We start from the raw sequence: 57,671 nt of genomic DNA on the forward strand, positions 1-57,671 counted from the left end.
ATCGCCTGGGTGCAGGCCGGCGAAGGCCGGCACGCTCTCGCGGCCCGGCTTCTCGCGGCCTCCGAGGAGATCGGCCGTTGCGTGGGCCTGGCGCCGAGCCGCGACAAGCGCTTCGGCGAGTTCCACGACCGGTGCCTCACCGACCTCCGTACGAGGCTGGGCGACCGGGGCCTGAGCCGCGAGACCCGCAAGGGGCACCGGCTGACGATGCACGAGGCGATCGAGGAGGCGATCGGCGGCCCGGCCGAGCGCGAGCCGGCGCGCGTGGACGAGACGGTCGCGGAGGCCGAGCCCACGCCGCCCGAACGCCCGGCGGCGGCGCCGGCGGCCGAGCCGTCCCCGCTCACCCGGCGTGAGCAGGAGATCGCCGAGCTGATCGCCCAGGGACAGAGCAACAAGGAGATCGCCTGCTCTCTCGTCATCTCCCAGCGGACGGTGGAGGGCCACGTCGAGCACATCCTCGACAAGCTCGGCTTCGCGTCCCGGGCCCAGATCGCCGCCTGGATGGCCGCACGCGGGGCGGCCGGCAGGTCCTGACCGGCCGACCCCATTGACCGGGCGGGTGACGGCTCCTACGCTGGCCGAAACTTGAACCCCCCTCATGTTCGTGGAGGCCCACGATGCCAGTAGAGGACACGGCGTCGGCGCGGGGCACGGCGCCCGCTCCCCGCGACCGGCAGGCGCGGCTCGCCACGTTCGCGGTGTTCTTCGTCCAGGGCCTCACCTTCGCCACGCTGCTCACCCAGGTGGCGGCGCTGCAGAAGAAGCACGGCCTGACCGACGGCGAGCTGACCATCCTGCTCCTCGTCGTCCCGGTCATAGCAGGGGCCGGAAGCGCACTCGCCGGCGCCGCCGCGTCGCGGTGGGGCAGCCGCCTGATCCTGCGCGTGGTGCAGCCGCTCGCCTGCGCCGCCGTCGTGCTCGCGGGCCTCGCCCCCAACGTCCCCATGCTGGTGGCGGCCAACATCCTGTTCGGCCTCGGCCTTGGCGGGGTGGACGCGGGCATGAACATGCAGGGCGTCGCGGTCGAACGCGAGTATGGCCGGGCGGTGCTCACCGGGTTTCACGCGCTGTGGAGCGTGGCGGCGGTCATCGGCTCGGTGTGGGCCTCCGCGGCGGCCACACTCGATCTCGGCCTGCCCGTCACGTTCGCCATCGCCCTCGTGCCGGCCGCCGCCGTCTCCGTCCTAGCGTCGCTCTGGCTCTACCGGCCCGAGGAGGAGCACCGCGCGGTCCCGGCCCCCGCCGCGACCACGGGCGAGACCGCGGGCGCGGCCAAGCCGGCCGGGGTCGCGTGGCGCCCGATCATCCCTCTGTGCCTCGCGATGGCGTTCCTCTACGTCGGCGACTCGTCGATCTCCAACTTCGGCACGGTCTTCATGGACAAGGTCGTGCACGCATCGGCGACCGTGATCCCGCTGGCCCTGGGGGCCTACCAGCTCACCACGTTCCTGGTGCGGGTCGGCGGCGACTTCGCGGTGCGCCGGTGGGGCCCGGCGGCCATCGTGCGCGCCGGAGGCACCGTCGCGACTCTGGGCTTCGTCGCCATCGTGGCCGCGCCGACGGTGCCGCTGGCGATCGCGGGCTTCGCCCTCACCGGGATCGGCCTGTCCGTCGTCGCCCCGCAGTCGTTCTCCGCGGCCGGCCGCCTCGACCCCGCGGGCACCGGCGTGGCGATCGCCCGCGTCAACATGTTCAACTACGTGGGGTTCATCGTCGGAGCCGCGCTCGTCGGCGGCCTCGCCGACGCCTCCGGCTTCCGGGTCGCCTTCGGCGCGCCGCTCGTCCTCGCCGCCGCGATCATCCTGCTCGCACGCGGCTTCCAGCCGCGCGAGGCCGAACCGGCCACCGCGACCACCGTCGTCACCCCCTGACGTCCCCTCCGGCGTTCTTCGCCAGGACGCGTACGGCCTCGGCGACGCGGTGGGCGGGCAGGCGGGCGAAGCCGATCACCAGCCCCGGCGATCCGTGCGCCGAGGTCACGACCTCCGCGGACAGGCCCGCGGCGCGGGCGGCCTCGGCCAGGCCGGACGGATCACTCCCGTCCTCGGCGTCCATCTCGGCGTACAGGTGCAGCCCGGCGGAGATGCCGCGCACGGTCATCCTGGGCAGGTGCTCGGCCAGGGCGCCGACGAGGGCGTCCCTGCGCCGCCGATATTCCCGGCGCACCCGGCGCAGGTGCCGGTCGTACGCCCCGCCCTCGATCAGGTGGGCGAACACGTACTGGTCGATGACCGGCGAGCCGAGGTCGGACTCGCCGCGCGCGAGCCGTACGGCACGGGCGACGTGCGGGGGCGCCGCGATCCAGCCGAGCCGCAGCCCCGGGGCGAGGGCCTTGCTCACGCTGCCGGCGAGCACGACCCGGTCGGGCGCGAGACCCTGCAGGCATCCGACGGGGTCGCGGTCGAAGCGGAACTCGGCGTCGTAGTCGTCTTCGAGCACGAGGGCGCCCGTGCGGGCCGCCCACTCGACCAGCGCGGCGCGGCGGGCCGGGGACAGCACGACCCCGGTCGGATATTGGTGCGCGGGCGTGACCACCACGGCGTCGGCGTCGTCCGGCAGGGCCCCGACGACGATCCCTTCATGGTCGACGGGCACGGGGACGATCTCCGCCTCGGCCCGCCGGAGCAGCGGAAGCATGCGCGTGCTCGTCGGGTCTTCGACGGCCAGGACGATGCGCCGGCCCCGGTCGAGCACCAGGGCCTCGACGACGAGGCTCATCCCCTGAGCCACCCCGGTCATGATCACCAGGTCGTCCGGCGAGGCGTCGGCCGCGCGCACCCGGCCGAGATATGCGGCGAGCTCGCGGCGCAGGGCGGGCACGCCGCCGGGATCGCCGTAGTCGAGCCCGTCGTTGGGCAGCAGGGCCAGCACGTGCCGGACGGCGGCGAGCCATGCCTGCCGGGGAAACAGGCCGAGGTCCGGAGACGTGGGCCGATGGTCATAGTGGGGCCGGCCGTCCTCCCGCCGGTCTCCCGGCCGCTCTCCCGGCCGCTCTCCCGGCCGCTCGGAGGCGGCCTGCCGCCCGGCCCCCGCCGCGCCCGCCGCCGCGACCCTTGCCGCGACCCTGGTGCCGGCGCCCGTTTTCGATTCGAGAAGTCCCTCGGCCACGAGCTGCTCGTACGCCTCGACCACGACGCCGCGCGACAGGCCGAGATCGCGGGCGAGTCACGGGTGGCGGGAATGCGGGCGCCGGGGACGAGCCGCCCGTGCCGGACCGCCTCGCGCAGCTCGCGGGCGATCTGCCCGGCGAGCCCGCCGGCGTCCCTGTCGACCACGAGATGAAGATCGGCCATTGGTCCACTCTAACGGCGGCCGATTGGACCAGGAGCCAGGACCAAGTCATCCCTAGCATCCCTCGCATGAACACTCATGTGGCCGGAGCCGCGGGTGCGATGTTCCTCGTGGGGACGTTGGCGGCGGTCTCCGGCGTCATCGCGGACTATCCGGTCTATGGAGGGCAGGCGGTCCGCTACGCCCTCGCCGCCGTGGTCATGCTCGCCGTCGCCCGGACGCGCGGCCTCGGCTACGTACGGCTCCGGCCGCGCCAGTGGGGGTTGCTCGTCGCGATAGCCCTGACGGGGCTCCTGCTGTTCAACCTCTGCGTGGTCGAGGCGAATCGCGCGGCCGGGCCCGCGCTGCCCGGCATCGTCCTCGGCACCGTGCCGCTGGCGCTCGCCCTGGTGGGCCCGATCTTCACCGGCGCCCGGCCCTCCCCGCGCGTCGTGGCCGCGGGTCTGGTGGTGGCCGCCGGGGCCACCCTGGCGACCGGCGCCGGCAGCGGGAATCTGCCCGGCCTGCTGTGGTCTCTGGGCGCCCTGGTCTGCGAGCTGTGCTTCTCGCTGCTGGCCCTGCCGCTGCTGCCGCTGATCGGCCCCCTCAGGCTGTCGGCGTGGACGGCGGCGCTGTCGGTGCCGTTCCTGCTGGTCACCGGCCTCGTCCTGGACGGCCGTGACGTGCTGCGTGCCCCGACCGCCGCGGAGGCGGGCGGTCTCGCCTACCTCGCGCTGGTGGTGACGACCGTGGCGTTCTTCCTGTGGTATCGCTCGCTGCCCCACCTGGGCCCGGACCGGGCCGGGCTGTTCGCCGGGGTGGTCCCCGTCGGCGCGCTCGCCACAGCCGCCCTTCTGGGGGTCGCCGTCCCCTCAGCGGCCGACCTGGCGGGAGCGGCTCTCGTGATCAGCGGGATCGCCCTCGGGCTCCGGTCGCCCGCTCGGCCTGTTCGGGGCGCTCGGTCTCCGCGGTCCGCTCGGCCTGTTCGGGGCGCTCGGTCTCCGCGGTCCGCTCGGCCGGCGGCGGCTCCTCGCGCGGCGTCCGCCGCCCCCCGGGAGGGCTCCACCAGGTGATGTCGCCCTCCTTGACCTGCCGCAACACAAGCGTCAGCAGCGACACCGCCAGGCCCACGAGAATGCCGATCGCGAAGACGACCATGACCCACACTTCGCCATGCATGGCCCCTCCCCTCTCTGTCCTCTGTCTTAATTATCCCGCTTTATGGTCGAATATTCGGTTTGAAGTTATTCAAAACGCACGCATGGCCCGGACATGATGACCGTCGCCCGCGAGCCGTACGCTGTGCAAAGACCATGGGCGGTCCGCGGGGCGGGCACGCCCGACCAGGCAGACCACGAGGAACCGAGGACGATGCCGGAGTTCGACTACACCGACCTGCTCCCGCTTGGACCGGACGAGACGGAGTACCGCCTGATCACCAGCGAGGGGGTGCGGGTCACCGAGGCCGCCGGGCGCAGGTTCCTGGAGGTCGAGCCGGAGGCCCTGCGGCTGCTCACCGAGACCGCGATCCACGACATCTCGCACTACCTGCGGGCCTCCCACCTGGCCCAGCTCCGCAAGATCGTCGACGACCCCGAGTCGAGCGGCAACGACCGCTTCGTCGCCCTCGACCTGCTCAAGAACGCGAGCATCTCGGCCGGCGGGGTGCTGCCGATGTGCCAGGACACCGGCACCGCGATCGTCATGGGCAAGCGCGGCAGGCACGTGCTGACCGACGGACGCGACGCCGAGCACCTCAGCCGCGGCGTCTACGACGCCTACACCAAGCTCAACCTGCGCTACTCCCAGATGGCCCCGCTGACCATGTGGGACGAGAAGAACACCGGCTCCAACCTGCCGGCCCAGATCGAGCTGTACGCCGAGGACCCCAACGGCCACCCGGACGAGTACAAGTTCCTGTTCATGGCCAAGGGCGGCGGCTCGGCCAACAAGTCGTTCCTCTACCAGGAGACCAAGGCGGTGCTCAACGAGAAGCGCATGCTCGCCTTCCTGGAGGAGAAGATCCGCTCGCTCGGCACCGCCGCCTGCCCGCCGTACCATCTCGCGATCGTCGTGGGCGGCACCAGCGCGGAGTACGCCCTGAAGACCGCGAAGTACGCCTCGGCCCGCTATCTCGACTCCATCCCCACCGAGGGCTCCCCGAGCGGGCACGGCTTCCGCGACCTGGAGATGGAGAAGAAGGTCTTCGAGCTGACCCAGAAGCTGGGCATCGGCGCGCAGTTCGGCGGCAAGTACTTCTGCCACGACGTACGCGTCATCCGGCTGCCCAGGCACGGCGCGTCGTGCCCGGTCGCCATCGCGGTGAGCTGCAGCGCCGACCGGCAGGCGCTCGCCAAGATCACGCCGGAGGGCGTCTTCCTCGAACAGCTGGAGACCGACCCCGCCCGCTTCCTGCCCGACACGACGGACGAGCACCTCGGCGGCGACGTGGTCGGCATCGACCTCAACCGCCCGATGCCGGAGATCCTCGCCGAGCTGAGCAAATATCCGGTGAAGACCCGGCTGTCGCTCACCGGCCCCCTCGTCGTGGCCCGCGACATCGCCCACGCGAAGATCGCCGAGCGGCTCGACGCCGGCGAGGACATGCCGCAGTACATGAAGGACCACGCCGTCTACTACGCCGGCCCGGCCAAGACCCCCGAGGGCTACGCGTCCGGCTCCTTCGGCCCCACCACCGCCGGGCGGATGGACTCGTACGTCGAGCGCTTCCAGGCGGCGGGCGGCTCGATGGTGATGCTGGCCAAGGGCAACCGGTCGAAGCAGGTCACCGAGGCGTGCCAGAAGTACGGCGGCTTCTATCTCGGCTCGATCGGCGGCCCGGCCGCCCGGCTGGCCCAGGACTGCATCAAGAAGGTCGAGGTCCTGGAATATCCGGAGCTGGGAATGGAGGCGGTCTGGAAGATCGAAGTCGTGGACTTCCCGGCCTTCATCGTCGTCGACGACAAGGGTGACGATTTCTTCGCCGACACGACCGGTCCCGTCCTTACCATCGGGAGGCGCTGATCTGCGGGGAGGTTGTCAGGATCTTTGACAGAAGATCTCAACAATTTCCCGGCATGGTCTCTACAGGTCGCACTACACAAATCGGTAAGCTGCCACCCATGCGTGCGCCGTCCGGATACTTGCTAGCCGCGCGCTATCGGCTGATCGAGCCGGTCGGGCGCGGCGGGATGGGCACTGTGTGGCGCGCGCGTGACGAGCTGCTCGACCGCGAGGTGGCTGTCAAGGAGGTGCGGCTCCCGCTGGTCCTCGACGAGGAGCTGCGGGCGGAGCTGTGCGCGCGCACCGAACGCGAGGGCCGGGCGACCGCCATGGTCGCCCATCCCTCGGTCATCACGGTCTTCGACGTCATCACCGAGGACGACCGTCCCTGGATCGTGATGGAGCTGCTCAGGGCGCGGTCGCTGGAGGAGCTGATCCGCCAGGAGGGCCCGCTGCCGCCGCGCCGGGTGGCCGACATCGGCCGGCAGGTGCTCGGCGCGCTGCGCGCCGTCCACGCCAAGGGCATCCTGCACCGGGACGTGAAGCCCAGCAACGTGCTGGTGACCGACGACGACCGGGCGGTGCTGACCGACTTCGGGCTGGCCGCCCTGGAGGGCGACGCCTCCATCACCCAGGCCGGGATCGTCCTCGGCTCCGCCGGATACATCGCCCCGGAACGCGTCCTCGGCGACAAGGCGAGCCCGGCGGCCGACCTGTGGTCGCTGGGCGCCACCCTCTACACCGCCGTCGAGGGCCGCGGCCTGCACGGCCGCCGTACGGCGGCGGCCGCGCTCGCGGCGCTGACCAGCGGCGCTCCGATCCCCATGGACAAGGCGGGCCCGCTCGCCCCGGTCCTGCGCGGCCTGCTCCAGATCGACCCCGCGGCCCGGCTCGACGGCGTCCGCGCGGCCCACGCGCTGTCGAGGGTCGCGGCCGGAGGCGTGGCCGACGACCCGTTCGCCTCCCCGTTCCGGACCGGCCGGCCCACGCCGCCTCCCATCGCCCCGCAGCCCACCGCCCCCGAGACCCGCAAGCCGCCGCAGCGCAGCCAGCGGGGACAGCACCGGGCCGAGTCGCGCCCCACGCCCAAGGTCACCCCGCGCGACCGCGACTCCGGGCCCCACCGCCAGCAGTGGCCGTACGGCCAGCCGCACCGGCCCGGGGAGCATGTCCAGCCTCAGGCGTACGATCCGTACGCGTCGGGGCGGTACGACATGTACGGGCCGCACGGGCAGTCCGGACAGTATGGCCAGTTCGGTCAGAGCGGTCAGCTACGGCACAGCGGATCCTCCACCGGGTCCCACAGCGGTCCGTACGGTGGCTCGAACAGCGGTCCCTATGGCGGGTCGCACAGTGGCTCCCACAGTGGCTCACACAGCGGCTCACAAAGTGGCTCCCACAGCGGCACGTACAGCGGCCCTCACCAGCAGGCGGGGCCGTACGGTCACCAGCCCGGTCACCAGCGCGGTCATCCGCGTGACTACGGCTACCCGCGCGAGGCGCCGTCCGTGCCGTCCCAGCGGCGGCGGCCGAGCGAGGGTCTGCACCGCAAGCCGTCCGAGCCCGCCTTCCACCAGGTCGTGCGCATTCCGATGATGCGGCATGTGGCGAGAATGATCAAGCTCCTGCTCCCCCGCCGGTATTGGCCGCGAATCTTCATCAAGTGACCAGAAAGCGATTTCCAAGGCGGAATCGCTATCTTTCTAGATATGCCGGAACAGCACCCAGGGCCACTCGCCGATCGCTATGAGCTGCGCACCCGCATCGGACGGGGAACCATGGGCACCGTCTGGCGAGCGTACGACCGGTCGCTGGGCCGGGAGATCGCGGTCAAGGAGATCCGCCAGGACCCCTCGCTCAGCCCCCGGCAACGCCAGGAGCTGCGCGAACGCATGATGCGCGAGGGCCGCATGGCGGCGCGTGTCAGCCATCCCTCCGTCGCCACCATCCACGACGTCATCGTGTCCGACGGCATCCCGTGGATCATCATGGAGCTCGTCGAGGGGCGCTCGCTGGAACAGGTGATCGACGAGGAGGGCCCGCTGCCGCCGCGTCTGGTGGCGGAGATCGGCTACGACCTGCTCGGCGCGCTCCGCGCGGCCCACGCCCAGGACATCCTGCACCGCGACGTCAAACCGGCGAACGTGCTGCTGACCGAGACGGGCAGAGTCGTGCTGACCGACTTCGGCATCGCCAAGGCGCTCGGCGACCACGCGCTCACCCAGACCGGCATGGTGATCGGCTCGCCGGGATACACCGCCCCGGAGCGGGCCCGCGGCGAATACACCGGCCCCGAGTCCGACCTGTGGTCGCTCGGCGCGACGCTGTACTTCGCCGTCGAGGGACGCCCGGCCTACGAGCGCGCGACCGTCGGCGAGACGCTGGCCGCCCTGATGACGGAGGAGGCCGACCCGCCCGCGCAGGCCGGTGCGCTGCGGCCGGTCCTGGACGGGCTGCTGGTGAAGGACCACACCGCGCGCCTCACCCCGGAGCGCGCCGCCGCGATGCTGCGCCTGATCGCCGACACCCCCACGGGCTCCATTCCCGCCGTGCCCCCGGCACCCGGACATGACGGGACGGCGCTTCCCGACGGCAACGCCTCGGCCGCCCGGCCGGCCGGAGCCAACGTCGCCGGAGACGACGAGGACGACGCGAACCGCACGATGGTCGTCCCTCGTCCCCCCGCCGCTCCCCGCCTTCCCGCCCCGCCTCCCGTCGGCTCCAGGAACGGCATCGCAGCCAACACCGCAGGCAAGCCCGAGCATCTTTCCGAGCACGCTTCCGATGGCGGGGACAGGCACAGCACCACCGTGCCCGGCAGGCTGCCCGGCCCTGGACCCATGACGCCCCCGCCACCCGGCCCGGGCTTCACCGGGAACGGCCCTGCGCCCATGCCCGGGCCTCCCCCCGCCCCGCAACCCGGCGCCTTCCCGCCCGGGGCCGTGCCGCCCGGTGCCTTCTCACCCGGCGCCTTCCCACCCGGGGCCTTCCCACCTGGGGCCGTGCCGCCGGGGGACGGCGTTCCGGGGAAGCCGCCCAGCCTGGGCACGGACCTGTTCACCATGCAGACTCCCTCCGGCCCGGACGCCAAGACGCAGGTCCGGGTGCTCGTGACGATGGGAGTCGCGCTCTTCGGCGTCCTCGCGCTGATCCTCCTGGGCGTCTTCATCTTCGCGAAGTGATTTCCCGGCGTGCGGGCACCTCCGACCAGGTGACCCGACCGCTGGCCCGGCCGATCACCGCACTCCTCACCCCCGTCGAACGTGGACAACGGACTTACGAGTGTTGCGCCGGATGTCCGGACACTGTTAGCAAGGTCACGAATACCTTCGGTGTCCCCCTGGAGTGACCGGTGCGCAAAGGGATCAGCTACGCCGACGCGGTCAAACTGCTCGGACAGGAGAGCAAGCTCGCGAAGGTCCTGACCGGCACCCTCGTCGGGGCCGTGCCGGGGTTGTCCCTACTCGACGTCAAGGACGAGGCCGTACGGCTGGCGGGCGAGGCGACCGGCAGGCTCCGCGACCGGGTGACGGGCCTGAACCGGTACGACCGCACGGCCCGGCTGGAGGCCGCCCAGGCCGTCCTCGTCGTGGCGGCGTTCTTCGAGGCCCTCGGCGAACTGTCCCTGCCCTTCGATGCCAAGGATCTCCGCCTCGATCGGGACGAGCAGGCGGCGCTCGCCGGATCGGACGCCGAGCGAGGGTCGTTCGTCCACACGCTGATGACGATCGAGCCGGCCGGACTGCGTGCCGGCCACTCCTACGCGGAGATGCTCGACTCGATCGACGCGTACTACCGGAAGCTCGCGGCGGGGCTGATCGGGTTCGTCTCCGGGCTGGCGGTCCGTGACCGCCTGGACGCGACCGAATGGGAACGCGCGAAGACGACGATCGAGGAGGAGCTGCCCAAGGCCGCCCGCCGGAAGTACGAGGAACTCCACCGGCGGCTGGCTCTGGACGTCCCCGAGGTCGCGCTGTGGCAGGACATGATCTCCCGCCAGCGGGTCGAGACCGGCCTGGCCGAGCTGGAGGCGCTGCTCACCCAGGTCGCCGCCAACACCAAGACACCCGATCATCCGCACGCGCTGTCCCTGGCGCACCGAGCAGCCCTGAATCGGCCCATCGCCCAGTCGGGTGAGGTCCCCTCGGGCATGCGCATGCCCAGACTCATCGACGCGTACGTGAACCCGGATTTCCGGCTGGCCGAGTATGGCGAGCAGGCCGATCCGAGCGCCGAATGGTGGTGGGGCCAGAGCGAGCCGAACGACGACATCACCGGCTTCCTGGCCCGCTACTTCACCTCGCCCGAGGCCACCAGGATGCCGCTGGTCGTCCTCGGCCAGCCCGGAGCCGGCAAGTCCGTGCTCACCAAGATCCTGGCCGGTCGTCTGCCGTACGGCGGCTTCCTCCCGGTGCGGGTGCCGCTGCGGGAGGTGCCGGCCGACGGGACGATCCAGGAGCAGATCGAGGCGGCGGTGCGGGAGGCCACCGGGGAGCACCTGAGCTGGCCGGAGCTGGCGAGGTCGGCGGACGGCGCATTGCCGGTCGTCATGCTCGACGGGCTGGACGAGCTGCTCCAGGCAACCGGAGTCCATCGGTCCGACTACCTGAGCCGGGTGGCCGAGTTCCAGAGCAGGGAGGCGGCGCTGGGCCGCCCGGCGGTCGTGCTCGTGACCACGCGGACCGCCGTCGCCGACCGGATGCGTTTCCCCCAGGGGTGCCTCGTGTTGCGGCTGGAGCCCTTCGATGAGGAGCAGGTCCGCCGCTGGCTGGCGGTGTGGAACCTCGCGAACCAGGAGTTCTTCAGCGCCCAGGGAGTGAAGCCGCTGCTCCCGGAGACGGCGCTGGCGCACGGCGAACTGGCGTCCCAGCCGCTGCTGCTGCTGATGCTCGCGCTGTACGACGCCGATGCCAACGCCCTGCAGCGCGGCGAGGCCGAACTCAGTCAGGCCGAGCTGTACGAGCGGCTGCTGACCCGCTTCGCCCGCCGGGAGGTGGACAAGCACCATCCGGGGCTGCCGGACGCGCAGGCCGCCCAGGCCGTGGAGACGGAGCTGCGCACGCTGGCCGTCGCGGCGTTCGCCATGTTCAACAGGGGCAGGCAGTGGGTCACCACCGACGACCTGAACGGCGACCTGGCCGCGCTGCTTCCGGCTCCGGCGGCGCAGACCGTGAGCTTCCAGGCCCCCCTCTCCCGAGCCGACCGGGTGATCGGGAGGTTCTTCTTCGTCCACCAGGCATCCGCCGAAAGGGACGACGGCAAGCTGCAGACGTACGAGTTCCTGCATGCCACCTTCGGCGAGTACCTGGTCGCACGGATGACGCGCGACGTGCTGCGCGGCATGGTCGCCCGCGAAACCGCGGCGGCGGCCGACCCCTTCTTCGGCCGGCCACAGCCCGACGACGGACTCCTGTACGCGCTGCTGTCGTTCTCCGTGCTGACCGAGCGGCAGCCGATCGTGGAGTTCCTCCGCGACCTACTGCCCGCCCTCGACCGCGAGCCAACGGTGGACCTGCTCGTGCGCCTCCTGCACGCCGCCGAAACCCGCACCGACCAGAAGTACGCCGACTATCGGCCCAAGCCGTCCACGTTCATCACCCGGTACGCCTACTACACCGCCAATCTGGTAATCCTCGCCTCCCTCACCGCTGACGGGATCACCGCGAGAGACCTGTTCCCCGGCCACACGCAGCCCCTCGACGCCTGGCCTCACGTGACGTCCCTCTGGTTCGCCCGCCTCAGCATGGCGTCCTTCGAGAGCCTGCTCTGGAACTTCCAGGTCGAAAGGTATAGGGACGACCTTGTGGTCCGGTACATCGGCGACGCCGAATACCAGCGGGTGGGCGGCTTCGAACCCGAGGGACATGACGACAGGGCCTGGCCCCTCCCGGGGCCCCACACACTCGACGCGATGCACTTTCTCGCCGACCCGCGGCTCGACGGGCTGGCCCTCGCCGCCGAGCGGCCGATATTGGCGCAGTCTTCCCTGATCGACGCGACCCTCCTGTTCCGCCCCAAGACGTCGGAAGTCCGGTCACTGGCCGAGGCATGGCGCCTGTCGAACAGACCCCGCGGTACAGCCGAAATTCTGATCGATCACCTGCGTAAGGAGTACCGGCCGGATCCGGAGGGGGTCGCGGCGGTCTTCCGGGAGGTGACCGGGGAGGAACTGCCTGACGAGGTGGTGGAGGCCGACCGTTCGGAGGGGGCGGATTTGGGCGGGTGAAAGACTGAGGCATGGACGAATTCCGCATCGAGCACGACTCCATGGGCGAGGTCCGGGTGCCCGCCCGTGCGAAGTGGCGGGCCCAGACGCAGCGGGCGGTGGAGAACTTCCCGGTGTCCGGCAGGGGGCTTGAACCGGCGCACATCGCGGCGCTCGCCCGCATCAAGGCGGCCTGCGCGAAGGTCAACGCCGAGTACGGCGTCATCGACAAGGACATGGCGCAGGCCATCCAGGAGGCGGCCGAGGAGGTCGCCGAGGGCAAGTGGGACGACCAGTTCCCCGTGGACGTCTTCCAGACCGGCTCGGGCACCTCGTCCAACATGAACATGAACGAGGTCATCGCCACGCTGGCGCAGGAGCGGCTCGGCCGGCCCGTCCACCCGAACGACCACGTCAACGCCGCCCAGTCGTCCAACGACGTCTTCCCGTCCTCCATCCACGTCGCGGCGACGTACGCCGTGGTGCACGAGCTGACGCCCGCGCTGGAGCACCTGGCGACCGCGCTGGAGGAGAAGGCCACGGAGTTCGCCGACGTGGTGAAGGCGGGCCGCACCCACCTGATGGACGCGACGCCGGTCACGCTCGGCCAGGAGTTCGGCGGCTACTCCACCCAGATCGAGCTGGCACTCGAACGACTCCAGGCGACGCTGCCGCGCCTGGCCGAGCTGCCGCTGGGCGGCACGGCCGTGGGCACCGGCGTCAACGTGCCGGGTCCCGGCTGGGCGCAGGCGGTGATCGCCGAGCTGAGCCGGATGACAGGGCTGCCGTTCACCGAGGCCAGGGACCACTTCGAGGCGCAGGGCGCGCGGGACGCCGTGGTCGAGCTGTCGGGCATGCTCAAGGTCATCGCCGTCTCGCTCAACAAGATCGCCAACGACCTGCGCTGGATGGGGTCGGGCCCGCGCGCGGGGCTTGGCGAGATCAACCTGCCCGACCTGCAGCCGGGTTCGTCGATCATGCCGGGGAAGGTCAACCCGGTGATCCCGGAGGCCGTCACCATGGTGGCCGCGCAGGTCGTGGGCAACGACGCGGCGATCACGATGGCCGGGGCCTCGGGATCGTTCGAGCTCAACGTGATGCTGCCGGTGATGGCGCGCAACGTGCTGGAGTCGATCCGGCTGCTGGCCAACGTGTCGCGGCTGCTCGCCGACCGGTGCGTGAGCGGGATCACCGCCAACGTGGAGCGCCTGCGCGAGTACGCCGAGTCGTCGCCCTCGATCGTCACCCCGCTCAACCGCTACGTGGGGTACGAGGAGGCCGCGAGGATCGCCAAGCAGGCACTGAAGGAGCGCAAGACGATCCGGGAGGTCGTCATCGAGCGCGGCCACGTGGCGAACGGCACCCTGACCGAGGAGCAGCTCGACCGGGCGCTGGACGTGCTGTCCATGACCCGCCCCACATAGGGGGGCGCGCATCTATGTCGCCGTCCCCCATGTGCCGGGAAGAGCGCGGTTTCTATCGTGAGGCAGCATGAGCCTTGAAGGACGTACGGCCCTCGTCACCGGCGCGGGGAGCGGCATCGGACGGGCGTGTGCCCGGCGCCTGGCCGCCGAGGGCGCGCACGTCGTCGTCGCCGACATCAACGCCGAGGCCGCGAGCAAGGTGGCCGCCGAGATCGGCGGCACGCCGGTGGCCGTCGACCTGTCCGATCCGGAGTTCCTGGTGGCCTGGCGGGGCCAGCTCCCGCCCTCGCCGCACACGCATCTGCGCGCCGACATCGTCGTGAACAACGCGGGGTTCCAGCACGTCGCCCCGATCGAGGAGTTCCCGCCCGAGATCTTCAACAAGATCATGCGGGTGATGGTCGAGGCGCCGTTCCTGCTCGTGCGCGACGTGCTGCCCGGCATGTACGAGCGCGGCTGGGGCCGCATCGTCAACATCTCCTCGGTGCACGGACTGCGCGCCTCGCCGTTCAAGGCGGCCTATGTGACGGCCAAGCACGCGCTGGAGGGCCTGTCGAAGGTGATCGCCCTCGAAGGGGCGGCCCACGGCGTGACCTCCACCTGCGTCAATCCCGCGTACGTCCGGACGCCGCTGGTGGAGAACCAGATCGCCGACCAGGCGCGCACCCACGGGATCAGCGAGGACGAGGTGGTGGAGCAGATCATGCTCGCCCCCGCGGCGATCAAGCGGCTGGTCGAGCCGGACGAGGTGGCCGAGCTGGTGGCCTACCTGTGCGGGCCGCAGGGGTCGTTCGTCACCGGCGTCTCGATTCCCATCGACGGAGGATGGAGCGCACGCTGACCACACCGGCTCCCAAGAACGCGACGGCTCCGGCGAGCGGCGCGCACGCCTATCTCGACCTGCTCGCACGGGAGGCGTCGGCGGTCGAGTTCGAGGGCCCGATCCTGCAGGCCAGGGCGGCCGGGGCCGACTCCGCCACGCTGGAGGAGCTGGAGCGGGCCAAGGTCGCGGCGCTCCAGGTGCGGGCCGTGCTGCGCCGGCGGGCCAAGCGGGAGGCGGAGCTGTCGGCGCTGTTCGACACCGCCAGCGACCTGGCCGGGCTGCGCGACCTCGACGCGGTGCTCCAGGCAATCGTGCACCGGTCCAGGCAGCTGCTCGCGACCGACATCGCGTACATGACGCTGAACGACCCCGAGCGCGGCGACACCTACATGCGGGTGACCGACGGGTCGATCTCGGCCAGCTTCCGGCGGCTGCGGCTGCCCATGGGCGCCGGGCTGGGCGGGCTGGTGGCGCAGAGCGGCACGCCGTACAACACGGCGGACTACTTCGCCGACCCCCGGTTCCGGCACACGAACACGATCGACGTGGCCGTCCACGAGGAGGGCCTGGTGGCGATCCTCGGGGTGCCGCTGCGGCTCGGCACGCAGGTCATCGGCGTGCTGTTCGCGGCCAACCGCAGCGCGAGGCCGTTCGCGCAGGAGGAGGTGGCGCTGCTGTGCTCGCTGGCGGCGCACGCCGCCGTGGCCATCGACACCGCCCGGCTGCTGCAGGAGACCCGGGCCGCGCTGGGCGAGCTGAGTGAGGCGAACACGCTGATCAGGGCGCACAGCGAGTCGATCGAGCGGGCCGCGGACGCGCACGACCGGATGACCGGCCTCGTGCTGCGCGGCGGCCTGCGTGGAGGCGGGGTCGAGGACGTCGCCGCGGTCGTCACCGAGGTGCTGGGCGGCCGGCTGACCGTGCTGGACGACGAGGGCCGTCCCCTCGTGGGCGAGTCCGGCGACCTGGAGGTGGGCGTCTTCGACGCCGCGCAGTCGTCGCGGGCACTGGGCCGCACGGTCAAGCGCGGCGACGCGTACGTCGCGTCGGTGGACGTCGGGGCGGCGCCGCTGTGCACGCTGGTCCTGCGGACCGATCACCTGGTGTCCGACACCGACCAGCGGATCCTGGAGCGCGCGGCGATCGTCACCGCGCTGCTGCTGCTGTTCCGCCGCAGCGTCGCCGAGGCGGAGGGGCGGGTGCGGGGCGAACTGCTCGACGATCTGGTCTCCCGTCCGGAGCTGCGCGGGCTGGACGACCGGGCGCGACGGCTCGGCATCCATCTCGGCGCGCCGCACGTGCTGGTGGTGGCGCGGCACGACGGGCAGCGGGAGCGCGGCGCGTTCTGGGCGTCGTCGCAGGCGACGCTGGCGCACGGCCTCGCCACGGCCAGGGGCGACGAGGTCGTGCTGCTGCTGCCCGGCGACCGGCCGGGCGCGCTGGCCCGGCGCGTCGCGGCCGAGCTGAGCGCCTCGCTCGGCCGCCCGGCGACGGCGGGGGCCGCGATGGCCACGGGTCCGGCGACGGCGGTGGCGTCCGCCTATCAGGAGGCCCGCCGGTGCGCGGGGGCCCTGGTCGCGTTGGACCGTACGGGTGACGGCGCGAGCGCCGAGGAGCTGGGCTTCGTCGGCCTGCTGGTGGGCGAGCGGCGCGAGGTGTCGGGCTTCCTCGCGGGCGCGCTCGGGCCGGTGCTCGACTACGACGCGCGCCGGGGAACCGCCCTGGTCAAGACGCTCAACGCCTATTTCGGCACGGGCGGCTCGCTGTCGCGTACGGCCGAGGCCCTGCACATCCACGTGAACACGGTGACCCAGCGGCTCGACCGGGTCGGGCAGCTGCTCGGCGACGACTGGCAGGAGCCGGAGCGCGCCCTGGAGATCCAGCTCGCGCTGCGGCTGCACCGGCTGCGCACCCACATGCCGGACGCCTGAGGTGTGTGGCGGGGCCCCATAGGAGTGACCTCGGTCACTGCATACCGTGTGCGGAACCCCCCATCGGAGGAGTTCCCATGGCAAACACCCCCCCTGCACGGATCGGAAAGGTCGTCGGGGCCAGCCTGATCGGCACCACCATCGAGTGGTACGACTTCTTCCTTTACGGCTCGGCCGCCGCCCTGGTGTTCAACAAGCTCTTCTTCCCCACCGAGGACGAGCTGACCGGCACCCTCCTGGCGTTCCTCACCTATGCCGTCGGCTTCGTCGCCCGGCCCCTCGGCGGGCTGGTCTTCGGCCACTACGGCGACCGGCTCGGCCGCAAGCGGCTGCTGGTCATCAGCCTGCTCATGATGGGCGGGTCGACGTTCCTCATCGGCTGCATGCCGACGTACGCCGCGCTCGGCGCCGGCGCGCCCCTGCTGCTGACGGCGCTCCGCCTGGTGCAGGGCTTCGCCCTCGGCGGCGAGTGGGGCGGCGCGGTGCTGCTGGTCTCCGAGCACGGCGACCCCCGCAACCGCGGCTTCTGGGCGTCCTGGCCGCAGGCCGGCGCTCCCGGTGGCAACCTGATCGCCACCGGTGTGCTGGCGCTGCTGGCCGCGGTGCAGTCCGAGGAGGCGTTCCTCGCCTGGGGCTGGCGGGTCGCGTTCCTGCTGTCCGGCGTGCTCGTGCTGATCGGCCTGTGGATCAGGCTCACGGTCACGGAGTCGCCGGTGTTCCAGCAGGCGCTGGAGCGGCAGGAGGCCGCGCCGAAGGCCCCCATCGTCGGCGTGGTGCGCCACCACTGGCGCGACGTGCTGGTCGCCATGGGCGCCCGGATGGCCGAGAACGTCTCCTACTACGTCATCACGGCGTTCGTCCTCGTCTACGGCACCACCGCGGCGGGCCTGCCCAAGGGCACCGTGCTCAACGCCGTGCTGATCGGCTCGGCGATCCACTTCATCACGATCCCGCTGTGGGGCGCGCTGTCGGACCGGGTCGGCCGCAAGCCGGTCTATCTTCTCGGCGCCGTCGGCGTCGGGCTGTGGGCCTTCGCGTTCTTCCCGCTGATCGACACCAAGAGCTTCTTCCTGGTCACCGTGGCGGTGACGATCGGCCTGGTGCTGCACGGCGCCATGTACGGCCCGCAGGCGGCGTTCTTCTCCGAGCTGTTCGCCACCCGGATGCGCTATTCCGGCGTGTCGATCGGCTACCAGCTCGCCTCGATCGCGGCGGGCGGCGTGGCCCCGCTGATCGCGGTCGCCCTGCTCGACGCGTACGGGTCGAGCGTGCCGGTCTCCGTCTACGTGGTGGCGGCGGCGATCCTCACGATCATCGCGGTGGTCGCCTCCAGGGAGACCCGCGACCGCGACCTGTCCGCCATCGAGCCGACCTCGGGCGCCGCGCACGCCGCCGCGATCGTGAAGGAGGCCTGATGCGCTCCGGTTCCGTCCTGCTGGCCGCACTGGCGCTGGCCCTCCCCCTGGCCGCCGCCGTCCCGTCCGAGGCCGCCGCCTGCCCGAACGTGACCGTGCCGGGCGCGCAGAAGCAGGTGACCGCCTGCCTCGACGACCTGACCACGAAGGGCACGCTGGTCTCCGGGCACACCGACCAGTCGGACTGGTCGGGCCTCAACTCCCCCGGCGCCGTCAACCCCAGCGGGGTGCCCGGCCTGCAGGTCGACGGCTACTTCCCCGACACCTCCACGGGCAACACCAACCACGGCTGGAACCACGACGCGCAGTTCGTGATCCGGCTGCCGAAGAAGTGGAACGGCGGCCTGGTCGTCGCCGGGTCGCCCGGCAACCGGGAGACCTACGCCAACGACTTCACGATCTCCGACTGGGCGCTGGCCAAGGGCTACGCGTACGCCGCGACCGACAAGGGCAACACCGGCGTCGAGTTCTACCGCGACGGTGTGCGGCCCGGCGACGCGGTGGCCGAGTGGAACCGCCGGGTCAGCGAGCTGGCGGTCGCCGCCAAGGCCGTCGTCAAGCAGCGCTACGGCAGGCCGGCCCGCACGACGATTGCGGCCGGGCAGTCCAACGGCGGCTACCTGGTCCGCTGGCAGATCGAGAACCGTCCCGACCTGTTCGACGGCGGCGTCGACTGGGAGGGCACGCTCTTCACGGCCGACGGGCCCAACCTGCTGACGTTCCTGCCGCCCGCGCTGCGCGCGTACGCGAAGGGCGACACCGCCGGGGTGGCGGCGGCGGGCTTCGCGCCGGAGTCCGACTTCCTGTGGCCGTTCCACTACCAGTACTACTGGGACCTCACCCAGCGCCTCTATCGCGAGGAGTTCGACCCCGGCTACGACGGCGACGCCGAGGCGGGCACGCCGTTCTGCGCGTCCGGCACGCCCGGCTGCGACACGGACTACGACTACGCCTCCAGGCCCGCCGCGGTGAAGCAGGCGATGGCGCGGGTGAGCCTCACCGGGAAGATCAAGCGGCCGCTGGTCATCGTCCACGGCACCCTGGACACGCTGCTGCCGATCCGCGAGGATTCCGACGTCTACGCCAAGATGATCGGTGATCGGCACCGCGACCGGCTGATGCGCTACTACCGCTTCGAGGGCGGCAACCACGTCGACAGCCTCTACCCGTCGTTCCCCGACCGGCTGCGGCCCCTGCTGCCGTGCTTCCGCAGCGCGTTCACCGCCCTGGAGAAGTGGATCGGCACGGGCACGCCGCCGCCCCCGAACGCCACCCTGCCTCGCCCGGCCTCGGGCGACCTTGAGAACACCTGCACCTTGGGAGCGACACCATGACCCTGCCGATATCCGCCGAGCGCGTCAGCACGTCCCGTCTGACCCTCAACGTCCTGTCCATTCCGGGCTCGGCGGGTGACCCTGTGGTGTTCGTCCACGGCAACGTCTCCTCCAGCGCGTTCTGGCGGTCGACGATGACCGCGATCGCGGCCGAGGGCTTCCGTCCGTACGCGGTGGACCTGCGCGGCTTCGGCGAGACCGACCCCGAGCCGGTGGACGCGAGCCGGGGCGTGCGCGACTACTCCGACGACGTGCTCGCGCTGCTCGACCGGATCGGTCCCGCGCATCTCGTGGGCTGGAGCCTCGGCGGCGGGGTCGTCATGCAGGCCCTGCGCGACCGGCCCGACGTGGTCCTCAGCGCCGTCCTGGTCAACCCCGTCTCGCCGTACGGCTTCGGCGGCACGACGGGCCCGGACGGCGTGCTCACCAGCCCCGACGGCGCGGGCTCCGGCGGCGGCGCGGCCAACCCCGAGTTCGTGGCCGCGCTCCGGGCGGGCGACCGGTCCGACGGCTCCCCCGTCTCGCCCCGCGCCGTGCTGCGCGCCACGTACGTCGCCGCCGGGACCGACCTGGGCGAGGAGGAGGACGCGTTCGTGGAGTCGATGCTGTCCACCCGGATCGGCGACGACCACTACCCGGGCGACTCGGCGGCCTCGGACGCCTGGCCGAACGTCGCGCCGGGCAAGCGGGGCGTGCTGAACACGATCGCGCCGACCAATTTCCGGATCGACGACCTGCACGAGATCGACCCGAAGCCGCCCATCCTGTGGATCAGGGGCGACCAGGACGTGATCGTCTCCGACACGTCGCTGTTCGACCTCGCCCACCTGGGCGCGATCGGCGCCGTGCCCGGCTGGGACGGCACGCCCGCCCAGCCCATGGTGGCCCAGACGCGGGCCGTGCTGGAGCGCTACGGCGACTACCGGGAGGTCGTCGTCGAGGGCGCCGGCCACGGCCCGCACCTCGACAGGCCCGAGGAGTTCCGCGCGGCGCTCCTCGGCCACCTGCGGGGATAGGCCCGCGCGGATCGCTACCGGCGGTCGCGCAGGACGCGGACGGCGATGCGCCGCAGCAGTGAGGGGCCCTGTGGCGACGCTCCGGCGGGCAGGACGTGCACCTGTCCGCCGCGGCGCACCGTCAGCCCGAACAGCAGGTCCACGTCCTTCTGGTCGACGCGGAGCGCGGGCCGCCAGGATCCCGGGCCGAGGCAGTCGTCCCCGCCGATCCGGCTGACCGGCACCCGCGCGACGAGCTGACCGGCCACCCGGCCGGGGATTCCCGGCTCGACCAGCGCGGGCACGATCATGCTGCGCCCGCGTCCGTCCTGCTCGCGCAGCACCAGCTCGGTCGGCGGCCCGCCGCTCGGCGGCACGTACGGCACGGGCACGACGACGAAGACGTGCCCCTCCTGCCTGGCCACGGTGGCCCGCGACGAGACCAGCGCGATCGACTCGGGGAACGACTTCGGCTCCACGCAGACGCCCAGCTCGCCGCGCTCGGACCAGCACGGCACGACGAGCCGCCTGGGCTCGCCGGCGAGCGCGCCCGCGCAGCTCATCGGCAGGGCGGGGCGAGCCACCCGGGTGCGGCCCGTGTGCACGCCCCGCATGCGCACGTGGATCTCCCACAGCCCGGCGGGCAGCGGCCGTCCGAGGGCCGCCGCGCCGGCGTCGAGGCGGGCCTGGCCGTTCACCCACACACGCACCTGGCCGCCGTGCTCCTGGTCGCCGAGGCTCGCGCGGCCCACCGAACAGGTGACCGGCAGCGAGTGGACCACCCCGGTCTCCGCATGGCGTACGCAGACCTCCACGCGGGCCCGGCGCACCGCGTCGGTCACGTCGGCGCCCTCGTCGTCGAGCAGGCCGTCGAGCAGGCCCTCGACCCCGGGAGGCGGCGTCCACAGCAGGCGGTCGCCCCGCTGCCGCAGCCAGAGCGGGGCGCCTCCGGCCCGCAGGATCTCCACGCTCAGGTCGAGCATCAGCACGCCCTGGTCCCAGCGCAGCTCCCGCAGCTCCGCGCTGAGTTTGGCGCCCCGGGACGCCTCGGCGAGCGCGACCAGCGCGTCGAGGCGGTCCAGGCGCAGCAGCGCCGCACGGGCGCGCAGGTGCGCGGGCAGATGGGTGTCGAGCGCGGCGGGAAAACGGTCGAGGGTGAAGCGGCGCAGGAACGAGAACAGCACCATGCGCTCGTCGGGCTCGGCGGCGAGGAACCGCGCGCCCGCGAGACGGCGCAGGCCGAGCGTCCGATACCAGTGAGCCTGGATGCGCTCCCGCTGCGGTCCCGGCTCGGTGTAGGCGTCCACCACGTCGAAGATCGCGTTGAGGCCGTCGAAGAGCGCCTCGGCGTCGGGCGTCTCCTCCTCCGCCGTCCCCGGCGACGGCGGGCCGAGGTGGCAGCAGATCTCGTCGGACAGCACGGCGATCACCTTCGCGGCGAGGTACGCCCTGGTCACGAACGCCTGCTCGGACAGCGGCCGGTCGGTGAAGCGGAGCTGGCAGGTCTCCAGGAAGTCGCGGCTGAACAGCTTGTGCGCCGTCGGCAGCGCGAGGAGATGGTCGCGCAGCACGTCGGCCCGGTCGCGGTCGCGCGAGAAGGCGGCCGGCGGCGGCCCCTGGCCGGCGAGCCTGCCGATCAGCACGTCGGCGTCGGTCTCCACGGCCCTGTCGTACATCCGCTCCAGGGCGTGCGGCTCCAGCCGGTCGTACTGGCCGATCAGGTAGACGTACTCGCCGCGGGCCACCGACAGGCCGACGTTGCGCCCGCGCGCGGGCGAGCCGCTGTTGTCGAGGTGCAGGACCCGCACGTTGTCGCGTTGCTCGGCGATGGCGTCGAGCCGCCTGCGGGTCCCGTCCGTCGATCCGTCGTCGGCGAAGACGACCTCGTACTCATCCGGCGGCAGCGACTGCTCCAGCACCGAGCGCACGCACGCGCCGAAGGCGTCGTTCGACAGCCCGGGGTTGGACACGGGCATAACCACGCTGACCTTCACACCCATGAGGCCAAGCGTGCAGTGCGATCCCCGTCGTACGCGCGGGCTTGCCGAAAGGTCGAGAAACCCTGACCAGAGTTTCGCGGTTCAGTACCAGCCGGTGGACTGGGAGTGCCCCCAGGCGCCGCAGGGCGTCTTGTAGCGGCCGGAGATGTAGCCGAGACCCCATTTGATCTGGGTCGCGGGGTTGGTCTGCCAGTCGGATCCCGCGCTCGCCATCTTGCTGCCGGGCAGCGACTGGGGGATGCCGTAGGCGCCGCTGTAGCGGTTCATGGCCCGCTCATTCCAGTGGCTCTCCTTGTCCCACAGGCGCTCCAGGCAGCCCCACTCGGCGCCGGACCAGCCGCGGGCCGCGGCCATCTCCTTGCCGATCGCCTTGTTGCTGCCGGGGTCGGGCGTGGAGCCGGGCGGGAAGTTGGCCGGGTTGAAACCACCGCCGCCGGGGGCCTTCTCGGCGATCTCGACCGGGTCGAGGCCCTTCTTCCGGCCCTCGCGGGTGCTTTCCAGCCGCTCCTTGCGCAGCGCCTGGACCGCCTGCTCCTTGAGGATGTCGGTCTCGGGGTCGGGCGCGTTCGGGTCGAGGGCGAGGAAGCTGTCCGGGCCCAGCACCTGCTTGGGCGCGCTGCTGTGCTCGATCGAGGTGCGGACGACGAAGGCCGTCCCACCGGCGAGCACGGCCAGGCTGACGGCGAGGATCGCCATCCCCTTGGGGGTCAGCCGGCCCGACCCTGGGCGGCCGCCGGTTCCCCGCCGCGAGCGGGCGGCGCGGGGACGATCCTTCAACTGCTGACCAGAGCTCACGGCTTATGAGCTTGCCCTGTGGTGGGGGGTGCTCCGCAACCGAATCGTGGTACCTGTTTGGTGACGTCTTGACTCGACGGCCGATCACATGGACTTTCCCCAACAATGTGATTTTGATCACACTTTGCGCCACAGGGAGGGGCATGGGTGCCCGCGCACCAGCCTGCTCCCGCTTCTTGATGATGACGTGCGGACGAGGTCACAGGGCTGTGACAAATAGGGAATTGGTGAGGTTCGCACCATAATGACCGAGTGGCAGGCATCCTCCTGGTCGAAGACGACCCCTCGGTCCGCGCCGGACTCGAGCTCGCGCTCACCCGGCAGGGCCACTCGGTGACCGCGTACGCCACAGGCGAGGAGGCCCTCGAACACGTACGCTCCCGCCGCCCCGAGATCGCGATCCTCGACGTCATGCTCCCCGGCATCGACGGAGTCGAGGTGTGCCGCCGCATCCGCAGGCTCGACCCGCTGCCGATCATCCTGCTCACGGCCCGGGGGGACGACCTCGACGTGGTGGTGGGGCTGGAGGCCGGCGCGGACGACTACGTCGTCAAGCCCGTCGAGCCCCGGGTCCTGGACGCCCGCATCCGCGCCGTCCTACGCCGGCTGGAGTCCGCCTCACCCGACCGCCTCACCTTCGGCGACCTCATGATCGACCGCGGAGCCCTCAAGGTGAGCCTCTCGGGCAAGGAGATCCACCTCACCCCGACCGAGCTGCGCCTGCTGCTCGAACTGGTCCGCCACCCCGGCCAGGTGCTCAACCGCCGCTATCTCCTGCGCGCCGTATGGGACCACACGCACGTGGCGGACTCGCGGCTGGTCGACGCGTGCGTGCAGCGAATCCGCGCCAAGATCGAGCCGGTGCCCGCCGACCCCGTCTACATCCACACGGTGCGCGGCTTCGGATACCGCTTCAGCCCGCCATGACCGCGACATGACCTGGGTGCCCACCGGGTTGCGGGCCCGGCTGGTGATCACCTTCCTGCTGGTGGCGGTCACCGCGTCCGCCATGGTCGCGGGCCTGGGCTACCAGATCATCCGCCGGGGCATGCTGGACCGCGCGGAGCGCGCCGCGGTCGCCGACGTACGGGAGACGCTCTCCAGGATCACGCTGCCGATCGGTGCGAGCGACGTGGTCTGGCCGAGCGACACCACCGTCACCGACCAGGACCTCGGCGAGGTGGTGCAGGCGCTGGAGGCCCCGGAGCGGACCGTCATCGTGACCTACGGCGACCACCGGAACTCCAACGCCGGCGCCAGGTTCACCATGGCCGACGTGCCCGACCAGCTCCGCTGGCAGGCAGCCCGGCGGCTCGTCTACCAGAGGGCGGTGCTCAGGGACCATCCGTGGCTGATCGTCGCCACGCAGATCCAGCGGGCCACCCGCGACAACGTGCTGCGCCCGACCGGCCTGACGGCCTACGTCTTCGTGCCGCTCTCGGACGAGGAGACCGTGCTGTTCCGCCTCAGGACCGCCCTCGCGCAGGCCGGAGGCATCACGCTCGTCCTGGCGCTGACCCTGGCCCTGCTGTCGGCCCGGCGGGTGCTGCTGCCCGTACGGCGGCTGGGCGCGGCCGCCCGCGCCCTCGGCGCCGGTGAGCTGCACGTCCGCCTCCCCGTACGCGGCAGGGACGAGCTGGCGGAGCTGACCGCGACGTTCAACGAGACGGCGGCGGCGCTGGAGGACAGCGTCTCGGAGCTGCGGACGCTGGAGTCGATGTCGCGGCGGTTCGTCGCGGACGTCTCCCACGAGCTGCGCACGCCGCTGACCGCGATGACCGCGGTGACGGACATGCTGTCGGAGGACGCCGAGGACCTGCCGGACGACGCCGGGGAGGCGGTGCGGATCGTCGTCCGCGAGATCGACCGGCTGCGGGTGCTGGTCGAGCACCTCATCGAGATCAGCCGGTTCGACGCGGGCGCCGCCACGCTCCGCCGGGAGACGGTCGACGTGGGCGACACGCTGGCCGACTGCCTGGAGGTGCGGGGCTGGGCCGACCGGGTGAAGCTCACCGTACCCGTCGGGCTCACGTTCTCGCTGGACGCCCGGAGGTTCGACGTGATCGTCGCCAACCTCGTCGGCAACGCGCTCAACCACGGCGCGCCTCCCGTGGTGGTGGGCGCGCGGGTGGCGGTCGGCGGCGAGCACCACGGAGCGCTCGAAGTGAGCGTGCGCGACCACGGGAGCGGCATTCCGGAGCAGGTCCTCCCCCATGTCTTCGACCGCTTCTACAAGGCCGGCACCGAGCGGGCCAGGAGCGTGGGCAGCGGTCTCGGCCTCGCCATCGCCAAGGCCAACGCCGAACTGCACGGCGGCTCGATCAAGGCCGAGCGGTGCGACCCCGGCACCCTCTTCCGCGTCTGGATCCCGAAACCATGAGCCGCGGACGGACCAGACGCGCGGCCGCGGCCCTGCTCGCGGGTCTGCGTGCGGGGCTGCGCGCGGGACTGCGCGCGGGACTGCGCGCGGGACTGCGCGCGGGACTGCGCGCGGGACTGCTCCCGGGACTGCTCATGGTGTCGGCGGCCTGCGGGGTCGCGCCGACCGGGGTGATCGACGCCGGTCCCGCCCCGGTCATCAGCGGCACGCCCACCCTCGTCACGATCTACCTGCTGCGGGACGGCCGGCTGTGGCCCACCCGGGTCGCGGCGCGCTCGCCCCACGTCAACGACGTGCTCGACGCGCTGTTCGCGGCCAGCGGGCGGACGCCGAACCAGCTGTCCACCGCGCTCACCGGCCTCACGCTGGCCCAGGTGCAGCTCGTCAGGTACGCCCCGGACGCCGGCAGCCGCAACGACCCCGACAACACCCTCAGCCTGCGCGTACGGCTGTTCGTGAGCGGCTGGAAGATCACCAGGACCGCCATGGCCCAGATCACCTGTACGGCGCGGCTGCGCCCGGAGATCTGGGCCGTGGAGATCGCTCACGCGACTCCCGACAAGAACGGCCCCCTGAAGGTCCACACCTGCCGGGAGTTCTGGGATCTGGCCCCCAGAGACGGCCAGCTCCCCCCGTGAGAATTACAGCGTGATGTTCTCCAGCATCTCCGTCACCAGGGCGGCGATCGGCGACCGCTCGGACCTGGTCAGCGTGATGTGGGCGAACAGCGGGTGGCCCTTGAGCTTCTCCACCACGGCGACGACGCCGTCGTGCCGGCCCACCCGCAGGTTGTCGCGCTGGGCGATGTCGTGGGTGAGCACGACCCGCGAGTTGGCGCCGATGCGCGACAGCACGGTCAGCAGCACGCCGCGCTCCAGCGACTGCGCCTCGTCCACGATCACGAAGGCGTCGTGGAGGGACCGGCCGCGGATGTGCGTCAGCGGCAGGACCTCCAGCATGCCCCGGTCGATGACCTCCTCGATCACCTCCGGAGACGTGACCGCGCCCAGCGTGTCGTAGACCGCCTGGGCCCACGGGCCCATCTTGTCGTTCTCGGAACCGGGCAGGTAGCCGAGCTCCTGGCCGCCCACTGCGTACAGGGGGCGGAAGACGATGATCTTGCGGTGCTGACGGCGCTCCAGCACCGCCTCCAGCCCCGCGCACAGCGCCAGCGCCGACTTTCCGGTGCCGGCCCGGCCGCCCATCGACACGATGCCGACGTCGGGGTCCATCAACAGGTCGAGCGCGATCCGCTGCTCCGCCGACCGGCCGTGCAGCCCGAAGACCTCACGGTCGCCCCTCACCAGACGCACCGACTTGTCGGGCAGGACGCGGCCGAGCGCGGAGCCGCGGCTCGACAGCAGCCGCAGGCCGGTGTGGCACGGCAGCTCGCGCGCCTCGTCGATGTCGGCGCTGCCGGCCTCGAAGAGGGCGTCCATCTCCTCCGTGGTGACCTGGAGCTCCGCCATGCCGGTCCAGCCGGACTCGACCACCATGCCGGCGCGGTACTCCTCCGCCGCCAGGCCGATGGACGCCGCCTTGACCCGCATCGGCAGGTCCTTCGACACCAGCACCACGTCTTTGCCCTCCGCCGCGAGGTTCTGCGCGACGGTGAGGATGCGGGTGTCGTTGTCGCCCAGGCGGAAGCCCGCCGGGAGGCAGGACGGATCACTATGGTTCAGCTCGACCCGGATGTTCCCGTCGCCGATCGGCATGGGCTCATCCAGCCGTCCGTACTGCACTCTGAGGTCATCGAGGAAGCGCAGCGCCTCCCGGGCGAAGTAGCCGAGCTCGGGGTGGTGGCGCTTGGCCTCCAGTTCCGTGATGACGACGATCGGGACGACGACCTCGTGCTCGGCGAAGCGGCTCATCGCCGCCGGGTCGGCGAGCAGGACGGACGTGTCCAGAACGTAGGTGCGGGATGTGGACGGGTTGCTCGAGGACACTGCCACGCGTTCTCCCCCGGGCGCCTGAGGTGGGCGCCCTGCCTTGACTGGTGGTGAACGGACCGGGCCCGTGACCTGCGAGAGCAGACCGGGGCTCCGGCCCTCCTCGCATGGTGGTCGCGCAAGGACGGGCCCTCTCCCGAGGTGGTGGCCGCCGATCCCCTCGACGGCCGCTCAGCTACCACGTTACGTAACGAATCTCCCCAGCCCAATAGGTTTTCGCTGGTAAATAGACGCTGGTCACGTACCGTCTCAGGAGCCGTACCGACGGTGCCGTGCGGCGTACGAGCGGAGCGCCCGCAGGAAGTCGACTCTGCGGAAGTCGGGCCAGTAGGCCTCGCAGAAGTAGAACTCGGAGTGGGCGCTCTGCCAGAGCAGGAATCCGGAGAGCCGCTGCTCTCCCGAGGTCCGGATGACGAGATCCGGGTCGGGCAGGCCGCGCGTGTAGAGATGCTCAGCGATGTGCTCGACGTCGAGGACCTCGACGAGGTCCTCGATGCTTGCGCCCTTGCTGGCATGCTCCTGGAGGAGGGAGCGCACCGCATCAGCGATCTCACGCCTTCCTCCATACCCAACGGCAACGTTCACAATCAGGCCCGGACGATGCGATGTGGTTTCTTTTGCGTGTTTGAGGACACGAGCCGTGTGATCGGGCAGAAGGTCGAGCGAGCCCATGGGGTTGAGGTGCCATCCCTCGTCCACGAGATCCTGGACGAGGTTCTCGATCACCTGGAGCAGCGGATCGAGCTCGGCCTTGTCCCTGGACAGGTTGTCGGTGGAGAGCAGCCACAGCGTCACGTACTCGACCCCGGCCTCGCGGCACCACACGAGCAGCTCGGAGATCTTGTCGGCGCCCTTCTGGTGGCCCCGGCTGACGTCCCGCAGGCCCATGGCCCGCGCCCACCTGCGGTTGCCGTCCACGATCACGCCGACGTGGCGGGGAATCTGGTCGGAGGACAGCTTCCGTTCGAGCCTGCGCTCGTACAGCTTGTACACGAGATCGCGCATGCTCATGCGACCCTCTTCCTCGCGACGATGGGCTCGATCACCAATTATCGCGGGCGAACCGGCATGCCGTGCCCTCCTCGGACCTGGCGGCCCGCCGGGGCGGCGCACTCCGGCGCACCCCGGCGGGCACCGGCGGGCACCGGCGGGCACCGGCGGGCACCGGCGGGCACCGGACGAGCCGCCGGACCGGCTCAGCCGAGCCGCTGGGCTGTGTCGAGCCGCTGGGCTGTGTCGAGCCGCTGGGCTGTGTCGAGCCGCTGGGCTGTGTCGAGCCGCTGCACCAGGGACCGGTACTCGTCCCACAGCTCCTCCGGCATGTGGTCGCCGAAGGTCTCGAAGTGGGGCGGGATCAGCGCGGCCTCCTCGCGCCACACCTCGGGGTCGACGCTGAGCAGGAGCTCCATGTCCTCGGGCGCGATGTCGAGACCCTCGGTGTCGAGCGAGGCCGGCAGATTGCCGATCGGCGTGGGCACGGCGTCGGCCACGCCGTTCAGCCGGTCGACGATCCACTTGAGCACCCGGCTGTTCTCGCCGAAGCCCGGCCACAGGAAGCGGCCGTTCGCGTCCTTGCGGAACCAGTTGACGTAGTAGATCCTCGGCAGCTTCTCCGGGTCGGTCATCCTGCCGATCTCCACCCAGTGGGCGAAGTAGTCGCCCATGTTGTAGCCGCAGAACGGCAGCATCGCGAACGGGTCGCGGCGCAGCTCGCCGACCTTGCCCTCGGCCGCCGCGGTCTTCTCCGAGGCCACGTTCGCACCCAGGAACACGCCGTGCTGCCAGCTCAGCGACTCGGTCACCAGCGGCACCGCGGTCGCCCTGCGGCCGCCGAACAGGATGGCCGAGATCGGCACCCCGGCGGGGTCCTGCCACTCGGGTGCGATCGTCGGGCACTGCTCGGCCGGCGTGGTGAACCGGGCGTTCGGGTGGGCGGCGGGCTCCGGGGAGTCCGGCGTCCAGTCGCGGCCCCTCCAGTCGATGAGGTGCGCGGGCGGCTCGTCGGTGAGTCCCTCCCACCAGACGTCCCCGTCGTCGGTCAGCGCGACGTTCGTGAAGATGCTGTTGCCCCACAGCGTCTCGATCGCGTTGGCGTTCGTGGACCGCCCGGTGCCGGGCGCGACGCCGAAGAACCCGGCCTCCGGGTTGATCGCGTAGAGCCGGCCGTCGGGGCCGAAGCGCATCCAGGCGATGTCGTCGCCGATCGTCTCGACCTTCCAGCCTGGGATCGTGGGCTGGAGCATGGCGAGGTTCGTCTTGCCGCACGCCGACGGGAAGGCCGCGGCGACATACCTCGCCTCACCCTGCGGCGGCGTGAGCTTGAGGATCAGCATGTGCTCGGCCAGCCAGCCCTCGTCGCGGGCCATCACGCTGGCGATCCGCAGCGCGTAGCACTTCTTGCCCAGCAGCGCGTTGCCGCCGTAGCCCGAGCCGTACGACCAGATCTCGCGGGTCTCCGGGAAGTGGCTGATGTACTTGGTCGTGCTGCACGGCCACGGCACGTCGGCCTGGCCGGGCTCCAGCGGCGCGCCCACCGAGTGGACGGCCTTCACGAAGTCGCCGTGCTCATGGTCGCGCTTGCTGCGGCCCTCGTCGGCTCGTGCCTCGCTCTCTCGGGCCTTTCGCGCCGCTCCGCGTTCCTCGATCAGGCGTAGCGCGTCCTCGCCCATCCGGGTCATGATCCGCATCGACACCACCACGTACGGCGAGTCGGTGATCTCGACGCCGAGCTGCGAGATGTTCCCGCCCAGAGGGCCCATGCAGAAGGGCACGACGTACATCGTGCGGCCCCGCATGCAGCCCTTGAACAGCGTGGCGAACGTGCGGCGCATCTCGTCGGGCGCGATCCAGTTGTTGGTCGGCCCGGCGTCCTCCTCACGCTCCGAGCAGATGAACGTGCGGTCCTCCACACGGGCGACGTCGCTCGGGTCCGAGGCCGCGTAGAAGCTGTTGGGACGCTTGGCCAGCCGCGTTAAGGTGCCCTGCTCGACCAGGAGGTTGGTCAGGCGCGTCCATTCGGCCTCGGAGCCGTCGCACCATTCGATCCGGTCGGGCTGGGTCAGCTCCGCGATCCGGGTCACCCAGGCCGCCAGATCGCTGTGACTCGTGGGCGTGGGTACCTCTACTGAAATGGACACGGGGGCGGCTCCTTAATCTCTCAGGGCCAGAGCATCATCGGCGAAGAATGGCCTCCGAATCCAATTGGAGTAGACCATCGTGTTTCCACTCCGTTAAAACGGCGCCATTCTCGGCTTCACGGCTCCGGATGCCATCAGCCCAGGCAGTGGCCGTGATGTTGTGGGACCTTACCCACTCTGACCCTGTTGAAAAAACGACGCTCTTCCCCTTGCCCGCCACACCGTCCTTACACATTGGTATAGGCCAATCCGACTGGTCCAGACCTTTCGGCGAATTGGTTCAGTCCAATCCGCCGGGGCCCTCCGCCCTGATCCTGTCGACGCGCTGGAGGGCATCGCGCAGGTCAGCGAGCCAGCTGTCGGTGTGCTTGCCGACGAGCCGGACGCACCAGGCCAGCGCGTCGCTGCGGCTGCGCGCGACACCCGCGGCGACCAGGGTGTCGAGGACCTGCCGTTCCGGCTGGCGCAGCCGGGTCATGACGGGGACGGAAAGAGTGGTGAACATCACTGTCTCGTCGCCCAGGACGACGCCCCAGGAGACCTTGCGGCGGAAGCGGTGCTCGGCCTCCCTGGCGATGTCGATCCTGCGCTCGCGTGTCTCCTCGCGGAACCGCTCGACGTACCCCTCCATCGCCGCCGCACGCTCCGGACCGGGGAGCCCTTCGGCCACCGACAGCGGCGGAAGCGTGCCCAGCACGGTGATCTCCTCGCGGTCCACCACGACCTTGGGGGTCTCGGCGAACCAGTCGTCCGGCAACCGGCCGGCGAACCAGGCGCTCAACTGTTCTTCTGAATGCATGTAATCAACATTACATCGCCATCTCGCGATCGCCGAGGTTGACAGTAGCTACTTTTTGAGAGTTACTTTCAAATTATGGCTACTCTCACTTCTCGATGGTGGGCGCTCGGCGCCCTCGTACTCAGCGCCCTGGTCATCGGCATGGACGCGACCGTGCTCAACGTGGCGCTGCCGACGCTCGCGGCCGACCTGCACGCCTCGACCGGCGACCTGCAGTGGATCGTCGACGCCTACCTGATTCCGTTCGCCGCGCTGATGCTCCCGGCGGGCGCGCTCGGCGACCGGTTCGGGCGCAGGCGCCTGCTGCTGGCCGGGCTCGCGGCCTTCGGGATCGCGTCGGTGGCCGCGACGTACGCGGGCGGCACCGGCGCCCTGGTCGCGGCCCGCGCGCTGATGGGCGCGGGCGGCGCGGTGATCATGCCGCTGTCGACCTCGATCCTGCCGGTGGTCTTCCCTCCGGGCGAGCGCGGGCGCGCGATCGCCGTGTGGACCGCCGCCATGGCGCTCGGCCTGCCTCTTGGCCCGGTCGTGGGCGGCTACCTGCTCGACCACTTCTGGTGGGGCTCGGTCTTCCTCGTGAACATCCCCATGATCGTCATCTCGATGGCGGCGGTGGCCGCGTTCATCCCCGAGTCGCGCGACCCCGCCGCCCCGCGGACCGACCTGCCCGGCGCGCTGCTGTCGGTGACGGGCCTGGCGGCGCTGGTCTACGGCGTCATCGAGGCCCCGGCGCGTGGCTGGGGCGACCCCCGCGTGCTGGCCGGTCTCGGCGCGGGGGTGGCGCTGCTGGCGGTGTTCGTCCGCGTCGAGGCCCGCGCGCGGCAGCCGATGATGGACCTCGGCCTGTTCCGCAGCCGGGTCTTCGTCTGGGGCGCGGCAGGCGCGACGTTCGTGAGCCTCGGCATGTCGGGCGTGCTGTTCGTCGTCCCCCAGCACCTGCAGGCCGTGCTCGGGCACGACGCCCTCGGCACCGGTCTGCGGGTGATCCCCATGGTGGCCGGGCTGATGGCCGGAGGGCTTGCCGGAGAGCGGCTCACGGCCCGCCTCGGGCTGCGCGTGGTCATGCCGGTGGGCCTGGCCGTGCTCGCCGCCGGGTTCTTCCTGGGCTCCGCGACCTCAGTGTCGGGAGCGTTCTCGGCGTACGGGTTCGTCGCGGCCTGGCTGGCCGTCCTCGGCGCGGGCGTGGGCCTCGCCATGGTCCCCGCCATGGACGGCGTGCTCGCCACGCTGCCCGAGGAGCGGTCGGGCTCCGGCTCGGCGACCCTGCAGACCGTGCGCCAGGTCGGCGGCGCGCTGGGCGTTGCCGGTCTCGGCAGCATGCTCTCGGCGGCGTACGCCTCGGGTCTGCCGAGCCAGGTCCCGGAGGGAGCGGCCGACTCGATCACGGCGGCGACGGCCCTGGCCGCGCGCGCGGGGGACGCCGGGCTGCTGAGCGCGGCCAGGGAGGCGTTCGTGGACGGCATGGACCTGGTCCTGCTGGTGTGCGGGCCCCTGTCGGTGCTGACCGCCGTCCTGGTGGCCGTCTTCCTACCGGGGAGTACGGCAGGGCGCGGGAAGACGGCAGAATCAGGGCATGAGCTCACCTCAGCGCGCTGACCGGACCTCGCCCGCCTCCGACCGCGCTGTCACGAGCCTGCGCGAGCGCAAGAAGGCCAAGACCCGCAGGACCATCCAGGAGCAGGCGCTGCGGCTGTTCGCCGAGCAGGGATACGACGCGACGACGGTCGAGCAGATCGCGGAGGCGGCGGAGGTCTCCCCCAGCACGTTCTTCCGCTACTTCCCCACCAAGGAGGACGTGGTCGTCCAGGACGACTACGACCCGATCCTGATGGAGGCGATCAAGGCGCAGCCGCCTGACCTGCCCCCGCTGACCGCCATGCGGGCCGCCTTCCGCACCGCCTTCGAGGCGATGGAGCCCGAGGAGCTCGACCGGATGCTCGCCCGGACCAAGCTGACCACCTCCGTGCCCGCCCTGCGCGCCCGCACGTTGGAAGGGCTGTACTCCACGATCGACATGCTCGCGGGGGCGGTGGCCGAGCGGTCGGGCCGCGACCCCCGCAGCGCCGCCGTACGGACGCTGGTCGGCGCGGTCATGGGGGTCATGCTCCCGGCGATGTTCACCTGGGTGGAACACGACGGCCGGACCCCGCTGCCCGTGCTGATCGACGAGGCCCTCGGCTACCTGGAGGCCGGGCTGCCGATCTAGTCCGTTTTGTCGGAAACCACCTGAAGGACCAGCTTGCCCTGGATGTGCCCGCGCTCGGCCCGCTCGTGGGCCTTCGCGGCCTCGGCCAGCGGGAAGACCGCGTCGATGCCGACGCGCAGCCGGCCCTCCTCCAGCAGGCGTCCCAGCTCGGCCATCTGCTTACCGTCCGAGTGGACCTGGCCGCCCCGGAACGTGATGCCCAGCCCGGCCGCGCGCTCCCGGTGATACTCCCCGTAGAAGACCGGGCTGATCACGCCGCCGGGCCGCAGCACCGGCAGGAACCGATGGGCGTCCGGCCCGCCCACGCTGTCGATGAGCACGTCCACGTCGCGCACCGCGTCCTCCACGCGCGTGGTCGTGTAGTCGACGAACTCGTCCACCCCCAGCTCGCGCAGGAACGTCTCGTGCCGCCCCGACGCGACCCCGATGACGTACGCGCCCTGCAGTTCGGCGAGTTGCACCGCGAAGTGGCCGACCCCGCCGGCGGCACCGTTGACCAGCACCCTGCGGCCCTCGTCGAGCTTGATGTGATCGAAGACGAACTGATAGGCGGTGAGCCCCGCCATCGGCACGGCCGCCGCCTCGACATGGCTGAGCGAGGCGGGCTTGCGGGCCAGGTGGGACGCCGGTGAGGTGGTGTATTCGGCGTAGCCCCGTCCCCCGTGCTCCAGGGCGGGAAACCGCACGAGCCCGAAGACCTCGTCGCCCTCCCGCCATTCGCCGACACCCTGGCCGACGGCGACGACGACCCCCGAGATGTCCGAGCCCGGCGTGTACGGCAGGGGGAACGTGGGCCGCATCTCCTCCGGGAGGTTCGAAAAGCCCGTGCGGGCGTACCAGTCGGGCGGGTTCATCCCGGCCGCGTGCACCCGGACGAGCACGTCCCCGGGCCCCGGCTCGGGACGGGGAACCTCCTCCACCGCCAGAACGTCCGGTTCCCCGGTCCTGTGCATGCGGACGGCCTTCATCGTGGGCATCGGTCCTCCTTGACGACCACTGGACGACTTCGATTCGGAGCGATGCTCCGGATAATAAGCGGAGCACCGCTCCGAATGTCAAGTGCGAGGATCGACGCATGACGGGCCGACAGCAGCGCGCGGACGCGCAGCGCAACTACGAGCGCATCCTGGAGGTCGCCAGGATCGTGGTGGAGGAGCAGGGCACCCAGGCGTCGCTGCGCGACATCGCCCGGCGTGCCGAGGTCGGCATGGGCACGCTCTACCGCCACTTCCCCACCCGAGAGGCCCTGCTTGAGGCGTTGCTCCGGCAGCGGTTCGACACCCTGGCTGCCCGCGCGGAGGAGCTGGAGGACGCGGACGACTCCCACGAGGCGCTACGGCGGTGGCTGTGGGAGTTCCTCGGCCGCGCAAGCGCCTACCGCGGCCTGACCGCTTCGATGATGACGACGATCGGCGACGAGGACTCCGCCCTCCACGCGTCGTGCTCCGCCATGCGGGAGGCCGCCGGGCGCCTGGTCAAGCGAGCCCAGGACGACGGCCACATCCGGCCGGACATCGACGGGATGGACGTGTTCGCCCTGGTCAGCGCCGTCGGCTGGATCGCCGAGCAGGGCCCGGTCGCGGCCGGGCGGCGCGACCACCTGTTCTCGCTCGTGCTGGACGGCCTGGCCGCCGGCGCGGTCAGCGGACGCGCGCCGAGATCTGCGGACTGACCCGGACGACCCCGGCGAGGTTCTTGGTGTAGACGTTCGCGATCTTCACGACGTCGCCCGTGTGCGGGGCGTGCAGCATCTTCCCGTTGCCCCAATAGATGGCGACATGCGAGATGTATCCGGGGTTGGTCGGGTCGTTGCGCCAGAACAGCAGGTCGCCCGGCTGCGCCTGCGACAGCGGCACCTGCGGCCCGGTGACCCACTGCTGGTAGGTCACCCGCGGCATGCGCACGCCCGCCTGCGCGTACGCCCACTGCACGAGCCCCGAGCAGTCGAAGCTGTCGGGCCCCTCGGCGCCCCACACGTACGGCCGGCCGAGCTTGCTGACGGCGGCGGTTAGCGCGACCTTGAGCTGCTCCGCGGACATGAACGCCGTCTGCGGCCACACCGTGCGCCCCTTCGGCGTCACCACCACCGGGTTGATGGTGGCGACCTGGCTGCCCTTGGGAAGGATCTTCAGCAGCCGGAGGCGGAGCTTGCCGGAGTCGACCTTCGGCGCGCTCACGACCAGGGAGTTGCCGTCCGGGATGCCGAGCGCGGCCGCGGTCCCCTTCGAGACGATCGCCGCGATCGAGCCCATGCCCACTGTGGCGTACGCGCCGATGCGCAGGCGCCGGGCGCCGCTCTGGACCTGCGAGCCCAGCTGCACGCCGCCGTCGTTGCCGAGCTCGAAGGAGACCGCCATGTCGCCGGCGGCGATGTTGCGCCACAGCTCGTCGGAGGAGGCCGTGACCTTCGGCGTGTACGACCTGAAGGTGGACGGGTCGACGCCCATCGTGGGCACCCGCTTGCCGTCCACGGTCACCTCGGCCGCGCCGGTCACCTCGGCGGCGGTCACGCCCTTCACCTTGCGGACCTTCTCCACCACCTCGGGGGGAAGGGGCCGGGTGGCCACCACGAACAGGTGCGGGCGGATCAGCCGCTGCAGCGAAGCCACCGGCTGCTGCGACGCCGTCTGGGCGGCCGGGGCCTGGTGGCCCTGCGCCGGGGCCGGCATCTCGCGGGCCTGCCGGGTCGCGGCCACGTAGCCGTGGCCCGCGCGCCGCCCGGACAGGGCCGTGACCACCCCCGGGTCCCCGGATTCCGGCCGGAGATCTCCGAGCACGAGCACGTCGATGGTCAGCACGGCGACGAGCGCCACGGCGATGAGGGGAACCGTCTTGCGCAGGCGCCCCGGGCGGGGCAGCCGCGGGCGATAGGCGAGATCCTGACGAGCCTCGGACACGGCTCTCGCGAGCTTCCTGCCTAAACGGGTGGACGGCCGCGCTCGGCGTTCGAGCACGATCTCACCCCTCCCGCGGCGAATGGTCCGGTCCCGTCAGGACGAGACTGCCGCACGGCCGGGAATACCGCAAACGATTCCGGAATTCCCGGCCGGGGCGAAAAGGGTCAGTTGCCGATGTACGGCACGGCTTCGAGGATCTCGACGGTGTTCTGCCTGCCGTTGGGCAGCGTGTACGTCGCCTTTTCCCCGATCTTCTTGCCGTTGATCGCGGACCCGAGGGGAGAGTTCGGCGAGTAGACGTCGATCGGCGCGCCGCTCTCCTCGCGGGAGGCCAGCAGGAAGGTGACCTCCTCGTCGTCGCCGTCGAAGCGGACCGTCACGGTCATGCCGGGGCCGACCACGCCCTCGGCGCGGGGTGCCTCGCCGACCCTGGCGTTGTCCAGGATCTGCCGGAGGTGGAAGATGCGGGCCTCCATCTTGCCCTGCTCGTCCTTGGCGGCGTGGTAGCCACCGTTCTCCCTGAGGTCACCCTCTTCCCGGGCGGCTTCGATCTTCTTGGCGATGTCCGTGCGTCCCGGGCCCGAAAGGTACTCGTACTCCTCCTTGAGGCGGTCGTACGCCTCTTGCGTCAGCCAGGTGACGTTGTCGTTCTGGGAGACGGCCACGGGCTCTCCTTGTTTCCGTAAGTGACTCGAAAGGCTGTCAAGTTAACGCCTTCGAACGCTTCCCCAAAGATTCCACTATACGAGATCGCAGTAGTCGACATGAACTGCCGTGGCCTGGGAACTCGTCCTCAGCCGCTCGGTGAACTCGAGGTCCGACCGGCCCTTGGGAATGGCTATCTCACGGCTGCCGACCTCCAGGTGCCGGGTGTCGAGCGCCTGGATCCGGCACATCGCCGCCCGGTCCGCGGGCTTGTGCACGGTGAAGGTGATGGCTGCGGAGTCCGCGGCGCTCGCGTCGAAGGTGATGACGTCCGCGCTCACCGAAGGGTTCCCGTTCGCGCGGAGCATCACGTAGCCCCAGCCGCCCGCGAACACCGCCACGATCAACGCGATCACGACGTACGACACCAGCCTGGAGGGCCGCGCCGGGCGGGGCGCGAAGTCGTCCGGTGTGCCGAGCACCGGGCGTGTGCCCTGGCCGCCGGCCTCATCGGTGGGCATCGCGGAATCTCCCTGAGGATTGTCGGTGTTGTGCGAGACGATCGTCCGCACGGTCGACCGTGCCGGTGACGCGGGCCATCCCGGGTCCGAAGCGCACGGTCTCTTAGAAGCTAACCTCTTTTCGTAGCCATAGAACACCTGAGGAGAGACGTGAGTGCACCGTTGAGGCTGATGGCCGTGCACGCGCACCCAGACGACGAGTCGAGCAAGGGCGCCGCCACGATGGCCCGCTACGTCGCGGAGGGCGCGGAGGTGCTCGTCGTCACATGTACGGGTGGTGAACGCGGCTCGATCCTCAACCCCAAGATGGACCGGCCGGACATCCTGGAGAACATCGGCGAGGTCCGCCGCCAGGAGATGGAGAAGGCGCGCGACATCCTCGGCGTCCAGCAGCGTTTCCTCGGCTTCGTCGACTCCGGGCTGCCCGAGGACGAGAACGAGCCGCTGCCCGAGGGGTGCTTCGCGCTGCAGCCGCTCGACGTGGCGTCGGCGCCGCTCGTCGCCGCCGTCCGGGAGTTCCGGCCGCACGTGATCCTCACGTACGACGACAACGGCGGCTACCCCCACCCGGACCACATCATGACCAACCGGGTGTCGGTGGAGGCGTTCGAGGCGGCGGGCGACCCCGACCGCTACCCCGGCACGGGCGAGCCGTGGCAGCCGCTGAAGCTCTACTACCACATGGGCTTCACGCGGGAGCGGTTCGAGGCGCTGCACAACGCCATGACCGAGCGCGGCATGGGCTCGCCGTACGCCGACTGGATCGCGCGGTGGGAGGACCGGCCGCAGAAGTGGGAGGTCACCACCAGGGTCCCGTGCGCGGACTATTTCGAGGTCCGCGATCTCGCCCTGCTCGCGCACGCCACCCAGGTGGACCCCGACGGCTTCTGGTTCGTCTGCCCGCGTGAGCTGCAGGAGGAGATCTGGCCGACCGAGGACTACCACCTCGCGCGGTCGCTCGTGGACACCACGCTGCCGGAGGACGACCTGTTCGCGGGGATCGCCGCGGGGGTCACCCCTGCCTGCTCGTAAGCTGAAGGCGTGGATGCAACCAGCTACGGGCCGGGTCTTCTCGGCTTCGTCGTCGTCGCCGCGATCGGCCTGGCCCTGTTCTTCCTGCTGAAGAACATGAACAAGCAGATGCGGAAGATCCAGGTGCCGCACGACCAGCATGAGGACGAGCGGCGCGAAAACGGGCCCAAGGCGTGAGCACGGACGTAACGGTCGTCGACAACCCCGCCGCGTCGCGCTACGAGATCATCGTCGACGGCGTGGTCGCCGGATTCGCGCAATACCGGCTGCGGGACGGCGCGATGGTCCTGCCGCACACGGAGGTGCGCGACGAGTTCGAGGGCCGCGGGCTGGGCGGCAGGCTGGTCGGCGGGGCACTCGACGGGGCGCGAGCGGCCGGCCTGCGGGTCGTGCCGCTCTGCTCGTTCGTGGCCTGGTACATCCAGCGGCATCCGGAATACCGCGATCTGGTGGACGACGACTACCGCGACCTGGTCGACACACCCGGCTGAGCCGGGCGGCTCATTCGGGGAGCGCGGGGCCCGAGGACCAGGCGCGCTCCAGCGCCTTCGGCAGGCCCCACCAGCCCAGCGGGGTCAGCACCTCGGCCCGGTCCACGATGCCGAGGTGCGCCCACAGCGGCGTCACCGCCGTGAACAGCATCTCCGTCGCCTCCAGGTCCTCCGGCTCGTCCGGGTCGACGTCGACGTCCTCGGAGTCGGCGATGAACCGGGCGATCCGCTCGGGCGAGGCGAGCACGCCCGGGCCGTACCGGACCAGGGCGATCACCGACGCGAGCCAGTCGGCGTGGTGGATGGCGCACAACGACGCCAGTATCGAGTCCTCGTGGCTGAGCTCGCCCTCCATGTCGAAGAACCGGGCGGCGTCCTCCTCGTCCGGAAGGTCGGAGATCGGCGCCGCGATCCCGGCGGCGACCGTGAGCCACAGATCCTCGTCGCGTTCGGGCAGGTCGCCGTTCTCCAGCCCGGCGCAGGCGCGCAGCACGTTGCCCGGATAGCCGGGGCGGGTCAGTGTCACCCGCAGCCGCCGGGCGGCCGAGCGGAGATCGGCCTCGGGGAAGGGCGGCTCGGGCAGGTCGTCGAGCACCCGCCGCAGCTCGCCCAGCGCGAACGCCTCCTCCTCGTCCCAGGCGGCGTACAGCTCCTGGTCCTGCTCGTCGTTGACCACGACGTTGGGCACCCGGCCGTCCGGCAGCGGGGTGCCGAGCCAGCGCTCCTGGAGCTCCTCGTAGGCGTGCCGGGCGTCGGGGTCCCCGGCGGCGAGCGCGTCCGGGTCGATCTCCCCGGCCGCCAGCCGCTCCTCCAGGAACTCGACCAGCCGCTCGTACATCTCGGTGGCCACCGGGCCGCGCTCGCTCTCCTCCGGCCACAGGAAGTAGCTGCGGGTGAGCATGATCGGCTCGGTGCCGCTCGACTCCAGCCACCGCTGCACGTCGCCGACCGTCGCCACGCCGGACTCGATGCTCATCAGCACGGCTTTGGCCGACTCCCAGAACCCGGACGACAGCGGGTTGCCCGCCGCGAGGAGTTGCCTTCGCAGGTCGGGAAGGGCGACCAGGGCGTGTCCGGACGGCACGGCCAGCAACACCCGTGCGACGTCGCGCCGCGTCATGGCGGCCGCCGGGCGTCCCGAGTGCCTGATAGCGAAGTCCAGATCCAAGCCCACGTCCTGTGAGCCTACGCCGGGACGGGCCGGAACACATCCCCGCGGTCCCCCACGAGTTCCCCCGGACGTGGCGGCCCGCCCGGACCGGGGCGTGTACGGGAGCGGAAGGTGCGGCGGTAGGTGTCCGGAGGCACGCCGACGGTGCGGTTGAAGTGCCGGCGCAGTGTCGTGGCGGTGCCCATTCCGGTGGCCGCGGCGATGACGTCGATGCCGTCGTCGGTGGTCTCCAGCAGCTCCTGGGCGCGGCGGATCCGCTGCACCAGCAGCCACTGCAGGGGGGTGGTGCCGGTGACCGACCTGAAGTGGCGGCTCAGGTTGCGCGGGCTCATCCGCGCCCGGCGGGCCAGGTCGTCCACGGTCAGCGGTTGGTCAAGCCGTTCCATCACCCAGGGGAACAGCTCGGCGAGCGGGTGGTTGCCGGGTGCGGGCACCGGGGTGGTGACGAACTGGGCCTGGCCGCCGTCCCGGTGCGGCGGCACGACCAGGCGGCGGGCGACCGTGTTGGCGACCGAGGAGCCGTGGTCGAGGCGCACGAGGTGGAGGCACAGGTCCATGGCCGCGGCCTTGCCCGCGGAGGTGAGCACGCTGCCGTTGTCCACGTACAGGACGTCCGGGTCCACCTCCACCTGCGGATAACGGGCGGCCAGCTCCCGGGTGTGCGCCCAGTGCGTGGTCGCGCGCCTGCCGTCCAGCAGGCCGGCGGCCGCCAGGACGAACGCGCCCGTGCAGAGGGAGGCCACGCGCGCGCCCGCCTCGTGGGCCGCGCGCACCGCGTCGACCAGCTCGTCGGGCGGATCGACCTCGACGTCGGCCCATCCGGGGACGATCACGGTGTCGGCGCGCGGGAGCCGGTCGAGCCCGTGGTCGGGCTCCAGCCGGAACCGCCCGGCCCGCACAGCGCCGGGCCCGCAGACGACGAGGCTGTACCAGGGGTCGGCCACGTGGCTCAGGTCGGCCCCGAAGACCTCGTAGGCCAGCGCCAGCTCGAAGTGCAGCATCCCGTCGGTCACGGCCAGCGCCACAGTGCTCATGTCCGGAATTGTACGAGTGATGGCGTTCCGGACACTCGTGCCGGACACCCGTCCTCGTCAGGATGTCCGCGACGGATCATTCAGGTTTCGGGTGAGGAGGAGAACCGATGGGATCGGGTCTCACGGTGGCGGTTTACGGCGCGTACGGACACACCGGGCGCTTCGTGGTGGCACGGCTGCGGGATCGCGGGTTCGTGCCGGTGCTGTCCGGGCGCGACGCCGCCAAGCTGGAGAAGGCGGCGTCGGAAACCGGGCTGGAGGCCCGCCCGGCGCCGGTCGGCGACCCGGCCTCGCTCGACCGCGCACTGGCCGGCGCGGCGGCCGTGATCAACTGCGCCGGGCCCTTCGCCGCGACGGCCGCCCCCGTGATCGAGGCGGCGCTGCGCGCCCGGATCCCCTATGTGGACGTGGCTGCGGAGATCGAGGCCAACGTGGACACATTCGCGAACTTCGCGGACCGGGCCCGCGCCGCCGGAGCCGTGATCGTCCCCGCGATGGCCTTCTACGGCGGTTTCGGCGACCTGCTGGCCACCGCCGCCATGGGCGACTGGACGGCCGCCGACGAGGCGCACGTCGCGTACGGGCTGAGCGGCTGGCACCCGACCGCCGGAACACGTGCCTCGGGCGCGGTCTCCGGGCAGCGGCGGGGCGGCCAGCGCGTCCGCTATGCGGACGGCCGGCTGGAGTATCGCGACGACAAGCCGCCGACCCTGGAGTGGCCCTTCCCCGCTCCGATGGGACCGCGGACCGTCATCGGAGAGTTCACGATGGCCGACGTCGTCACCATTCCCAGCCATTTGTCCATCCCCGACGTGCGGACGTACATGACGGTCGAGGCCGCCAGGGACCTGTCGGACCCGGGCACTCCGGCCCCGGCCCCGATCGACGAGCACGGACGGTCCGCGCAGACCTTCCTCGTCGACGTCGTCGTGCGCTCCGGCGGCAGCGAACGGCGTGCCGTGGCACGCGGCCAGGACATCTACGCCGTCACCGCGCCGCTCGCGGTGGAGGCGGTCGAGCGCATCCTCACCGGACGGACCAGGACCGCCGGCGTCGCCTCCGCCGGGCAGATCTTCGACGCCCTCGGCTTCCTCCACGCCCTGGCCCCGCACGTCTCCTTCGAACTGCGTCAGTAATACGCGCACCATTCGCCCCCGGGCCTGCTGTTCGGCGTGGCCACCCTGCGGGGCGCCCGCTGCCCACCACCACGATGGACGCCATCGCCCGGCCCTGATCGTCCTTTTCTGACGTGTGAGAGGCTGGGCCTATGAACCGGCTGGGTGGCGAGACCTCTCCCTACCTCCTGCAACACGCGGACAATCCCGTCGATTGGTTCCCCTGGGGCGAGGAGGCGTTCGCGGAGGCCCGCAGGCGCGACGTCCCCCTGCTGGTCAGCGTGGGCTATTCGGCGTGCCACTGGTGCCATGTCATGGCACACGAGTCGTTCGAGGACGAGGCCACCGCGCGGCTGATGAACGAGCTGTTCGTCAACGTCAAGGTGGATCGCGAGGAGCGGCCCGACGTGGACGCGGTCTACATGGGCGCGGTCCAGGCGATGACCGGGCAGGGCGGCTGGCCGATGACGGTCTTCGCCACACCCGACGGGCACCCGTTCTACGCCGGCACCTACTTCCCCCGGGCGCACTTCCAGCGGCTGCTGCACGCCGTCTCGCAGGCCTGGCGGCAGGACCGGGAGGGCGTCCTGACCCAGGGCCAGAAGGTCGTGGAGGCGCTCGCCGACCGCACCGGGGTGCCCTCGGGCCCGCTGCCCACCGCCGAGACCCTCGACCTCGCCGTACGGAACCTCGCGGAGACCTTCGACGAGCGGCGGGGCGGATTCGGCGGCGCGCCCAAGTTTCCCCCGTCCATGGTCCTGGAGTTCCTGCTACGGCACGGCACTCCGGAGGCCATGGCCATGGCCGAAAGGACCATGGAGGCGATGGCCAGGGGCGGCATGTACGACCAGCTCGGCGGGGGCTTCGCCCGCTATTCGGTCGACGCCGGCTGGGTGGTGCCGCACTTCGAGAAGATGCTCTACGACAACGCGCTGCTGCTGCGGGTCTACACCCACTGGTGGCGGGCGACCGGCTCCGTCCTGGCCAGGCGGGTGGCCCTGGAGACCGCCGAGTGGCTGCTGCGGGAGATGCGCACGCCCGAGGGCGGGTTCGCCTCGGCCCTCGACGCCGACAGCGAGGGACCGGACGGCACGCACGGCGAGGGGCTGTTCTACGTCTGGACGCCCGAACAGCTCCGCGAGGTTCTCGGGGAGGAGGACGCCGCCTGGGCGGCCTCGGTGTTCGAGGTGACCGGCACGTTCGAGCACGGCACATCGGTGCTCCAGCTTCTCGCCGACCCCGACGACCCGGCCCGGTTCGACCGGGTCCGTACGGCCCTGCGCGCGGCGCGGGAGCGGCGGCCCCGGCCCGGCCGGGACGACAAGATCGTGGCCTCCTGGAACGGGCTCGTGATCGCCGCCCTGGCCGAGGCGGGCGCGCTGTTCGACCAGCCGGTGCTGATCGACGCCGCGCGTGAGGCGGCCGTGCTGCTCGACGAACTGCACACGGTGAGCCGCGACCCGGCCCGGCTGCTGCGGACCTCCCGCGACGGCCGGGCGGGGACCAACGCCGGCATGCTGGAGGACTACGCCAACACGGCCGAGGGCTTCCTCGCCCTCTATGGCGTCACCGGCGAGACACGGTGGTTCCACCGCGCGGGAGACCTGCTGGAGACCGTGCTGGCGCGGTTCCCCGACGGGTCGGGGGGGTTCTACGACGCCCCCGACGACGGCGAGCGGCTCTTCCAGCGGCCCCAGGACCCGACGGACAACGCGACCCCCTCGGGCCAGTTCGCGGCGGCGGGGGCCCTGCTGTCGTACGCCGCGCTCACCGGCTCAGCCCGGCACCGGGAGGCGGCCGAGGCGGCCCTGGGCACGGTGTCCGCGCTGGCGGAGCGGTACGCCCGGTTCGCCGGGTGGGGTCTCGCGGTGGCGGAGGCGGCGCTGCGCGGCCCCGCCGAGGTGGCGATCGTCGGGCCGGCCGACGACGCCCGCACCCGCGCGCTGCACCGGGCCGCCCTCATGTCCGGCACGCCGGGGCTGGTCGTCGCGCTCGGCACAGGACAGCTCGGCACAGGACAGCTCGGCACGGGGGATCCCGCCGCCGCGCAGGTGGACGTGCCGCTGCTCGAAGGGCGGGGCATGGTGGACGGTTCGCCCGCGGCCTACGTGTGCCGGCGGTTCACCTGCCGGGCGCCGGTCACCACGCCCGCCGAACTGCGCGCCGAACTGGCCCAATAGAAGCAGCTCATAGAAGCAGCTCATAGAAGCGGCCCGTAGAAGCGGCACGGCGGGCTCTCGGGCGTGGCCGTTCTCAGGCCTGGCCGCTCTCAGGCGTGGCTCCGACCAGATCGCCGGCCGCCTGCACGAAGGCGCGGACGCGTGCGCTGGAGTTGTCGGCTCTCCACAGCAGCCCCCATCGCAAGGGCGGGGCGTCGCTGAGCGGAATGTAGGCGACGTCGGGCCTGACGTAGTAGCGCCGGGCGTGGGCGCCGACCGGAAAGACACCGTGACCTGCGCCGATGAGGGTGAGCATCTCGTTGAACGTGGCCGCGGCGGGTCCGGGTTCGATCACCCGTCCGGAGGGCGTGGTGCGCGGCGTGCGGTCCTCACGCAGGGAATCCGGGAGCGTACCGGGGAGCTGGAGCAGGGGAACCCTGGCCAGGTCTTCCAGACAGACCGACTCCCGTCGGGCGAACGGATGCCGGGATGGCACCGCGAGCATGCGCGCCTCCGACACCAGGACCGGCCCGGTGGCGATGCCGGGCTCCTCGACGGGGAAGGTGCCCAGCGCGACGTCGATCTCGCCCTCGCGCAGCCAGGGCATGAGGTCGATCATCTGCGCCTCCCGGAGCTGAACCTCGCAACCGGGCTCGCTCTGTCGCAGGAGGTCGGCCGCCCCGATGAGCAGTTGCCCGGCCGCGGCGCCGACGAAGGCGACCCGCAGGGTGCCGGTGATGCCGCGGCCCGCGGCGACGGCCTGCTCGAACGCGGTGGTGATCTGGTGCCAGGCGGGCCGCACCTCCTCGTGCAGCCTGCGGCCCAGCGGGGTCAGCTCCACCCGGCGGCTGGTGCGGTCGAACAGCGGGACGCCGATACGGCGTTCGAGCTTGGCGATGGTCTGGCTGATCCGGGCGGTGGACACCCGCAGGCGTTCGGCGGTGCGGCCGAAGTGCAACTCCTCCGCGAGCGTGAGGAACGCCTCCAGCTCGTGCCGCTCCATCATGACGCCCCCCATCGTTAATCCAGACTTCACGATCATTGCACAGGACCGCGTTGATCGGCCTCCCGCTCCTGCCGAGAGTGGAACAGATCAAGCACCCCTCCGACCTGCGACGGGAGTGACCCATGTTCGTCACCCGTGAGTCCGCGCTGTCCACGACCCGGTCCGCCCAGTCCGAAAACACGGCCGCGGACACGGCCGGGAACATGGCCACGGACACGGCCGACGTCGTGCGGGAACTGCGCGACCACGCCGAGATCCTGGACGCGTTGTATCGGTTCGGCCTGGGCCAGGACCTGCAGGACGAGCGGTTGTTCGCCTCGGCCTTCGCCGCCGACGCGGAGCTGGACTTCCGCCCCGCGGCCGCACGATGGGGCGGCCGGCCGCCCCTGATGACCGGGCGCGAGGCGATCGTCGGCACGATCCTGGGAATGTTCACCGGCCGGGTGGACACCACCCATCAGATCACCAATCCCCGGATCTCGGTCGACGGCGACACCGCGCGCCTGACCGCCCTGGTGGAGGCCCAGCACCTGCTCACCGCCGACCACGCCACCTTCGCCCTGCTCAAGAATCCGTACGACGTGGAGCTGGTCCGCGACGGCGAGCGCTGGGTCATCCGCCGCATGCGCATCCACAACGCCTGGTACACCGGCGATCCCACGGCCTTCTTCGGCTCCGCCGAAGCCGTCTGACCTGCCATCACGGAAAGAAATGATCGTGAACACTCTGAACACCCTGCGCTCGGCCGTACGCGGCCGGGTCTGGCTGCCCGGCGACCCCGGCTTCGACGCCTCCCGCCGTCCGTGGAACCTGGCCGTCGAACAACCGGTGGCGGCCGTGGCCGAGGCCGCCGACGCCGACGACGTCGCCGCGCTGGTCCGGCACGCCCGCGCCGCCGGGCTGACCGTCACCGCGCAGCCGAACGGGCACGGAGCGACCGGCCGCACCGAGGGCGCCGTCCTGCTGCGCACCCGGCCGCTGGACTCCGTGGAGATCGACCCGGCCGCCCGGCGCGCCCGTGTCGGGGCCGGGGTGTCCTCCGGCCGTCTGCAGGCCGCCGCCGCGGCGTACGGGCTGACCGGCCTGCCGGGCAGCTCTCCGGTCGTCAGCGTCGCGGGCGTCGCCCTCGGCGGCGGGCTGAGCTGGTTCGGCCGCAGGCACGGGTGGGTCTCCGACGGCGTGATGGCCTTCGAGATCGTCGACGCCGAGGGACGGCAGCGGCGCGTCACCGGCGACGCCGACCCCGGCCTGTTCTGGGCCCTGCGCGGCGGGGGCGGCGACTTCGCGATCGTCACCGCCCTGGAGCTGTCCCTTCACCCCGCCCCGCATCTCTGGGGAGGGCGGGTGCTGTGGCCGGCCGAGCACGCGCCCGACGTGGTCGACGCCTACCGGCGGATCACCGCCGCCGCGCCGGACGAGCTGACCGTCTGGCTGGACCTGCTGCATTTTCCCGGCTCCGCGCCCATGGTGGCCGTGGACATCACCTACCTCGGGGAGGAGGCCGAGGCTCGCGACCTGCTGGCTCCCCTGGACCGCCTTCCCCTGCCGCTGTCGGACACCCGGCGGATCATGCGGGTCTCCGAGCTCGGATCGATCACCGCCGAGCCCACCGACCCCGGGGCCGGCTCCTCCCGCGCCGAGCTGCTGACCGCGCTGGACGACACGACCGCCAAGACCCTGCTCGCCGACCCCGTCGCCCCGCTGATGAGCGTGCAGATCCGCCATCTGGGCGGCGCGTTCGCCCGCCCGTCCGACAGCCCGCACGGACCGCTGACCGAGCCGTACGCGCTCTACTTGTTCGGCGTCCCGGCCGATCCGGCGACGGCCGAGGCGATCACGGCCAGGCAGCGGACACTCGCCGAGGCCCTCCCGGTCAGCGGGCGCAAGCCGGTCACCTTCCTCGGCCCCGGCGAGAGCCTGGCCGACGCCTTCACCCCCGCCGTGCTTGAGCGCCTCCGTGACGTCAAGCGCCGCCACGATCCCCACGGCGTCTTCCGCGGCAACTTCCCGGTCCCCTCCTGAACGGCCAGAGCCTGAAGAATCACAGCCCGAAGAATCGGAGCCCGAAGAGCCGGACCTGAACGGTCAACGCCTGGACGGTCGGTCGCGCCCGCCGCCGAAGTGCCCGGCCGTCAGCGGCCGGGAAGCTGGGCGATCGGGAGCTGCGGCCCGGGAAGCTGCCCGACCGGGCCGGTCTGACCCGCCTGACCCCCCTGTCCACCCTGACCGCCCTGATCGGTCTGGCCGGTGCGCCGGGTGCCGGGGTCGGTCTGGCCGGGCCGCCTGGCGCCCGTGCCGCTGGCGCCGGGGTCGGATCCGGTGGTCCCTCCGGTGGTTCCAGCCTCGGAGCCGGAGCGGGTGGCGGGGTCCGCGGCGTCCAGATCGCGGGTGCGCGCGGTGCCGCCCGGGCCCACCGGGCCGCTGATGCCGTTCGCGCCGCCTCGCGGAGGGGCCTCGCCGTCCTGGCCGGTCGCGCCCTCCTCCTCGTCCATCCCGGCGGGCGGGCCGGGCATGCCGGGCCCGTCGGGGCCGGGCATCGTCACCCCGTCCGGCATGGGCGCCCCGGAGGGTCCCGACGGATAGGCCGTGGGAGACCCGCTCTGCTGGGGCAGAGCCATGCCGTAGGTGTCCCAGTAGTAGGGGTTCCAGGTGACCGGGTCGGGGAACTCCCGGACCGGCTTGCCCTCCATGGCGCTGCTCATGAAGGTCTTCCAGATCTCGGCGGGCAGCGTGCCGCCGTACAGCTCGCCGTAACCGGGGATGCTCACCGGCTTGTTGTCGTCGCGGAACATGTCGACCGCGACGGCGAGCTGCGGGACGTAGCCGGAGAACCACACGGCCGCCGACTCGTCGGTGGTGCCGGTCTTGCCCGCGACCGGGCGGTCCCACAGCCGCGCGGCCGTGCCGGTGCCGCCCCGCACCACCTGCTCCAGCGCATACGTCGCGTCGGCGGCGGTGTTCTCGCTGAACGCCCGGACGCCGGGCGGGGCGAACTTCCGGGTGAGCCCGGTGGAGTCGGTGACCGCCCGGATCACGTGCGGCTCGTGGTGGATGCCCCCGGCGGCGAAGGTGGCGAACCCGGCGGCCTGCTGCACGGCGCTCACCGATGCCACCCCGAGGGGCAGTGTCGCGGCGCCCTGGTGAGGGGCGAGCTGCGCGGCGGGGATGCCCGCGGCCTTCGCCGCGGCGACGACCTTGTCGAGGCCGATACGCTGCCCGAGGTCCACGAAGGCGGTGTTGACCGAGAACTGCGTCGCCTGGAGCAGCGTGATCGCCGGCCCGTACGACTTGCCCCCGGAGTTGGGGATGTCGGCGGAGCCGATGCGGATGGGGGAGTTGCCGTAGACCAGCGTGTCGAGCCCATATCCGGCTTCGAGCGCGGCGGCCAGCGTGTAGGGCTTGAAGGTCGAGCCCGCCTGCACCTTGGCGGAGAAGGCGTTGTCGTACTGGTTGGTCTCGTAACGACCGCCGTAGAAGGCGACGACCTCGCCGGTCGCGGGATCGACGGCCGCCAGGCCGGTGCGGACCTTCTTGGGGGTGTCGTCCGGCAGGACCGACTTGACCGCGTGCTGGGCCTGCGCCATGAGCTTCTTGTCGAACGTCGTGGTGACCTTCAGGCCGCCGTGGTTGATGTCCTCGTCGGTGAAGCCGAGCCGGTTCAGCTCCGCGCGCACCTGCGCCAGCATGTAGCCGTTCTGGCCGCCGAGGGACAACGGCGCCCGCTGCTTGGCGAGGGTGGGGAACACCTGGGCGCCGGCCTCCTCCCGGGTGATCGCGCCGATCTCGCGCATGCCCTGGATCACCGACGTCCATCTGGCCTTCACCGCGTCGAGCGCGGCCCCGGTCGGGTCGGCGAACCGGGTGGGCTGCTGGATCACGGCGGCGAGGTAGGCGCCCTCGGCCGCCGTCAGGTTCTGCACGTCCTTGTCGAAGTAGGCCCGGGCGGCGGCCTGGATGCCGTAGGCCCCTCGGCCGAAGTAGATGGTGTTGAGGTAGCGCTCCAGCACCCAGTCTTTCGGCTTGGAACGATCCACCTTCAGCGCGATCATGATCTCCTTGAGCTTGCGCCCGATGGAGCGTTCCTGACCGAGGCCGCTGTAGTAGTTGCGGACCATCTGCTGCGTGATCGTCGAGCCGCCCTGGAGCTGACGGCCGGTGACCGTGGACCACACGGCGCGGGCCGTACCGGACAGGGAGACGCCCTGGTCCTGGTAGAACGTCCGGTTCTCCGCCGCGATGACCGCGCTTCTGACCACCTGGGGGACCTGCGAGAGCGGCACGGTCTTGCGGTTGACGCCCTCGTTGGCGAGGACCGTCTTGCCGTCCCGGTAGTAGATCACCGAGCCCTGGGCCGTCGCCAGCTCCTGGGTGCTGTCCGGTATGGGGGTCAGCGCCCACACCACGGCGAGGAACACGACGAGTCCGACGATCGCGGTGGCCAGGCTCAGGAGGAAGACGCGCAGCAGCCGTCTTCGCCGGCGAGGCTTCGGCGCGCCGCCGTCCCCGCCGCCTCCTCCCCCGTTCGGGCCGTCGAGTGGCGCCCGCGGTTCCGCGGCGCCCTCCTCGATCGGGCCCTCTTCGGCGCTGTCCACGCTGTGACCCCCGATAAGTCCGATACCCCCGCTACGCCCTTTTGTGCCCGCTGAGCTGGGCGGATGGAACCACGGTAAACGATGGCCATCGATGGTCCGGCACTTCCCGCCACGTCTGTGGAAAAGCCTGCCCGGGGCGGAGAAGACTGTGGAAAACGCGGGTCAACCCCCGGCCGCACGGACGAGCGGGAGGGTCCGATAGGGCACCGGCGTGTCGAGCGCGATCACCGACTCGGTCCGTACGACGCCCTGGACGTCCACGATGAGGTCGATGACGCGCTGGAGGTCGGCGTTGCTGCGGGCGACCACGCGGCAGAGCATGTCTCCCCCGCCGGTGATCGTGTGGACCTCCAGGACCTCGGGGATGAGCGCGAGCTGGTCGGCCACCGGCACGTGCCCCGCGACCTGCCTGATGTGCAACGTCACGAACGCCGTCACGTCGAAGCCGAGCGCGGCCGGATCGATGTCCGGGCCGTAGCCGGTGATGACCCCCTTCGCGGCCATCCGGTCGAGCCGGGCCTGCACCGTCCCCCGGGCGACGTTCAGCCTGCGGGAGCACTCCAGCACGCCGATCCTGGGCTCTGCGGCCAGCAGCGCGACGAGCTGTGCGTCGAGGTGGTCAATCGTCATAACGATTTCCCCTTGTACGAGGCGGAGACTGAGCACATTGTCCACCAAAACAACTCACTGTTGCGCAAATTGGCCATGCCCACGGACAGTTGGCCTATGAACGATGTCTTTCCGGTTCACGGCATGGACGCGGTGGTCTTCGCGGTCGGCAACGCGAAGCAGGCCGCCCACTACTACTCGACCGCCTTCGGGATGCGCCTGGTGGCCTACCGGGGGCCGGAGACGGGCAGCCGCGACGAGGTGGCGTACGTCCTCGTGTCGGGTTCGGCCCGGTTCGAGCTGCGCGGAGCCGTACGCGCGGGCACGCCGCTCGCGCGTCACGTGGCCGAGCACGGCGACGGCGTGATCGATCTCGCGCTGGACGTGCCGGACGTGGAAACGGCCTACCGCCACGCGCTGGCGCAGGGCGCTCGTGGCCTTGAGGAGCCCCACGTGGTCGAGGACGACCACGGCAAGGTCGTGGTCGCGGCGATCGCGACCTATGGCGAGACCCGGCACACCTTGGTCGACAGGTCCAACTACACCGGGCCCTACCTGCCCGGATACGTCGCGGCCGAGCCGATCGCCGCGCCGCCGGCGGTGAAGAACGGCCGGCTCTTCCAGGCGATCGACCACTGCGTCGGCAACGTCGAGCGCATGGAGGAGTGGGTGGAGTTCTATGAGAAGGTCATGGGCTTCACCAAGATGGCGGAGTTCATCGGCGACGACATCGCCACCGAATACTCGGCGCTGATGTCCAAGGTCGTCGCGGACGGCACCCGCAAGGTCAAGTTCCCCCTGAACGAGCCCGCGGAGGGCAAGAAGAAGTCCCAGATCGAGGAGTTCCTGGAGTTCTACGGCGGCCCGGGCGTGCAGCACATCGCGCTGGCCACCAACGACATCGTCACGACGGTCGACGCCATGCGGGAAGCGGGGGTCGAGTTCCTCGACACGCCCGACTCCTACTACGACGACCCGGAGCTGCGCTCCCGGATCGGCGAGGTCCGCGTGCCGGTCGAGGAGCTGAAGAAGCGCCGCATCCTCGTGGACCGCGACGAGGACGGCTACCTCCTGCAGATCTTCACCAAGCCGGTGGTGGACCGTCCGACCGTCTTCTTCGAGCTCATCGAGCGGCACGGGTCCCTCGGCTTCGGCAAGGGCAACTTCAAGGCGCTCTTCGAGGCCATCGAGCGCGAGCAGGAGCGCCGCGGCACCCTCTGACACCCGCCGGGCACCCTCTGCACAGGACACCCTGCTGAGCCCCGCCGCCTCCAACACCCGCCGCCCTCCGGCACCTGCCGCGCACCCGCTGACGCACCCTTTGCGCGTGCCCGGCTTTGCCCGAAGGGCGGCAGGGTGACCATTCAGCCATGGGAACGCCGCCGCCTCCGGGAAATCCGTACGAGGAACCGAGGATTCCCTGGACGCCCCCGCCCTTCGGGCAGACGGCGCCGCGGCTCGCCGGCCGCTGGCGCCGCCTGTTCGCCGGCATCACCGACGCCGTGCTCGTCGGGCTCGTCACCTCGCCGCTCACCGTGGACACCCTGAAGGTCGCGTCCGACATGGTGCTGATCTCGGTCCGCGACGGCCTACTCGTGGGGGTGATCGGGTTCTTCTACTACTGGCTGCTCCAGTCGTTCTGGAAGGGCCAGACGGTGGGCAAGAGGCTGTTCGGCATGCGCGTCGTGCGGGAGAACGGGGAGCCGGCCGGTCCCGGGCCGATCGCGGTGCGCCAGGCGGTGGAGATCGTCCTGTGCTGGGTGTGCTGCCTCGGGCTGGTGAACCTCGCCTGGATCCTGTTCGACCGCAGGAGGCAGGCCCTGCACGACAAGGCGGCGGGGACGCTCGTCGTGGACGCCTGAGACCCGCCCGCCCCACAGGCCTCACGCGAACCCCGGCAACCCCTGCGACCAGGCAAAACGTCCCGAGTCACTCCCCGGACCACACCACGGCTTCGCGTAGAGTTGCCACACATATGTCCACGCATCGTCTTCCTTCGCTCCTGGCGGCGACCATCACACCGGCCCGTGTGCGGGCCGGCCGGTCGATCTCCGCCGTGATCTGCGCCGTGGCCGTGGGCGCCGCCACAGCCTGCGCGCCGTCCGAGGGTGCGGTCACGCCGTCCCCGGCGGCGGCGGTCGCCTCGGCGTCGCCGGGCGCCGGCGCGTCGAACAGCACCGTCGGGGCCCCGGGGATCGGCGACCCCGACTTTCCCACCGACGGCAACGGCGGCTACGACGTCCAGCACTACGACCTGCGCCTGTCGTACGACCCGACGTCGAGGAAGCTCGCCGGCACCGCCACGATCGAGGCGACGGCGGCGCAGGACCTGACCTCGTTCGACCTCGACCTGCACGGGCTCACGGTGAGCCGGGTGACGGTCGACGGCGGTGCGGCCTCGTTCAGCCGCAGCAAGGACGAGCTCGTGATCGAGCCGGGCAGGCAGATCTCGAACGGCGCCCGCTTCGCGGTCACGGTCGACTACTCAGGCGTGCCGGAACCGATGCGCGACTCCGCCAACCTCGGCGAGTACGGCTTCATCTCCACCCCGGACGGGGCGTTCGTCACGTGTGAGCCGAACGGCGCGAAGACCTGGTTCCCGTCGAACGACCACCCCTCCGACAAGGCGACGTACGACTTCCGGATCACCGTCCCCGCGGGGCTGACCGCGATCGCCAACGGCGAGATGGCCGGGACGCCGCAGACGAACGCCGGCAAGACGACCTTCGTGTGGCGGGAGAAGCACCCGATGGCGAGCTATCTCGCCACGATGACGACCGGGAAGTTCCAGGTCCGCACCGGCACGAGCGCCAAGGGCCTGCCGATCTACGCCGCCGTCGCCGACTCCTTCCATGGCTCGCTCGACCAGCTCTACACGCAGACAGCGAAGATCACCGACTACTGGTCGAGCGTGTTCGGGCCCTACCCCTTCTCCTCCACGGGCGGCGTGATCGACGACTACGCGGCGGGGTACGCGCTGGAGAACCAGACCAAGCCCATCTATGGCGGCTTCTCCCCCGCGCCCACGATCATCGCGCACGAGCTGGCGCACCAGTGGTTCGGCGACAGCCTGACCATCAAGCGCTGGCGGGACCTGTGGCTCAACGAGGGCTTCGCGACGTACGCCGAATGGCTGTGGGCGGAGCACACCGGTCAATACACGGCCGATTCGGCCTTCCGGCGCTACTACGCGAACGCGGCCGACCCGATGTGGAGCTACCCCCCGGGCACGGCCCGGGCCGACGACCTGTTCAGCGCCGCCGTCTACAACCGCGGCGCGATGACGCTGCACGCCCTGCGCCGGGAGATCGGGGACGACAAGTTCTTCCCGCTGATCAGGGCGTGGACGGACGCCCACAGGTATGGCAACGTCACGACGCAGGAGTTCATCTCGATGGCCGAGCTGATCTCGGGGAAGAACCTCAAGGCGCTGTTCGACGCCTGGCTGTACGAGCCGAAGCGTCCCGCCCCGATCCCCTGATCCGCACCGCCCTGATCAATACAGCGCCGGTCAACACAGCGCCGGTCAACACAGCGCCGATCAACGAGCTCAGGAGAACAGCAGCTTGTAGCCGTCCCGCCGCAGGGCGCTGAGCACCTCGTCGCAGTGCGCCGGGCCGCGGGTCTCCAGTTGCAGCAGGACCTCGGCCTCCTCCAGGTGCAGCCGGGAGCCGAACCGCTCGTGGACCACGTCGAGCACGTTCGCGCCGAGGTCGGCCAGCCGGGCCAGCAGCGCGGCCAGCGCCCCGGGGCGGTCGGTCAGCCGGATGCGGAAGGCCAGGTAGCGGCCCGCCGCCGCCAGGCCGTGCCGCAGCACCCTGGCCAGCAGCAGCGGGTCGATGTTGCCGCCCGACAGCACGACGACCACCGGCGGCTCGAACGCGTGCGGCTGGTCGAGCAGCGCCGCGACCCCCGCCACCCCGGCCGGCTCCACCAGCAGCTTCGAGCGTTCGAGGCACAGCAGCAGGGCCCGTGACAGCGACTCCTCCGAGACCGTCACGACGCTGTCCACCAGATAGTGGATCAGCTCGAACGGCAGGTCGCCCGGCCGCCCGACCGCGATGCCGTCCGCCATCGTCGACGCGGGCTCGACCATCACCGGCCGGCCCGCGGCCAGCGAGTCGGGGTAGGCCGCGGCCCGCTCGGCCTGCACGCCCACCACCTTGATCCCCGGGCGCTGGGACTTCACCGCGAGCGCGACCCCCGCCGCGAGACCGCCGCCGCCGATGGGCAGCACGATCGTGGCCGTGCCGGGAAGCTGCTCCAGGATCTCCAGGCCGACCGTGCCCTGCCCGGCCACCACATCGGGGTGGTCGAACGGGTGGATGAACACCGCGCCGGTCCTGTCTGCGTGCTCCCTGGCCGCCCGCAGCGCCTCGTCGACCGTGTGCCCCGCGAAGATCACGTCCGCGCCGTACGCCCGGGTGGCCTCCACCTTCGGCAGCGGCGCGCCCTCGGGCATGTAGACGGTCGACTTGGCCCCGACCAGCGACGAGCCCAGCGCCACGCCCTGCGCGTGGTTGCCCGCGCTGGCCGCCACCACGCCCCTGGCCCGCTCCTCCTCGCTCAGCCGCGCGATCCGCACGTACGCCCCGCGGACCTTGAACGACCCGGCCCGCTGGAGGTTCTCGCATTTGAGGTGCACCGAGCCGCCGACGATCTCCGAGAGCACCCGTGAGTGCAGGATCGGCGTCTGCGCCGCCACTTCCGACAGCAACTCGCGTGCGGCGACGACGTCCTCGTACGTCACCTGTGGGACAGCCATGCGCCAATCATCACAGGTTCCAGAAGGCGACACGCGTTCAGAGTCCGGGTGACCAGTAGCTGTCACCCGCGATGACGAGGGCGGCGGCGCCGACGAGGCCGGCGTCCTGCCCGAGCGAGGCGGGCACGACCCGCACCCGCCCGGCGAAGCCCATCCGGGTGTGCTCCCGCAACGCCTCCTCCAGGGGCCCGAACAGCAGGCCGCCCGCCTGGCTGAGCCCGCCGCCGACGGTCACGAGATCGAGGTCGCACAGGTTGACGGCCGAGGCGATCGCGATACCCAGGGCTCGCCCGGCCCGGGCCATCGCGGCCAGCGCGATCGGGTCGCCCGCCGCGGCGTCGGCGGCCAGCCTGCGGGCGGTCGCCGTCCCCTCCTCCTGGTAGAGCCCCTCGCGCGTGACCTCGGCGTTCGGCGACCAGCCCTGGGCGAGCGCCCAGGCGGCGAGGCCGGGGCCGCGGGCGATCGCCTCCAGGCAGCCGGTGCCGCCGCAGCCGCACGGCGGGCCCTCGGGATCGACCACGACATGGCCGATGTGGCCCGCGTTGCCCGTTCCGCCGTCGATGAGCCTGCCGCCGAGGATCAGCCCGCCGCCGACCCCGGTCGACACGACCATCCCCAGCATGGCCGCGCTCCCCTGCCCGGCGCCGCGCCAGTGCTCGGCGACGGCCAGGCAGATCGCGTCGTTGTGGATGCGGACCGGGACGCCGGGAAAGCGCCCGGCGAGCCTGCCGCGCAGCGGGAAGCCGCGCCAGCCGCCCATGTTGAGCGGCGAGACCTCCCCCTCGGGCCAGGTCATCGGGCCGCCGCAGCCGACGCCCACGCCGGCGAGGGCGTCCGGCACGTCCAGCCGGTCGAGCAGGCCGGTCAGCGTCCGCCACAGCGTCTCGGCGTCTGCGCCCTGCGGGGTGGCGGCCCGCTCGGCGGCCACCACCCGCCCGTCCGGCTCCACCAGGCCTGCCGCGAACTTCGTACCGCCGATGTCGACGGCCAGGGTGAGGTCGCTCACGCACCCGCTCCCCTGCCGGTGGACAGGCCCGTGCCGCTGGAGAACCCGCTGCCGCTGGAGAAGACGAGCAGCGACGCGGTGAAGCCGTGCACGTGGTTGTGCCCGCTGACCGGCCCGACCTCGCCCGCGGCGAAGAACCCCGCCACCCCGATCGGCCCCAGCGTCTCGCGTACGGCGAGCGCGTCGTGGTCGGCCGAGTCGAACATGCCCGAGCCCCGGCCGTTGCAGGAGAACAGCAGGGCCCCCTCGACCCGGCCGGGCTGCTGCTGCAGATGGGCGTCGAGCAGTTCGTAGAGGTCCTCGTCGGCGGTCTCGGCGTCCCTGACCTGGAAGCGCACCGTCCTGCCGATCTCGATGACGTCGCCGACGGCCACCGCCTCGCGTTCGGGGTCGATGCCGATGACCCCGCGGATCAGGAAGTCGCCGCGCTCGTGGCGCTCGGCGTACTCGTCCATGGCGATGCCGATCTGTAAGCCGGCGGCCACCAGGTCGCGGTCCTCCTCGTCGAGGGCGCTGACGATGTCCTCCAGCCGGGCCAGGGCCGGCTGGCCGGCCAGCTCGAGCAGCACGTTGTCCTCCGCCCGGGTGACGACCATGGACGGGCCGATGGGCCGGCAGCCCTGGCTGACGACCGTCCCGATGTTCACCTCGCCGCCGATGATCACACCGATCGCGCCGGAGTCGTGCACCTCGCCGTTGGCGAACAACCGTACGGAGCCACGGCCCTGGAGCCCGTTGGCCAGGCCGCCGACGATCGGCAGGTTGCCCAGCACCTCATGGGAGTGCTCGATGAACGCGTCGGTGGGGAAGCTGTAGGGGTCGGCGAGCAGGATCGCGGCCCGGTCGTCGGGGACGCGCTCGGGCAGCCCCACGACCACGAACTTGTCCTCCGTCCTCAGCGTCTCCAGGGCGAAGGTGTCGATCCTGGCGCCGCCGAGGGAGGCCGCCCACGCGCTGAC

At 71.6% G+C, this 57,671-nt stretch carries 48 protein-coding genes (2 of these 48 only partly in view); 29 read left to right on the plus strand and 19 right to left on the minus strand.

Going from position 1 to position 57,671, the window contains the following annotated elements; translation table 11 throughout:
* Together FLX08_RS17405 and FLX08_RS17410 are read left to right on the plus strand one after the other, a co-directional pair.
* Positions 1–537 carry the 3' portion of a LuxR C-terminal-related transcriptional regulator gene (locus FLX08_RS17405; protein ID WP_244312706.1) on the plus strand. The gene continues 1,851 nt to the left of window position 1, outside the view, so the window shows 537 of its 2,388 coding nt (coding positions 1,852–2,388); its start codon lies off the left edge, out of view; the stop codon is at positions 535–537.
* 83 nt (positions 538–620) lie between these two features.
* Positions 621–1,874, plus strand: a complete 1,254-nt coding sequence (locus FLX08_RS17410) for an MFS transporter (protein WP_142619918.1) — start codon at positions 621–623, stop codon at positions 1,872–1,874.
* Here FLX08_RS17410 and pdxR read toward each other — a convergent pair.
* Positions 1,864–3,135, minus strand: a complete 1,272-nt coding sequence (pdxR, locus tag FLX08_RS17415) for a MocR-like pyridoxine biosynthesis transcription factor PdxR (RefSeq protein WP_244312707.1) — start codon at positions 3,133–3,135, stop codon at positions 1,864–1,866. The genes FLX08_RS17410 and pdxR overlap by 11 nt on opposite strands.
* Positions 3,136–3,362: 227 nt before the next feature.
* Between pdxR and FLX08_RS17420 the strand changes: the two genes are divergently transcribed.
* The 11 genes from FLX08_RS17420 to FLX08_RS17470 all read left to right on the plus strand — a co-directional run bounded on the left by FLX08_RS17420 (position 3,363) and on the right by FLX08_RS17470 (position 20,424).
* Positions 3,363–4,346, plus strand: a complete 984-nt coding sequence (locus tag FLX08_RS17420) for a DMT family transporter (RefSeq protein ID WP_142619919.1) — start codon at positions 3,363–3,365, stop codon at positions 4,344–4,346.
* Between the two features lie 298 nt (positions 4,347–4,644).
* Entirely contained in the window at positions 4,645–6,297 is a 1,653-nt protein-coding gene (locus FLX08_RS17425) for a fumarate hydratase (protein ID WP_142619920.1), read from the plus strand.
* A 98-nt stretch (positions 6,298–6,395) separates the two neighbouring features.
* Positions 6,396–7,943, plus strand: a complete 1,548-nt coding sequence (locus FLX08_RS42125) for a serine/threonine-protein kinase (protein WP_244312708.1) — start codon at positions 6,396–6,398, stop codon at positions 7,941–7,943.
* Positions 7,944–7,985: 42 nt separating this feature from the next.
* Positions 7,986–9,458 (plus strand): serine/threonine-protein kinase, encoded by a 1,473-nt coding sequence (locus FLX08_RS17435; RefSeq protein WP_142619921.1) that lies wholly within the window; start codon positions 7,986–7,988, stop codon positions 9,456–9,458.
* Between the two features lie 170 nt (positions 9,459–9,628).
* Complete coding sequence (locus FLX08_RS17440; protein ID WP_142619922.1) at positions 9,629–12,502, plus strand: NACHT domain-containing protein; 2,874 nt, start codon at positions 9,629–9,631, stop codon at positions 12,500–12,502.
* 11 nt (positions 12,503–12,513) lie between these two features.
* Positions 12,514–13,905: a class II fumarate hydratase gene (locus FLX08_RS17445; RefSeq protein WP_142619923.1), complete on the plus strand. Its 1,392-nt coding sequence runs from the start codon at positions 12,514–12,516 to the stop codon at positions 13,903–13,905.
* A gap of 67 nt (positions 13,906–13,972) precedes the next feature.
* The gene (locus FLX08_RS17450) at positions 13,973–14,746 is read left to right on the plus strand and encodes a 3-hydroxybutyrate dehydrogenase (RefSeq protein ID WP_142619924.1); all 774 of its coding nucleotides are present in this window, start codon (positions 13,973–13,975) and stop codon (positions 14,744–14,746) included.
* A complete protein-coding gene (locus FLX08_RS17455) occupies positions 14,731–16,659 on the plus strand; it encodes a helix-turn-helix domain-containing protein (protein ID WP_142619925.1) in 1,929 nt (642 codons plus the stop codon). Before FLX08_RS17450 ends, FLX08_RS17455 begins: the two co-directional genes overlap by 16 nt.
* A 77-nt stretch (positions 16,660–16,736) precedes the next feature.
* On the plus strand, positions 16,737–18,074 hold the full coding sequence (locus FLX08_RS17460) for an MFS transporter (RefSeq protein ID WP_142619926.1): 1,338 nt from the start codon (positions 16,737–16,739) through the stop codon (positions 18,072–18,074).
* Positions 18,074–19,408 (plus strand): 3-hydroxybutyrate oligomer hydrolase family protein, encoded by a 1,335-nt coding sequence (locus tag FLX08_RS17465; protein WP_208761512.1) that lies wholly within the window; start codon positions 18,074–18,076, stop codon positions 19,406–19,408. Before FLX08_RS17460 ends, FLX08_RS17465 begins: the two co-directional genes overlap by 1 nt.
* Positions 19,405–20,424, plus strand: a complete 1,020-nt coding sequence (locus FLX08_RS17470; protein WP_142619927.1) for an alpha/beta fold hydrolase — start codon at positions 19,405–19,407, stop codon at positions 20,422–20,424. Before FLX08_RS17465 ends, FLX08_RS17470 begins: the two co-directional genes overlap by 4 nt.
* Positions 20,425–20,438: 14 nt before the next feature.
* On the opposite strand, the gene FLX08_RS17475 is transcribed toward FLX08_RS17470, so the two are convergent.
* Both FLX08_RS17475 and FLX08_RS17480 read right to left on the minus strand, forming a co-directional pair.
* Positions 20,439–22,403, minus strand: a complete 1,965-nt coding sequence (locus FLX08_RS17475; RefSeq protein WP_142619928.1) for a glycosyltransferase family 2 protein — start codon at positions 22,401–22,403, stop codon at positions 20,439–20,441.
* Between the two features lie 81 nt (positions 22,404–22,484).
* Complete coding sequence (locus FLX08_RS17480; RefSeq protein ID WP_244312709.1) at positions 22,485–23,180, minus strand: aggregation-promoting factor C-terminal-like domain-containing protein; 696 nt, start codon at positions 23,178–23,180, stop codon at positions 22,485–22,487.
* Between the two features lie 270 nt (positions 23,181–23,450).
* Between FLX08_RS17480 and FLX08_RS17485 the strand changes: the two genes are divergently transcribed.
* Genes FLX08_RS17485 through FLX08_RS17495 form a run of 3 tightly spaced genes read left to right on the plus strand, consistent with a single transcriptional unit; the run spans position 23,451 to position 26,216 of the window.
* Positions 23,451–24,125: a response regulator transcription factor gene (locus tag FLX08_RS17485; RefSeq protein ID WP_142619930.1), complete on the plus strand. Its 675-nt coding sequence runs from the start codon at positions 23,451–23,453 to the stop codon at positions 24,123–24,125.
* A gap of 7 nt (positions 24,126–24,132) precedes the next feature.
* On the plus strand, positions 24,133–25,578 hold the full coding sequence (locus FLX08_RS17490; RefSeq protein WP_142619931.1) for a sensor histidine kinase: 1,446 nt from the start codon (positions 24,133–24,135) through the stop codon (positions 25,576–25,578).
* On the plus strand, positions 25,575–26,216 hold the full coding sequence (locus FLX08_RS17495) for a hypothetical protein (protein WP_142619932.1): 642 nt from the start codon (positions 25,575–25,577) through the stop codon (positions 26,214–26,216). The genes FLX08_RS17490 and FLX08_RS17495 overlap by 4 nt, the downstream gene beginning before the upstream one ends.
* Before the next feature lie 3 nt (positions 26,217–26,219).
* Here FLX08_RS17495 and phoH2 read toward each other — a convergent pair whose 3' ends face one another.
* From phoH2 to FLX08_RS17515, 4 genes are all read right to left on the minus strand, one after another.
* Complete coding sequence (gene phoH2, locus FLX08_RS17500) at positions 26,220–27,530, minus strand: RNA 5'-3' helicase PhoH2 (RefSeq protein WP_142619933.1); 1,311 nt, start codon at positions 27,528–27,530, stop codon at positions 26,220–26,222.
* A gap of 246 nt (positions 27,531–27,776) precedes the next feature.
* Positions 27,777–28,538, minus strand: coding sequence for an isoprenyl transferase (locus FLX08_RS17505; RefSeq protein ID WP_142619934.1), 762 nt, complete (start codon positions 28,536–28,538; stop codon positions 27,777–27,779).
* Positions 28,539–28,723: 185 nt separating this feature from the next.
* The gene (locus tag FLX08_RS17510) at positions 28,724–30,664 is read right to left on the minus strand and encodes a phosphoenolpyruvate carboxykinase (GTP) (RefSeq protein WP_425280627.1); all 1,941 of its coding nucleotides are present in this window, start codon (positions 30,662–30,664) and stop codon (positions 28,724–28,726) included.
* A gap of 280 nt (positions 30,665–30,944) precedes the next feature.
* On the minus strand, positions 30,945–31,463 hold the full coding sequence (locus FLX08_RS17515) for a hypothetical protein (RefSeq protein WP_142619935.1): 519 nt from the start codon (positions 31,461–31,463) through the stop codon (positions 30,945–30,947).
* Positions 31,464–31,538: 75 nt separating this feature from the next.
* On the opposite strand from FLX08_RS17515, the gene FLX08_RS17520 reads away from it, so the two are divergent.
* Complete coding sequence (locus tag FLX08_RS17520) at positions 31,539–33,059, plus strand: DHA2 family efflux MFS transporter permease subunit (protein ID WP_142619936.1); 1,521 nt, start codon at positions 31,539–31,541, stop codon at positions 33,057–33,059.
* Complete coding sequence (locus tag FLX08_RS17525) at positions 33,037–33,669, plus strand: acyl-CoA-like ligand-binding transcription factor (protein ID WP_142619937.1); 633 nt, start codon at positions 33,037–33,039, stop codon at positions 33,667–33,669. The genes FLX08_RS17520 and FLX08_RS17525 overlap by 23 nt, the downstream gene beginning before the upstream one ends.
* Here the strand turns inward: FLX08_RS17525 and FLX08_RS17530 are convergent.
* The gene (locus FLX08_RS17530; RefSeq protein WP_244312710.1) at positions 33,666–34,646 is read right to left on the minus strand and encodes an NADP-dependent oxidoreductase; all 981 of its coding nucleotides are present in this window, start codon (positions 34,644–34,646) and stop codon (positions 33,666–33,668) included. The genes FLX08_RS17525 and FLX08_RS17530 overlap by 4 nt on opposite strands.
* A 98-nt stretch (positions 34,647–34,744) precedes the next feature.
* Here FLX08_RS17530 and FLX08_RS17535 point away from each other — a divergent pair, with 98 nt between their 5' ends.
* A complete protein-coding gene (locus FLX08_RS17535) occupies positions 34,745–35,341 on the plus strand; it encodes a TetR/AcrR family transcriptional regulator (RefSeq protein ID WP_142619938.1) in 597 nt (198 codons plus the stop codon).
* Here the strand turns inward: FLX08_RS17535 and FLX08_RS17540 are convergent.
* From FLX08_RS17540 to FLX08_RS17550, 3 genes are all read right to left on the minus strand, one after another.
* Positions 35,310–36,566 (minus strand): C40 family peptidase, encoded by a 1,257-nt coding sequence (locus tag FLX08_RS17540; protein WP_244312711.1) that lies wholly within the window; start codon positions 36,564–36,566, stop codon positions 35,310–35,312. The two genes, FLX08_RS17535 and FLX08_RS17540, sit on opposite strands and share 32 nt — an antisense overlap.
* A 164-nt stretch (positions 36,567–36,730) precedes the next feature.
* Positions 36,731–37,231 carry a transcription elongation factor GreA gene (gene greA / locus FLX08_RS17545; RefSeq protein WP_079315666.1) on the minus strand — a complete coding sequence of 167 codons (501 nt, stop codon included), beginning with the start codon at positions 37,229–37,231 and terminating at the stop codon, positions 36,731–36,733.
* Between the two features lie 75 nt (positions 37,232–37,306).
* Positions 37,307–37,732: a DUF4307 domain-containing protein gene (locus FLX08_RS17550; RefSeq protein ID WP_142619940.1), complete on the minus strand. Its 426-nt coding sequence runs from the start codon at positions 37,730–37,732 to the stop codon at positions 37,307–37,309.
* Positions 37,733–37,882: 150 nt separating this feature from the next.
* On the opposite strand from FLX08_RS17550, the gene mca reads away from it, so the two are divergent.
* From mca to FLX08_RS17560, 3 genes are read left to right on the plus strand one after another with little or no spacing between them, the layout of a single operon-like run.
* On the plus strand, positions 37,883–38,764 hold the full coding sequence (gene mca / locus FLX08_RS17555) for a mycothiol conjugate amidase Mca (RefSeq protein ID WP_142619941.1): 882 nt from the start codon (positions 37,883–37,885) through the stop codon (positions 38,762–38,764).
* A gap of 9 nt (positions 38,765–38,773) precedes the next feature.
* Complete coding sequence (locus FLX08_RS40680) at positions 38,774–38,941, plus strand: hypothetical protein (protein ID WP_167530465.1); 168 nt, start codon at positions 38,774–38,776, stop codon at positions 38,939–38,941.
* Entirely contained in the window at positions 38,938–39,255 is a 318-nt protein-coding gene (locus FLX08_RS17560) for a GNAT family N-acetyltransferase (protein WP_142619942.1), read from the plus strand. Before FLX08_RS40680 ends, FLX08_RS17560 begins: the two co-directional genes overlap by 4 nt.
* A gap of 10 nt (positions 39,256–39,265) precedes the next feature.
* Here FLX08_RS17560 and FLX08_RS17565 read toward each other — a convergent pair whose 3' ends face one another.
* On the minus strand, positions 39,266–40,429 hold the full coding sequence (locus FLX08_RS17565; protein ID WP_142619943.1) for a hypothetical protein: 1,164 nt from the start codon (positions 40,427–40,429) through the stop codon (positions 39,266–39,268).
* A gap of 11 nt (positions 40,430–40,440) precedes the next feature.
* Positions 40,441–41,460, minus strand: coding sequence for a helix-turn-helix domain-containing protein (locus FLX08_RS17570; RefSeq protein WP_142619944.1), 1,020 nt, complete (start codon positions 41,458–41,460; stop codon positions 40,441–40,443).
* Positions 41,461–41,567: 107 nt separating this feature from the next.
* On the opposite strand from FLX08_RS17570, the gene FLX08_RS17575 reads away from it, so the two are divergent.
* On the plus strand, positions 41,568–42,596 hold the full coding sequence (locus FLX08_RS17575; RefSeq protein WP_142619945.1) for a saccharopine dehydrogenase family protein: 1,029 nt from the start codon (positions 41,568–41,570) through the stop codon (positions 42,594–42,596).
* Between the two features lie 131 nt (positions 42,597–42,727).
* A complete protein-coding gene (locus FLX08_RS17580; RefSeq protein WP_142619946.1) occupies positions 42,728–44,755 on the plus strand; it encodes a thioredoxin domain-containing protein in 2,028 nt (675 codons plus the stop codon).
* Between the two features lie 73 nt (positions 44,756–44,828).
* Here the strand turns inward: FLX08_RS17580 and FLX08_RS17585 are convergent, their stop codons facing one another.
* Entirely contained in the window at positions 44,829–45,752 is a 924-nt protein-coding gene (locus FLX08_RS17585; protein WP_244312712.1) for a LysR family transcriptional regulator, read from the minus strand.
* 110 nt (positions 45,753–45,862) lie between these two features.
* Here FLX08_RS17585 and FLX08_RS17590 point away from each other — a divergent pair, with 110 nt between their 5' ends.
* Positions 45,863–46,432 carry a nuclear transport factor 2 family protein gene (locus FLX08_RS17590; RefSeq protein WP_244312713.1) on the plus strand — a complete coding sequence of 190 codons (570 nt, stop codon included), beginning with the start codon at positions 45,863–45,865 and terminating at the stop codon, positions 46,430–46,432.
* Positions 46,433–46,457: 25 nt separating this feature from the next.
* On the plus strand, positions 46,458–47,762 hold the full coding sequence (locus tag FLX08_RS17595) for an FAD-binding oxidoreductase (protein ID WP_142619947.1): 1,305 nt from the start codon (positions 46,458–46,460) through the stop codon (positions 47,760–47,762).
* A gap of 110 nt (positions 47,763–47,872) precedes the next feature.
* Here the strand turns inward: FLX08_RS17595 and FLX08_RS17600 are convergent, their stop codons facing one another.
* Positions 47,873–50,332 carry a transglycosylase domain-containing protein gene (locus FLX08_RS17600; protein WP_244312714.1) on the minus strand — a complete coding sequence of 820 codons (2,460 nt, stop codon included), beginning with the start codon at positions 50,330–50,332 and terminating at the stop codon, positions 47,873–47,875.
* 162 nt (positions 50,333–50,494) lie between these two features.
* Positions 50,495–50,962 carry an Lrp/AsnC family transcriptional regulator gene (locus FLX08_RS17605; RefSeq protein WP_142619948.1) on the minus strand — a complete coding sequence of 156 codons (468 nt, stop codon included), beginning with the start codon at positions 50,960–50,962 and terminating at the stop codon, positions 50,495–50,497.
* 96 nt (positions 50,963–51,058) lie between these two features.
* On the opposite strand from FLX08_RS17605, the gene hppD reads away from it, so the two are divergent.
* The 3 genes from hppD to FLX08_RS17620 all read left to right on the plus strand — a co-directional run bounded on the left by hppD (position 51,059) and on the right by FLX08_RS17620 (position 54,422).
* Positions 51,059–52,162 (plus strand): 4-hydroxyphenylpyruvate dioxygenase, encoded by a 1,104-nt coding sequence (gene hppD / locus FLX08_RS17610; protein ID WP_208761513.1) that lies wholly within the window; start codon positions 51,059–51,061, stop codon positions 52,160–52,162.
* 149 nt (positions 52,163–52,311) lie between these two features.
* Positions 52,312–52,803, plus strand: coding sequence for an RDD family protein (locus tag FLX08_RS17615; RefSeq protein WP_142619950.1), 492 nt, complete (start codon positions 52,312–52,314; stop codon positions 52,801–52,803).
* Positions 52,804–52,916: 113 nt separating this feature from the next.
* On the plus strand, positions 52,917–54,422 hold the full coding sequence (locus FLX08_RS17620) for a M1 family metallopeptidase (protein ID WP_142619951.1): 1,506 nt from the start codon (positions 52,917–52,919) through the stop codon (positions 54,420–54,422).
* Positions 54,423–54,491: 69 nt separating this feature from the next.
* Here the strand turns inward: FLX08_RS17620 and ilvA are convergent, their stop codons facing one another.
* The 3 genes in view from ilvA to FLX08_RS17635 are tightly spaced (at most 37 nt apart) and all read right to left on the minus strand, a layout consistent with a single transcriptional unit that may run on beyond the window.
* On the minus strand, positions 54,492–55,706 hold the full coding sequence (ilvA, locus tag FLX08_RS17625; RefSeq protein ID WP_142619952.1) for a threonine ammonia-lyase: 1,215 nt from the start codon (positions 55,704–55,706) through the stop codon (positions 54,492–54,494).
* Positions 55,707–55,743: 37 nt separating this feature from the next.
* Positions 55,744–56,712, minus strand: a complete 969-nt coding sequence (locus FLX08_RS17630) for an ROK family protein (RefSeq protein ID WP_142619953.1) — start codon at positions 56,710–56,712, stop codon at positions 55,744–55,746.
* A protein-coding gene (locus FLX08_RS17635; RefSeq protein WP_142619954.1) for an FIST signal transduction protein crosses the window boundary here: on the minus strand, positions 56,709–57,671 show its 3' portion. It continues 264 nt past the right edge of the window; 963 of the gene's 1,227 nt are visible here — the last part of the coding sequence; its start codon lies off the right edge, out of view; its stop codon occupies positions 56,709–56,711. Before FLX08_RS17635 ends, FLX08_RS17630 begins: the two co-directional genes overlap by 4 nt.

It is taken from the genome of Microbispora hainanensis (assembly GCF_006874475.1).
Classification (GTDB): Bacteria; Actinomycetota; Actinomycetes; order Streptosporangiales; family Streptosporangiaceae; genus Microbispora; species Microbispora hainanensis.

Bases quoted from the DNA above. Each gene is read 5' to 3' on its own strand.
- FLX08_RS17615 (WP_142619950.1), top strand. From the start codon at position 52,312: ATGGGAACGCCGCCGCCTCCGGGAAATCCGTACGAGGAACCGAGGATT.
- FLX08_RS17495 (WP_142619932.1), top strand. From the start codon at position 25,575: ATGAGCCGCGGACGGACCAGACGCGCGGCCGCGGCCCTGCTCGCGGGT.
- FLX08_RS17465 (WP_208761512.1), top strand. From the start codon at position 18,074: ATGCGCTCCGGTTCCGTCCTGCTGGCCGCACTGGCGCTGGCCCTCCCC.
- FLX08_RS17575 (WP_142619945.1), top strand. From the start codon at position 41,568: ATGGGATCGGGTCTCACGGTGGCGGTTTACGGCGCGTACGGACACACC.
- FLX08_RS17505 (WP_142619934.1), bottom strand. From the start codon at position 28,538: ATGAGCATGCGCGATCTCGTGTACAAGCTGTACGAGCGCAGGCTCGAA.
- FLX08_RS17605 (WP_142619948.1), bottom strand. From the start codon at position 50,962: ATGACGATTGACCACCTCGACGCACAGCTCGTCGCGCTGCTGGCCGCA.
- FLX08_RS17425 (WP_142619920.1), top strand. From the start codon at position 4,645: ATGCCGGAGTTCGACTACACCGACCTGCTCCCGCTTGGACCGGACGAG.
- FLX08_RS17585 (WP_244312712.1), bottom strand. From the start codon at position 45,752: ATGGGGGGCGTCATGATGGAGCGGCACGAGCTGGAGGCGTTCCTCACG.
- FLX08_RS17445 (WP_142619923.1), top strand. From the start codon at position 12,514: ATGGACGAATTCCGCATCGAGCACGACTCCATGGGCGAGGTCCGGGTG.
- FLX08_RS17525 (WP_142619937.1), top strand. From the start codon at position 33,037: ATGAGCTCACCTCAGCGCGCTGACCGGACCTCGCCCGCCTCCGACCGC.
- hppD (WP_208761513.1), top strand. From the start codon at position 51,059: ATGAACGATGTCTTTCCGGTTCACGGCATGGACGCGGTGGTCTTCGCG.
- FLX08_RS17450 (WP_142619924.1), top strand. From the start codon at position 13,973: ATGAGCCTTGAAGGACGTACGGCCCTCGTCACCGGCGCGGGGAGCGGC.
- FLX08_RS17420 (WP_142619919.1), top strand. From the start codon at position 3,363: ATGAACACTCATGTGGCCGGAGCCGCGGGTGCGATGTTCCTCGTGGGG.
- FLX08_RS17535 (WP_142619938.1), top strand. From the start codon at position 34,745: ATGACGGGCCGACAGCAGCGCGCGGACGCGCAGCGCAACTACGAGCGC.
- FLX08_RS17490 (WP_142619931.1), top strand. From the start codon at position 24,133: ATGACCTGGGTGCCCACCGGGTTGCGGGCCCGGCTGGTGATCACCTTC.
- FLX08_RS17570 (WP_142619944.1), bottom strand. From the start codon at position 41,460: ATGAGCACTGTGGCGCTGGCCGTGACCGACGGGATGCTGCACTTCGAG.
- FLX08_RS17460 (WP_142619926.1), top strand. From the start codon at position 16,737: ATGGCAAACACCCCCCCTGCACGGATCGGAAAGGTCGTCGGGGCCAGC.
- FLX08_RS17470 (WP_142619927.1), top strand. From the start codon at position 19,405: ATGACCCTGCCGATATCCGCCGAGCGCGTCAGCACGTCCCGTCTGACC.
- FLX08_RS17515 (WP_142619935.1), bottom strand. From the start codon at position 31,463: ATGCATTCAGAAGAACAGTTGAGCGCCTGGTTCGCCGGCCGGTTGCCG.
- FLX08_RS17550 (WP_142619940.1), bottom strand. From the start codon at position 37,732: ATGCCCACCGATGAGGCCGGCGGCCAGGGCACACGCCCGGTGCTCGGC.
- FLX08_RS17475 (WP_142619928.1), bottom strand. From the start codon at position 22,403: ATGGGTGTGAAGGTCAGCGTGGTTATGCCCGTGTCCAACCCCGGGCTG.
- FLX08_RS17455 (WP_142619925.1), top strand. From the start codon at position 14,731: ATGGAGCGCACGCTGACCACACCGGCTCCCAAGAACGCGACGGCTCCG.
- FLX08_RS17530 (WP_244312710.1), bottom strand. From the start codon at position 34,646: ATGCCCACGATGAAGGCCGTCCGCATGCACAGGACCGGGGAACCGGAC.
- ilvA (WP_142619952.1), bottom strand. From the start codon at position 55,706: ATGGCTGTCCCACAGGTGACGTACGAGGACGTCGTCGCCGCACGCGAG.
- FLX08_RS17590 (WP_244312713.1), top strand. From the start codon at position 45,863: ATGTTCGTCACCCGTGAGTCCGCGCTGTCCACGACCCGGTCCGCCCAG.
- FLX08_RS17520 (WP_142619936.1), top strand. From the start codon at position 31,539: ATGGCTACTCTCACTTCTCGATGGTGGGCGCTCGGCGCCCTCGTACTC.
- FLX08_RS17620 (WP_142619951.1), top strand. From the start codon at position 52,917: ATGTCCACGCATCGTCTTCCTTCGCTCCTGGCGGCGACCATCACACCG.
- FLX08_RS17580 (WP_142619946.1), top strand. From the start codon at position 42,728: ATGAACCGGCTGGGTGGCGAGACCTCTCCCTACCTCCTGCAACACGCG.
- FLX08_RS42125 (WP_244312708.1), top strand. From the start codon at position 6,396: ATGCGTGCGCCGTCCGGATACTTGCTAGCCGCGCGCTATCGGCTGATC.
- FLX08_RS17435 (WP_142619921.1), top strand. From the start codon at position 7,986: ATGCCGGAACAGCACCCAGGGCCACTCGCCGATCGCTATGAGCTGCGC.
- FLX08_RS17410 (WP_142619918.1), top strand. From the start codon at position 621: ATGCCAGTAGAGGACACGGCGTCGGCGCGGGGCACGGCGCCCGCTCCC.